At 67.0% G+C, this 55,568-nt stretch carries 62 protein-coding genes, 1 tRNA gene and 1 pseudogene (1 of these 64 running past the window's edge); 31 read left to right on the plus strand and 33 right to left on the minus strand.

From position 1 onward, the window contains the following. From A5752_RS00860 to A5752_RS00870, 3 genes are all read left to right on the plus strand, one after another. Positions 1–554: cbb3-type cytochrome c oxidase subunit I (locus tag A5752_RS00860; protein ID WP_197500511.1), on the plus strand; the 554-nt coding region annotated here is incomplete at its 5' end. Positions 555–744: 190 nt separating this feature from the next. Continuing rightward, the gene (locus A5752_RS00865) at positions 745–930 is read left to right on the plus strand and encodes a hypothetical protein (protein WP_067080614.1); all 186 of its coding nucleotides are present in this window, start codon (positions 745–747) and stop codon (positions 928–930) included. Positions 931–992: 62 nt separating this feature from the next. Continuing rightward, positions 993–1,778: a hypothetical protein gene (locus A5752_RS00870; protein WP_067080617.1), complete on the plus strand. Its 786-nt coding sequence runs from the start codon at positions 993–995 to the stop codon at positions 1,776–1,778. Between the two features lie 5 nt (positions 1,779–1,783). Here the strand turns inward: A5752_RS00870 and A5752_RS00875 are convergent, their stop codons facing one another. The 9 genes from A5752_RS00875 to A5752_RS00915 form a co-directional block, all read right to left on the minus strand. Beyond that, positions 1,784–2,413, minus strand: a complete 630-nt coding sequence (locus A5752_RS00875) for a trimeric intracellular cation channel family protein (RefSeq protein WP_067080620.1) — start codon at positions 2,411–2,413, stop codon at positions 1,784–1,786. A 29-nt stretch (positions 2,414–2,442) separates the two neighbouring features. Next, the gene (locus tag A5752_RS00880; RefSeq protein ID WP_067080622.1) at positions 2,443–3,429 is read right to left on the minus strand and encodes an NAD-dependent epimerase/dehydratase family protein; all 987 of its coding nucleotides are present in this window, start codon (positions 3,427–3,429) and stop codon (positions 2,443–2,445) included. Between the two features lie 41 nt (positions 3,430–3,470). Further along, positions 3,471–4,358, minus strand: a complete 888-nt coding sequence (locus tag A5752_RS00885; protein ID WP_067080978.1) for an NAD(P)-dependent oxidoreductase — start codon at positions 4,356–4,358, stop codon at positions 3,471–3,473. 39 nt (positions 4,359–4,397) lie between these two features. After that, complete coding sequence (locus A5752_RS00890) at positions 4,398–4,868, minus strand: (2Fe-2S)-binding protein (protein WP_067080625.1); 471 nt, start codon at positions 4,866–4,868, stop codon at positions 4,398–4,400. After that, positions 4,861–5,736, minus strand: a complete 876-nt coding sequence (locus A5752_RS00895; RefSeq protein ID WP_067080628.1) for an FAD binding domain-containing protein — start codon at positions 5,734–5,736, stop codon at positions 4,861–4,863. The genes A5752_RS00890 and A5752_RS00895 overlap by 8 nt, the downstream gene beginning before the upstream one ends. Then, positions 5,733–6,464 (minus strand): SRPBCC family protein, encoded by a 732-nt coding sequence (locus tag A5752_RS00900; protein ID WP_067080630.1) that lies wholly within the window; start codon positions 6,462–6,464, stop codon positions 5,733–5,735. Before A5752_RS00900 ends, A5752_RS00895 begins: the two co-directional genes overlap by 4 nt. Before the next feature lie 7 nt (positions 6,465–6,471). Further along, entirely contained in the window at positions 6,472–8,814 is a 2,343-nt protein-coding gene (locus A5752_RS00905) for a xanthine dehydrogenase family protein molybdopterin-binding subunit (RefSeq protein WP_067080633.1), read from the minus strand. Positions 8,815–8,887: 73 nt separating this feature from the next. Continuing rightward, a complete protein-coding gene (locus A5752_RS00910) occupies positions 8,888–10,009 on the minus strand; it encodes an XdhC family protein (protein ID WP_067080636.1) in 1,122 nt (373 codons plus the stop codon). Between the two features lie 79 nt (positions 10,010–10,088). Beyond that, positions 10,089–11,348 carry a cytochrome P450 gene (locus tag A5752_RS00915; protein WP_067080639.1) on the minus strand — a complete coding sequence of 420 codons (1,260 nt, stop codon included), beginning with the start codon at positions 11,346–11,348 and terminating at the stop codon, positions 10,089–10,091. Between the two features lie 95 nt (positions 11,349–11,443). Here A5752_RS00915 and A5752_RS00920 point away from each other — a divergent pair, with 95 nt between their 5' ends. The 7 genes from A5752_RS00920 (at position 11,444) to A5752_RS00950 (ending at position 17,743) form a co-directional block, all read left to right on the plus strand. Then, positions 11,444–12,109: a M15 family metallopeptidase gene (locus A5752_RS00920; protein WP_067080642.1), complete on the plus strand. Its 666-nt coding sequence runs from the start codon at positions 11,444–11,446 to the stop codon at positions 12,107–12,109. A 299-nt stretch (positions 12,110–12,408) separates the two neighbouring features. Beyond that, positions 12,409–13,431, plus strand: a complete 1,023-nt coding sequence (locus tag A5752_RS00925; RefSeq protein WP_067080644.1) for an NADP-dependent oxidoreductase — start codon at positions 12,409–12,411, stop codon at positions 13,429–13,431. Between the two features lie 86 nt (positions 13,432–13,517). After that, the gene (locus A5752_RS00930) at positions 13,518–14,387 is read left to right on the plus strand and encodes a cutinase family protein (protein ID WP_082963684.1); all 870 of its coding nucleotides are present in this window, start codon (positions 13,518–13,520) and stop codon (positions 14,385–14,387) included. A gap of 32 nt (positions 14,388–14,419) precedes the next feature. Beyond that, positions 14,420–14,800 carry a carboxymuconolactone decarboxylase family protein gene (locus A5752_RS00935; RefSeq protein WP_067080647.1) on the plus strand — a complete coding sequence of 127 codons (381 nt, stop codon included), beginning with the start codon at positions 14,420–14,422 and terminating at the stop codon, positions 14,798–14,800. Between the two features lie 6 nt (positions 14,801–14,806). After that, complete coding sequence (locus A5752_RS00940; protein WP_067080650.1) at positions 14,807–15,682, plus strand: NAD(P)-dependent oxidoreductase; 876 nt, start codon at positions 14,807–14,809, stop codon at positions 15,680–15,682. A gap of 30 nt (positions 15,683–15,712) precedes the next feature. Next, positions 15,713–16,261, plus strand: coding sequence for a hypothetical protein (locus A5752_RS00945; protein ID WP_067080653.1), 549 nt, complete (start codon positions 15,713–15,715; stop codon positions 16,259–16,261). 84 nt (positions 16,262–16,345) lie between these two features. Continuing rightward, positions 16,346–17,743: a PepSY-associated TM helix domain-containing protein gene (locus tag A5752_RS00950; protein ID WP_067080657.1), complete on the plus strand. Its 1,398-nt coding sequence runs from the start codon at positions 16,346–16,348 to the stop codon at positions 17,741–17,743. Here the strand turns inward: A5752_RS00950 and A5752_RS00955 are convergent. Together A5752_RS00955 and A5752_RS00960 are read right to left on the minus strand one after the other, a co-directional pair. Beyond that, the gene (locus A5752_RS00955) at positions 17,740–18,156 is read right to left on the minus strand and encodes a DUF5313 domain-containing protein (RefSeq protein WP_067080660.1); all 417 of its coding nucleotides are present in this window, start codon (positions 18,154–18,156) and stop codon (positions 17,740–17,742) included. The genes A5752_RS00950 and A5752_RS00955 overlap by 4 nt on opposite strands. 17 nt (positions 18,157–18,173) lie before the next feature. Continuing rightward, complete coding sequence (locus A5752_RS00960; RefSeq protein WP_067080663.1) at positions 18,174–18,674, minus strand: MarR family winged helix-turn-helix transcriptional regulator; 501 nt, start codon at positions 18,672–18,674, stop codon at positions 18,174–18,176. Between the two features lie 91 nt (positions 18,675–18,765). Here A5752_RS00960 and A5752_RS27655 point away from each other — a divergent pair, with 91 nt between their 5' ends. Next, entirely contained in the window at positions 18,766–18,921 is a 156-nt protein-coding gene (locus tag A5752_RS27655; RefSeq protein WP_197500512.1) for a hypothetical protein, read from the plus strand. On the opposite strand, the gene A5752_RS00965 is transcribed toward A5752_RS27655, so the two are convergent. Together A5752_RS00965 and A5752_RS00970 are read right to left on the minus strand one after the other, a co-directional pair. Further along, on the minus strand, positions 18,922–20,082 hold the full coding sequence (locus A5752_RS00965; RefSeq protein ID WP_067080666.1) for a SpoIIE family protein phosphatase: 1,161 nt from the start codon (positions 20,080–20,082) through the stop codon (positions 18,922–18,924). Further along, complete coding sequence (locus A5752_RS00970) at positions 20,079–20,879, minus strand: alpha/beta fold hydrolase (protein WP_067080669.1); 801 nt, start codon at positions 20,877–20,879, stop codon at positions 20,079–20,081. Before A5752_RS00970 ends, A5752_RS00965 begins: the two co-directional genes overlap by 4 nt. A 156-nt stretch (positions 20,880–21,035) precedes the next feature. Here A5752_RS00970 and A5752_RS00975 point away from each other — a divergent pair, with 156 nt between their 5' ends. After that, positions 21,036–21,821, plus strand: coding sequence for a SigB/SigF/SigG family RNA polymerase sigma factor (locus A5752_RS00975; RefSeq protein WP_156613497.1), 786 nt, complete (start codon positions 21,036–21,038; stop codon positions 21,819–21,821). On the opposite strand, the gene A5752_RS00980 is transcribed toward A5752_RS00975, so the two are convergent. Next, positions 21,818–23,770, minus strand: coding sequence for a serine/threonine-protein kinase (locus tag A5752_RS00980; RefSeq protein WP_067080672.1), 1,953 nt, complete (start codon positions 23,768–23,770; stop codon positions 21,818–21,820). The two genes, A5752_RS00975 and A5752_RS00980, sit on opposite strands and share 4 nt — an antisense overlap. A gap of 222 nt (positions 23,771–23,992) precedes the next feature. Between A5752_RS00980 and A5752_RS00985 the strand changes: the two genes are divergently transcribed. The 3 genes and pseudogenes from A5752_RS00985 to A5752_RS00990 all read left to right on the plus strand — a co-directional run bounded on the left by A5752_RS00985 (position 23,993) and on the right by A5752_RS00990 (position 24,885). After that, positions 23,993–24,065 (plus strand) — tRNA-Thr (locus tag A5752_RS00985). Between the two features lie 35 nt (positions 24,066–24,100). Next, positions 24,101–24,507 (plus strand): annotated as a pseudogene (locus A5752_RS26910) (HNH endonuclease signature motif containing protein). 51 nt (positions 24,508–24,558) lie between these two features. Beyond that, positions 24,559–24,885: a hypothetical protein gene (locus A5752_RS00990; protein WP_067080675.1), complete on the plus strand. Its 327-nt coding sequence runs from the start codon at positions 24,559–24,561 to the stop codon at positions 24,883–24,885. Between the two features lie 2 nt (positions 24,886–24,887). On the opposite strand, the gene A5752_RS00995 is transcribed toward A5752_RS00990, so the two are convergent. Next, positions 24,888–25,709: a hypothetical protein gene (locus A5752_RS00995; protein WP_067080677.1), complete on the minus strand. Its 822-nt coding sequence runs from the start codon at positions 25,707–25,709 to the stop codon at positions 24,888–24,890. Positions 25,710–25,811: 102 nt separating this feature from the next. On the opposite strand from A5752_RS00995, the gene A5752_RS01000 reads away from it, so the two are divergent. Then, positions 25,812–26,525: a response regulator transcription factor gene (locus tag A5752_RS01000; RefSeq protein WP_197500513.1), complete on the plus strand. Its 714-nt coding sequence runs from the start codon at positions 25,812–25,814 to the stop codon at positions 26,523–26,525. Positions 26,526–26,548: 23 nt separating this feature from the next. Then, positions 26,549–27,967 carry a sensor histidine kinase gene (locus A5752_RS01005; RefSeq protein ID WP_067080683.1) on the plus strand — a complete coding sequence of 473 codons (1,419 nt, stop codon included), beginning with the start codon at positions 26,549–26,551 and terminating at the stop codon, positions 27,965–27,967. On the opposite strand, the gene A5752_RS01010 is transcribed toward A5752_RS01005, so the two are convergent. The 10 genes from A5752_RS01010 to A5752_RS01055 all read right to left on the minus strand — a co-directional run bounded on the left by A5752_RS01010 (position 27,955) and on the right by A5752_RS01055 (position 35,767). Then, entirely contained in the window at positions 27,955–28,359 is a 405-nt protein-coding gene (locus A5752_RS01010) for an HIT family protein (RefSeq protein ID WP_067080686.1), read from the minus strand. The genes A5752_RS01005 and A5752_RS01010 overlap by 13 nt on opposite strands. 76 nt (positions 28,360–28,435) lie before the next feature. Then, positions 28,436–29,326 carry an SDR family NAD(P)-dependent oxidoreductase gene (locus tag A5752_RS01015; RefSeq protein ID WP_082963685.1) on the minus strand — a complete coding sequence of 297 codons (891 nt, stop codon included), beginning with the start codon at positions 29,324–29,326 and terminating at the stop codon, positions 28,436–28,438. Further along, a complete protein-coding gene (locus A5752_RS01020; protein WP_067080689.1) occupies positions 29,316–29,762 on the minus strand; it encodes a nuclear transport factor 2 family protein in 447 nt (148 codons plus the stop codon). Before A5752_RS01020 ends, A5752_RS01015 begins: the two co-directional genes overlap by 11 nt. Positions 29,763–29,766: 4 nt before the next feature. Then, entirely contained in the window at positions 29,767–30,894 is a 1,128-nt protein-coding gene (locus A5752_RS01025; RefSeq protein ID WP_067080692.1) for an NDMA-dependent alcohol dehydrogenase, read from the minus strand. A 91-nt stretch (positions 30,895–30,985) separates the two neighbouring features. Further along, positions 30,986–31,546, minus strand: a complete 561-nt coding sequence (locus tag A5752_RS01030; RefSeq protein WP_067080694.1) for a nuclear transport factor 2-like protein — start codon at positions 31,544–31,546, stop codon at positions 30,986–30,988. Between the two features lie 2 nt (positions 31,547–31,548). Next, positions 31,549–31,758: a ferredoxin Fdx gene (gene fdx, locus A5752_RS01035; RefSeq protein WP_067080699.1), complete on the minus strand. Its 210-nt coding sequence runs from the start codon at positions 31,756–31,758 to the stop codon at positions 31,549–31,551. 8 nt (positions 31,759–31,766) lie between these two features. Continuing rightward, entirely contained in the window at positions 31,767–33,119 is a 1,353-nt protein-coding gene (cyp51, locus tag A5752_RS01040; RefSeq protein WP_067080702.1) for a lanosterol 14-alpha demethylase, read from the minus strand. Further along, a complete protein-coding gene (locus A5752_RS01045; RefSeq protein ID WP_067080704.1) occupies positions 33,116–33,943 on the minus strand; it encodes an SDR family oxidoreductase in 828 nt (275 codons plus the stop codon). Before A5752_RS01045 ends, cyp51 begins: the two co-directional genes overlap by 4 nt. Beyond that, positions 33,943–35,151, minus strand: a complete 1,209-nt coding sequence (locus A5752_RS01050) for a cytochrome P450 (RefSeq protein WP_067080707.1) — start codon at positions 35,149–35,151, stop codon at positions 33,943–33,945. Before A5752_RS01050 ends, A5752_RS01045 begins: the two co-directional genes overlap by 1 nt. Before the next feature lie 22 nt (positions 35,152–35,173). Next, positions 35,174–35,767: a TetR family transcriptional regulator gene (locus tag A5752_RS01055; RefSeq protein WP_231983296.1), complete on the minus strand. Its 594-nt coding sequence runs from the start codon at positions 35,765–35,767 to the stop codon at positions 35,174–35,176. Between the two features lie 154 nt (positions 35,768–35,921). On the opposite strand from A5752_RS01055, the gene A5752_RS01060 reads away from it, so the two are divergent. The 5 genes from A5752_RS01060 to A5752_RS01080 all read left to right on the plus strand — a co-directional run bounded on the left by A5752_RS01060 (position 35,922) and on the right by A5752_RS01080 (position 40,735). After that, the gene (locus A5752_RS01060; RefSeq protein ID WP_067080987.1) at positions 35,922–37,388 is read left to right on the plus strand and encodes an aldehyde dehydrogenase; all 1,467 of its coding nucleotides are present in this window, start codon (positions 35,922–35,924) and stop codon (positions 37,386–37,388) included. A gap of 84 nt (positions 37,389–37,472) precedes the next feature. Beyond that, positions 37,473–38,225, plus strand: a complete 753-nt coding sequence (locus tag A5752_RS01065; protein ID WP_067080713.1) for an SDR family oxidoreductase — start codon at positions 37,473–37,475, stop codon at positions 38,223–38,225. Next, entirely contained in the window at positions 38,222–39,073 is an 852-nt protein-coding gene (locus A5752_RS01070; protein ID WP_067080716.1) for an NAD(P)-dependent oxidoreductase, read from the plus strand. Before A5752_RS01065 ends, A5752_RS01070 begins: the two co-directional genes overlap by 4 nt. Positions 39,074–39,078: 5 nt before the next feature. Continuing rightward, positions 39,079–39,519, plus strand: a complete 441-nt coding sequence (locus A5752_RS01075; RefSeq protein ID WP_067080719.1) for a carboxymuconolactone decarboxylase family protein — start codon at positions 39,079–39,081, stop codon at positions 39,517–39,519. Continuing rightward, positions 39,509–40,735, plus strand: coding sequence for a hypothetical protein (locus tag A5752_RS01080; protein WP_067080722.1), 1,227 nt, complete (start codon positions 39,509–39,511; stop codon positions 40,733–40,735). Before A5752_RS01075 ends, A5752_RS01080 begins: the two co-directional genes overlap by 11 nt. A gap of 12 nt (positions 40,736–40,747) precedes the next feature. Here A5752_RS01080 and A5752_RS01085 read toward each other — a convergent pair whose 3' ends face one another. Genes A5752_RS01085 through A5752_RS27330 form a run of 4 tightly spaced genes read right to left on the minus strand, consistent with a single transcriptional unit; the run spans position 40,748 to position 43,370 of the window. Further along, positions 40,748–41,242, minus strand: a complete 495-nt coding sequence (locus A5752_RS01085; protein ID WP_067080725.1) for an EspA/EspE family type VII secretion system effector — start codon at positions 41,240–41,242, stop codon at positions 40,748–40,750. Positions 41,243–41,294: 52 nt separating this feature from the next. Next, positions 41,295–41,903, minus strand: a complete 609-nt coding sequence (locus A5752_RS01090; RefSeq protein ID WP_067080728.1) for a TetR/AcrR family transcriptional regulator — start codon at positions 41,901–41,903, stop codon at positions 41,295–41,297. Positions 41,904–41,929: 26 nt separating this feature from the next. Next, positions 41,930–43,159 (minus strand): cytochrome P450, encoded by a 1,230-nt coding sequence (locus tag A5752_RS01095; protein ID WP_067080990.1) that lies wholly within the window; start codon positions 43,157–43,159, stop codon positions 41,930–41,932. Between the two features lie 52 nt (positions 43,160–43,211). Further along, positions 43,212–43,370 (minus strand): DoxX family protein, encoded by a 159-nt coding sequence (locus A5752_RS27330; RefSeq protein ID WP_156613500.1) that lies wholly within the window; start codon positions 43,368–43,370, stop codon positions 43,212–43,214. Positions 43,371–43,408: 38 nt separating this feature from the next. On the opposite strand from A5752_RS27330, the gene purD reads away from it, so the two are divergent. Continuing rightward, on the plus strand, positions 43,409–44,677 hold the full coding sequence (purD, locus tag A5752_RS01100) for a phosphoribosylamine--glycine ligase (RefSeq protein WP_067080730.1): 1,269 nt from the start codon (positions 43,409–43,411) through the stop codon (positions 44,675–44,677). On the opposite strand, the gene A5752_RS01105 is transcribed toward purD, so the two are convergent. Beyond that, the gene (locus A5752_RS01105; protein ID WP_197500516.1) at positions 44,674–45,498 is read right to left on the minus strand and encodes an alpha/beta hydrolase; all 825 of its coding nucleotides are present in this window, start codon (positions 45,496–45,498) and stop codon (positions 44,674–44,676) included. The genes purD and A5752_RS01105 overlap by 4 nt on opposite strands. Before the next feature lie 125 nt (positions 45,499–45,623). Here A5752_RS01105 and A5752_RS01110 point away from each other — a divergent pair, with 125 nt between their 5' ends. Both A5752_RS01110 and A5752_RS01115 read left to right on the plus strand, forming a co-directional pair. After that, positions 45,624–46,253: a TetR/AcrR family transcriptional regulator gene (locus A5752_RS01110; RefSeq protein ID WP_067080734.1), complete on the plus strand. Its 630-nt coding sequence runs from the start codon at positions 45,624–45,626 to the stop codon at positions 46,251–46,253. A 113-nt stretch (positions 46,254–46,366) separates the two neighbouring features. Next, positions 46,367–47,785 (plus strand): APC family permease, encoded by a 1,419-nt coding sequence (locus tag A5752_RS01115; protein WP_067080993.1) that lies wholly within the window; start codon positions 46,367–46,369, stop codon positions 47,783–47,785. On the opposite strand, the gene A5752_RS01120 is transcribed toward A5752_RS01115, so the two are convergent. After that, positions 47,786–48,649, minus strand: a complete 864-nt coding sequence (locus tag A5752_RS01120; protein WP_067080737.1) for a DUF429 domain-containing protein — start codon at positions 48,647–48,649, stop codon at positions 47,786–47,788. It abuts the gene before it with no gap. Positions 48,650–48,689: 40 nt separating this feature from the next. On the opposite strand from A5752_RS01120, the gene purB reads away from it, so the two are divergent. The 4 genes from purB to A5752_RS01140 are packed head-to-tail and all read left to right on the plus strand — an operon-like array spanning position 48,690 to position 52,869. After that, positions 48,690–50,108 carry an adenylosuccinate lyase gene (gene purB, locus A5752_RS01125; protein ID WP_067080739.1) on the plus strand — a complete coding sequence of 473 codons (1,419 nt, stop codon included), beginning with the start codon at positions 48,690–48,692 and terminating at the stop codon, positions 50,106–50,108. Then, entirely contained in the window at positions 50,105–51,331 is a 1,227-nt protein-coding gene (locus A5752_RS01130; RefSeq protein ID WP_067080742.1) for a cytochrome P450, read from the plus strand. Before purB ends, A5752_RS01130 begins: the two co-directional genes overlap by 4 nt. Positions 51,332–51,341: 10 nt before the next feature. Next, a complete protein-coding gene (locus A5752_RS01135) occupies positions 51,342–52,304 on the plus strand; it encodes a tellurite resistance/C4-dicarboxylate transporter family protein (RefSeq protein ID WP_286159377.1) in 963 nt (320 codons plus the stop codon). Beyond that, positions 52,291–52,869, plus strand: coding sequence for a DUF1707 SHOCT-like domain-containing protein (locus A5752_RS01140; protein ID WP_067080745.1), 579 nt, complete (start codon positions 52,291–52,293; stop codon positions 52,867–52,869). The genes A5752_RS01135 and A5752_RS01140 overlap by 14 nt, the downstream gene beginning before the upstream one ends. On the opposite strand, the gene A5752_RS01145 is transcribed toward A5752_RS01140, so the two are convergent. Beyond that, positions 52,780–53,730, minus strand: coding sequence for an endonuclease domain-containing protein (locus A5752_RS01145; RefSeq protein ID WP_082963687.1), 951 nt, complete (start codon positions 53,728–53,730; stop codon positions 52,780–52,782). The two genes, A5752_RS01140 and A5752_RS01145, sit on opposite strands and share 90 nt — an antisense overlap. A 108-nt stretch (positions 53,731–53,838) precedes the next feature. After that, complete coding sequence (locus tag A5752_RS01150; protein ID WP_067080748.1) at positions 53,839–54,456, minus strand: hypothetical protein; 618 nt, start codon at positions 54,454–54,456, stop codon at positions 53,839–53,841. Between the two features lie 31 nt (positions 54,457–54,487). Here A5752_RS01150 and A5752_RS01155 point away from each other — a divergent pair, with 31 nt between their 5' ends. Next, positions 54,488–55,387 (plus strand): phosphoribosylaminoimidazolesuccinocarboxamide synthase, encoded by a 900-nt coding sequence (locus A5752_RS01155; RefSeq protein WP_067080750.1) that lies wholly within the window; start codon positions 54,488–54,490, stop codon positions 55,385–55,387. Beyond that, positions 55,384–55,568: the 5' end (the start) of a S9 family peptidase gene (locus A5752_RS01160; protein WP_067080753.1), read on the plus strand. The gene runs 1,921 nt beyond the window's last position; the window shows 185 of its 2,106 coding nt (coding positions 1–185); it begins with the start codon at positions 55,384–55,386; the stop codon falls past the right edge of the window. The genes A5752_RS01155 and A5752_RS01160 overlap by 4 nt, the downstream gene beginning before the upstream one ends.

Below are 55,568 nucleotides of genomic sequence, written 5' to 3' on the forward strand. Positions count from 1 at the left end.
ATTACGTGCTGTTCGGCACGATCGTGTTCGCGACGTATGCCGGTATCTACTTCTGGTTCCCGAAGATGACGGGCCGCCTACTCGACGAGCGGCTGGGCAAGCTGCACTTCTGGCTGACGTTGATCGGATTCCACACCACGTTCCTGGTGCAGCACTGGCTGGGTGACGAGGGCATGCCGCGCCGCTACGCCGACTATCTGCCGACCGACGGCTTCACCGTTCTCAATGTCGTGTCGTCGATCGGCGCGTTCATTCTCGGACTCTCGGTGCTGCCGTTCGCGTGGAACGTGTTCAAGAGTTGGCGCTACGGCGAACCGGTCACCGTCGACGATCCGTGGGGTTACGGCAACTCGCTGGAATGGGCGACATCATGCCCGCCGCCGCGGCACAACTTCACCGAGCTGCCCCGAATCCGTTCCGAGCGACCAGCGTTCGAGCTGCACTACCCGCACATGGTCGACCGCATGCGCGCCGAGGCCCATATCGGCAGGCATGCGACAGCGGGTGAGTCGCACTCCGGCTTCGGGCCGCGCACCGAGCCAGACCGCAGCTAGCGTCCCAGCGCATCTGATTCAAATCGCCTCTGCGCGAGCTTTGTTGCGCGCGAACAATGCCTGACTCGACGGTTGTCGGCGCGAGGCAATGCTTTGCCCCTTGTCTGCCCGCAGCATGGAAGGTGTTGTCGGACCCCCCACGGAAGCGGGTCCGGGCACATACCGACGAGACTGAGCGAGGGCAACAGACATGACCGCGTCGATCGAAAAAATCGGCGGCACACCGGTGTTCGCGCGATCACCGCAACGACCACCGACACGGCGTGAGACGCCGGGCAGTTCACCGAAACGTGGCCTGTGGCGTGACGACGACCAGTGGCTCGCCCAGGTGGCCATTCCACGTTGGGAGGCCGAGGGCGGAGCGCTTCTCACCTAGCGGCGGTTGAACGCGGTGACTTCGCCCGCGGCCCGCCCACCGAGATCGACAGGAGAACAACCGTGACTGGACAACCCCGACACTGGACCAGCTGGACGGCCCTGCTGATAGGCATCGGCGCCGTCGTCGCCGCGCTCACCGTGACCTCGACGGCGACGGGTCGCGGGCTCACACTCGCATTCGGCGCCTTCATTGTGTTCTTCGCCGCGCTTTCACTCCTCGCGCGGGTTCGCACGCCCGGCAGCTGGGGTCTTGTCGCGATCGGGCTTGGATTGGCCATGTTGCCGTTCCTCGGGGCGGCCTTCTTCCCGGACCCCGGCGCGGCGTGGACCGGCATCGTCGCGGGCCCGCTGGTGATGACGCTCGGCGCGATCGGTTGGGTGACCGGGCAGCCGCCGACGGTCACGGGCATCAGCCACTGGGGTCACCGCGACGCGAAGCGCGACAGAACCGCGACCCTGATCAGCGGCGCGGCTCTGGTCCTCGGGCTCGGCACCGTGCTGCTCGGGTCCTTGGTGGTGCGGGGTTCGGCGGCCGCGGTGGCCAGCACGGTCGGTTTGGGTGTCTTCCTGACCGTCGTCGCACTGTGGTCGTGGACGGCGGTCGATCCGACCCGTGACTACTTCATGCTCGCCGCGGTTGGCTTCGCCCTGTTCCTCGCTCCGACGGCCGCCGGGTTCTCGCACGATCCCACCGCGTGGGCAGCCTGGATTCCGGGCGCGGCCGCGACGGCCCTGGGTGTGGTGGGTTATCTGATCGGCGACCAACGCGACCTCACCAGCGAGTTGCGCGAAAGCGCCGCCGAGCGCTACCACCGGGCGTTCCGCGCGCAGCGATCGCGCGCGTGACGCCTCTAGTCCGGTCCGTCCGGCACACGAGGGGCGTGGAGATCGAAGCGAACGCCGATCAGGCGGATCGTGAGGCAGACCAGCGCGCCGAACACTGCGGCCAGCGTGCCGTGGTAGCCGATCGCGTCGGCGGCACCCACACAGGTCGCGCCGATCAGGGCGGGGATCGCGTACAGCTCGCTGCGCAGCACCGTCGGGATCCGGCCGATCAAAACGTCGCGGATCGTGCCGCCGCCGACGGCGGTGACGGTGCCGACGATCACCGCCTGCACGATGCCGAAGCCGAGATCGAGCGCCTTGTACGCGCCCAGCACCGCGAACACGCTCAACCCCACAGCGTCGAGAACGGTGATGGCGGCGGCGATCCGGTCGAGACGGCGGGTCAGGATGAACGCGATCAGGCCGCCCGACGCCGCGACGGCCAGATACCGCCAGTCGACGAAGGTGGCCGGCGGCAGCGAGTCGAGCAAGACGTCGCGGATCGTGCCGCCGCCCAGTCCAGTGAACATGCCGAGCGTGATGACACCGAAGATGTCGAGGCGTTCGGCGCGCACCGCGGTCAGGGCCCCGTTGAGCGCGAACGCGAAAGTGCCGAGCAGGTCGAGCACCAACCACAGCGGCGACGGACCCAGCATGACCGAAAGGTATACCCGGCCGTCGGTGGTTACGGGACCGACTGCTGCGGTTCGAACGACGCGATGATCGCGTCGACCGGGGAGCGCCACGTGATGCCGAGGTCCCCGGTGGTCGCGGAGTCGTCGGTCGGCGTCGCAGCGGTCAGCAGCAGCGCGGCCTCGTACGTCAGGCCGTCACCCAGGTCGACGACGCCGGACAGTGCCTCCCCAACGATGCTGATACCGCGAAACATGCCCTGGCTGACGGGGATCCGCCGGAATCGACGGTTCGCGCCCCGCTCGAGCGCCGAAATCATCTCCTCGAACGTGAGCAGCTCGCCCCCGCACACGTAGCGGCGCGGCCCGCGGCCGGCAGTGAACAGCGCCGCGTGCACGTCGGCGACATCGCGGACGTCGATCATCTGCATGCCGCCGCGCAGCCGCGGCGCGACGGCCCACCGCACCATCGGCGCCCATCCGCGTTCGGTGACGCCCGCCGCGGTGTGGAAGGCCGGACCCACCACACTCGACGGGTAGGTGATGACCACCGGCGCGCCCTGGTCCTGCAACCGCCGCGCCACCCGGTCGGCGTAGGCCTTGGTCTGCGCGTACGGACTGCGCCCCGGCGCGGTCGGCGTATCGGGACCGATCACGCCGTTCGGCGGCGGGAACAGCGCGCTGTAGCTGCTGACCAGCACGACCGGGTCCAGTCCACCGGCGACTGCGCGGGTCAGCACCGTCTCGGTGGCGTGGGCGTTCACCTCCCACATCAGCTTGCTGCGCCGCTTGTCCGTGCCGACCACACCGGCTCCGTGCAGCACCCCGTCGCAGCCGTCGAGCAGCGCGTCCACCGTGGAGGTTTGCCGGATGTCGCCGCTGATCGTTTCGATCTCACCGATCTCGGCGAGGCGGGCGAGAACCGGGGCGCCCTCCGCGTCCGGTGCGACGAGCAGACGCACGCGGTGGCCGGCTTCGAGCAGGGCGCGCACGCAGTGGGCGCCGACGTAACCGGTGCCTCCGGTGACCGCGATCAGCATGGTGCTCCTCGGATTTCGAAGAAGCGCCGATCGTATCGCCCTCAGCGCGTGGGCTCGGCGCCGGACTCCCAGTCCGCGACGGTGCTCAGCGCGGACCAGTCGAGGTCGCCGCCGCCCCGGGCGATCAGCGTCAGGAACTTGTCGCGCACCAAACTGGCGATCGGCAACGGAACACGCAGCTCTTCGCCCGCCGCCAGCGCCAGCCGGACATCCTTGAGCCCGAGTGTGGCGGCGAAGCCGGCGGGTTCGAACTCGCCTCGCGCCATCAGCCCGCCGTAGGTCCGGTACACCGGTGCGTCGAACAGCGTCGACGTCAGGATCTCCAGATAGTCCGGTTTGGTCACCCCACCCTTGACGACCAGGGCCATGGCTTCGCTGAGCGCCTCGATGACCGATGCGATCAGGAAGTTGCCGCTGAGTTTGATCAGCGTCGCGGCCCTCGGGGTCTCGGACACGACGAACGTGCGCTGTCCGATCGCGTCGAACACCGGTCCGGCGTCCGTCACGGCCGTCGCGTCACCTGCTGCGATCACGAACAGTTTCGCCGCGGCCGCCGCCTCCGGCCGACCGAAAACAGGTGCCGATACGAAACGCTGGCCGGCGGCGGCGTGCGCGTCGGCCAGCCGGTCGGTGAGTGCGGCGCTGATCGTGCTGCACGAGATGTGGGTGGCGCCGGGTGACAGCGCGGACACGATGCCGTCGTCGGACAACGAAACCGCCTCGACCGCACCGTCGTCGGCCAGCATCGTGACCACGCACTCGCCGCGACACGCGTCGGCCACGGAGGCCGCGGGGGTGGCGCCCAGTTCGGCGAGTGCCGAGACCTTGTCCGCTGAGCGGTTGTAGACCGTCACCCGATGCCGCGCCCCGAGGAGGTTGGCCGCCATCGGAGCGCCCATGTTGCCCAGACCGATGAACCCGATATCCATGGCGTCCACGATGCCGGGTTGTGGTCGGCGCGGCAGGACTTAGGTCATCTCGGCCGCGCGATGCACGGCGTTGACGATCCCCTGATAGCCGGTGCACCGGCAGAAGTTGCCCGACAAGCCCTCACGGATCTCCTCGTCGGTCGGCTTGGGGTTGTCGCGAAGCAGTGCGGTTATCGAGGTGACGAACCCCGGCGTGCAGAAGCCGCACTGCAGGCCATGGCATTCGCGCAGCGCGGCCTGCACGGGCGACAGTTCGCCGTCCGCACCGCCGATTCCCTCGACGGTGGTGACCTCCATACCCTCGGCCTGAACGGCGAAGATCAGGCACGCGCGCACCGCGTCGCCGTTGAGCAGCACGGTGCATGCGCCGCAGGCGCCGTGCTCACAACCGAGGTGCGTTCCCGTCAGGCCACACTTCTCCCGCAGGAAGTCCGCGAGCGTGATGCGCGGCTCCACGGTCGCGGAGAACGTGCGCCCGTTGACCGTCATCTCGACCGGCAGTTCATGCATCGATTGCCTCCGTTGTGGCGCGGGACCAGGCGCGGGCGACCATCGTCGCGCCGACCTTGGCCCGGTAGGTGGCCGACCCCTGCAGGTCGGACGGGATGTCCTCGAGGCCGGCCAGCGCGAGCCTGCCGACCTCTTCGGCGCTGACCTCACCGATCGGGTGACCGGTCACGGCCTCCTCGGCGGCGCTGCCGCGCAGCGGCGTCGACCCCAGCCCCAACAAGCCTATGCCGCAACGGGTTACCCGGTCATCGCGGTCGAGTTCGACCGCTACCGCAGCACCCGCGATCGCGAAGTCGCCGTGACGGCGGGCGAATTCCTCCAGCGCGAAACCGGATCGCCCACCCCACACGGGGAACTGCACCGCGGTCAGCATCTCCCCGGGTTCCAGTGAGGTCTCCCAGAGGCCGGTGAAGAAGTCCTTCGCCGCGATCTGCCGAGACCCCGTCGAGGACACCGCATCCATCTGCGCGTCGAGCGCCAACGCCACCGCCGCGTACTCCGCCGCGGGGTCTGCGTGTGCGATGGCGCCGCCCAGCGTGCCCCTGGTCCGGATCTGGAAGTGCCCGATGTGCGGGGTCGCCAGCGTCAGCAGCGGAACCGATTCTGCCACTTCGTCATCCATACCGACGAACGAGTGCGGGGTACCCGCCGCGACGCGCACCGCGCCGTCCACCAGGTCGATGCTGCGAAGCTCTTCGATGCGGGAGATGTCGATGAGGTTGTCGAAGTGCGTCAACCGCATCGCCAACATGGGCACCAGACTCTGTCCGCCCGCAAGGATTTTCGCATCCTCGCCGAACTCGGCGAGCATGTCGACGGCCTCCTTGACCGAGTCTGGACGGTGGTAGGTGAACGGAGCGGCCTTCATGACCGCAGTCGCTCGGTCGGCGAGCTGAGCAGCCGGGCCAATGCGGCCTGCAGGTCGTCGGCCAACACCGCGGTCGGCGCCTTGCGGCGTCGCCGGCCGATGAGGAAGCCGACCGTCAAGCCGCCGGCGACCGCGGCCACGACCGGTGCGACCCGCTTGGCCAGCGGCAGCGCAACGACTTTCAGCATGTCGATGGAATCACCGGCGTCGGCCTGGGCCGTCGCTGCGGCCGCTTCCGCCGTCGGGGCGGTGGTCGGCGCCCAGGCTCCATTCGGCGCCCTGTCGCCGAGGACGCTGGCCTCCAGCGACTTGGCGAACTGTCCGATCAAGTTGGATGCCACGTCGGCGAGCACGCCGCGCCCGAACTGGGCGGCCTTGCCGGAGATCGTCAGGTCGGTGTTGATGTAGACGACGGTGCCCGCGGCGCCCTCGTCCTTGAGCTGCGCGGTGACGATGGCGGCGGCGTTGCCGCTACCGCGGGTCTCCTTGCCCTCGGCCTTGAGCACGACGCGCTGGGCGGCGGCGTCCTTCTCCTGGAACGAGGCAACACCCTTGTAGGACACCGTGATCGGGCCGACCTTGACCTTCACCGCACCGGTGAAGTCATCGCCGTCCACCGACAGCAGCGTGGCCCCGGGCAGGCACGGGGCGACACGCTCGACGTCGGTCAGCACCTCCCACGTCTTGTCGGCAGGCACCGCGACGCGAAACTCGTTGTTCAGTTCCACTTGATCCTCACTTCTGGGCTTTCTCGATCGCCTCGACGATCGCGGCGGGGCTGGCGGGCAGGCGGGTCAGGGTGACGCCGAGCGGCGCCAGGGCGTCGTTGATCGCGTTGATCACGGCGGGCGTCGACCCGATGGCGCCGCCCTCGCCGACGCCTTTGTATCCGCCGACACCGGGTCCGGGGATCTCGACGTGGCCGTATTCGATCGCGGGCACCTCGGTGGCCGTCGGCAGCAGGTAGTCGACGAATGTGCTCGACAACGGGTTGCCGTCGTCGTCGTAGGCCATGTCCTCCAATAGAGCACCCCCGATGCCCTGCACGGTCCCGCCGGCGATCTGCCCCTCCACCACGTTGGGGTTGATCATCGGGCCGACGTCCTCGCTGACGATGTAGCGGGTGAGGGTGACTCGCCCGGTCTCGATGTCGACCTCGCATGTGCAGGCGTGTGTGGCGTTCGCCCAGTGGATCGGTGCCTGCGATGTGAAACGCGCGGTCGCCTCGAGGGAGGCCGACACCCCCGGCGGCAATTGCCCGGGCTCGTAGTACGCGCGGTATGCCAGGTCGGCGAAAGTGACGCTCTTATCCGGGTTTTCGCGCACGACGGCCCGAGATCCGGCCAGCTCGATCTCGGACTCCTCGACCTCGAGGCGCGGCGCCGCCATGGCGATGATCTGCTTGCGCAGCATTGCGCCGGCTTCTGCCACCGCACCGGCGGTCATCGGGCCGCTGCGGCTGCCCTGCGTGCCCGCGCCGTACGGCGTGACCGCGGTGTCGCCCTGGATCGTCGACACATCGGCGATGTCGGCGCCCAACGCGTCCGCGGTCAACTGCACGACCGTGGTCTCGATGCTGTTGCCCGTCGAGCCGCCGTTGACGTAGACGTTGATCTTGCCCGTCGGCTCCATGCGGATGGTCGCACCCTCGGACGCGAGGTGGCCCGTCGCGGCTCCGGTCGGCTCGATGTACGCCGAGAATCCGAGCCCGAGGTAGCGACCGTCGGCGAGCGCCTCGGCCTGCTCCTTGCGGAAGCCTTCGTGGTCGAGGATTTTCACGGCCTGCTCGAACGTGTCGGCGGGAGCGACGTGGTCGTAGGGCATGCCGTTGGGGTTGAAGTACGGCATTTCGTCGCCGCGCAGGATGTTGCGCCGGCGCAGTTCGACCGGATCCATGCCGATCTTGCGCGCGGCGATGTCGAAAAGCACTTCGCGGGCCAACGTTTCGTACTGCCAGGGTCCGCGGTAGGCGGCCAGCCCCGCGGTGTTGGAGAACACCGTCTTGTAGTTGAAGCTGGCCTTGGGCACCCGGTACGGACCGGGGAAGAACATGCCGACCGCGGCGGTGGTCAACACCGGGTACGGCGTGGGATAGGCGCCGACGTCGTAGGCGAAGTCGATGTCGACGGCGAGGATGGTGCCCTCCTCGTCAAGGGCCACCCGGGCGGTGCCGTCGACGTGGCGGGCCTGACCCGCCGACATCAGGTTCTCGCGGCGGTCCTCGATCCACTTCAAAGCCGCGGGTAGCTTGCGCGCGGCGAGCATGATGCACATGTCCTCGCGCATCGGCACGACTTTCTGTCCGAAGCCGCCGCCGGTGTCGCGCATGATGACGCGCACGTTGTGCGCCGGGATGCCGAGCAGGCGGGCGCAGAACGCGCGCAACTCATGCGGCGTCTGCGTGGACGCCCACAGCGTCAGTTCGCCGGTCGAGGGCGTCCATTCCACGACCATGCCGCGGCATTCGATCGGCACCGGCGCGTAGATCTGCTGATAGATGTTCGCCGATGCGACACAGGCCGCGTTGGCGAAGGTCTCCTCGTCCGGCGGTGCGCCGCCCATGCCGCCGGCGACGTTGTCCGGATAGGCCTCATGCACGACCGGCACGCCGGCCTCGGCGCCGCCGATCGCCTTGGTGAAATCGGCGACCGCCGGCAGCGGTTCATAGTCGACGTCGACGGCATCGACGGCGTCCTCGGCCAGGTAGCGGCTGTCGGCGACGACGAGCGCGACTGGATCGCCGACGAACTTGACCTCACCCTCGGCCAGCGGCGGCCGCGGAGTGTCCGGGATGTCCTTGCCGGCAACCGCGTGCCACGCCTCTTTGACGTCAGGGTTGAGGTCGTCGGCGGTGAACACCGCGTGGACGCCGGGCATGGCCAGCGTCGCCGACGCATCGATGCCCTTGATCCTGGCCCTCGCGAACGGGCTGCGCACGAAGCAGGCGTGCAGCATGCCTGGACGTACGACGTCGTCGACGAACGTGCCGCGACCGGTGAGAAGCCGGTTGTCCTCGACGCGCGCGACCCGGGTTCCTGCATAACGGGTCGCGACCTTCTCCGCTGAAGCAGAAGTCACGGTTCACCCTTCTCTTCGCCGTGTAAAGAGTGACGTTATCGCATTCGAGAACGACATTTCCATATGCGCTGTCTCATCGCTCGTGATGGATGCGCCCGTCGGTATCGCTGAGCGGTGCGCCGCCGCCACCCCACCTGCGGGCGATGATCTCCGCGGCGATCGACACCGCGGTCTCTTCCGGGGTGCGGGCCCCGAGATCGAGTCCGATCGGGCTGGCCAACCGCATCAGCTCCGCGTCGGTGAGTCCCGCCTCGCGCAACCGGCCCATCCGGTCGTCGTGGGTTCGGCGCGAGCCCATCACCCCGATGTAGCCGACCTCGGGCAGGCGCAGCGCGACCTGCAGCACCGGTACGTCGAACTTTGGGTCGTGAGTGAGCACGCAGACCGCGGTGCGGGCGTCGATCGCGCCCAGCTCGGCCTGTTCCGCGAGGTAGCGGTCGGGCCAGTTGACGACGACCTCATGCGCGCCGGGGAAACGGGCCGGCGTGGCGAACACCGGACGGGCGTCGCACACGGTGACGCGGTATCCGAGAAGCGCCCCCTGCTGCGCGAGCGCGCCCGCGAAGTCGATCGCGCCGAAGATCAGCATTCGCGGCGGCGGTGCGTGGCTGGCGACGAACACCTCCATGCCGGTCTCCTGGCGCTGACCGTCGGGCCCGTAAGACAGCACCCCGGTACGGCCCGCGGCGAGGAGTCCGCGCGCGTCGTCGGTGACGGCGGCGTCCAGGCGCGCCGACCCGAGCGAGCCGTCGACGGAGTCCGTACCGATCACCAGGCGGCGTCCGACGCGGTCGGGTTCGGGATGTGCGATGACGGTGGCGACCGCGATCGGCCGGTGGGCGGCGATGTCGTCGGCGACGGCCTGCAGCTGGGGGAAGGTGCCTTGCGACATCGGCTCGGCGAAGATGTCGATGATCCCCCCGCACGTCAGGCCGACGGCGAAGGCGTCGTCGTCGCTGATGCCGTAACGCTGCAGTTCGGGACGGCCCGAGGAGACCACGTCGTTGGCCAGTTCGTAGACGGCGGCCTCGACGCAGCCACCCGACACGGAACCGGCTACCGAGCCGTCGGGGCAGACCACCATGGTCGCGCCGGGCTGGCGAGGAGCCGAGCGAATCGTGCGCACGACCGTGGCCACACCGGCGGTGCCCCCGTCCCGCCACACGGTCAGCAACTCGTCGAGCACCTCGCGCACGCTCGCAGTCTAAGCCCGTGACGCTGTGCGAGTGCTCAGCGGTAAGCGGTGCGATTGGGACGCCTGGTCAAGCGGCCGGTCAGCGGGCGTCGAACGCGATGGGAAGCGTCGCGGGTCCGGTGATCCCGACCAACGGCTTCCACGTCGCGGGACCGACGCGGCGCAGATTGCGCATGCGGCTGGTCATCACGACGAGCGCCTCGGCGAGTTCACGGCGGGCCAGGTTGGCGCCGAGGCAGTAGTGCGCACCCGCCCCGAATGTCTGCATCGGTGTGGCGCCCTGCCGAGTGATGTCCAGCCGGTCGGGGTCGTCGTAGGCGGCCGGATCCCGGTTCGCACTGGCCGTGTTGACCAGTACGAAGCTGCCCGCCGGAATGGTCACCCCGTCGTAGGAGACGTCCTCCATCGTCATCCGCATCGCACCGAACACCACCGGATAGAACCGCATCACTTCCTCGACGGCGTTCATCGCGAGCTCGGGACGCTCGGCAAGCAGCTCCCATTGGTCGGGGTGGTCACAGAGCACGTCCACCGCCGCGGCGAGCTGGTTGCGGGTGGTGTCGGTGCCGGCCATCAGGATGCCCGCGGCCAACATGCGCAGTTCCTCGATGCTCAACCGGTCGCCGTCGTCCTCGGCGCGGATCAACTCGGAGATCAGGTCGTCGGTGAGCGAATCCCGGCGTTCGGCGACCATCCCGTCGATGTAGTCGTCGAGCTCGGCCCACGCCTGCAGGAAGATTGGCTCGTGTTCGGCCGCGTTCCACTGGAACAGCTTGAAGAAGTCGTCGGCCCACTCGGAGAGCAGTTTCCAGTCCTCGCTCGGGGCACCGAGCAGCTCGGCGATGACCGGAACCGGATACGGGCGCGCGATGTCCTCCACGACCTCGCAGCGACCCGTGTCCACCAGCGGGTCGACCAGTCCGGAGATGATCTCGGTGACCGTCGTCTCAAGCCGCCCCACCGAGCGCGGCGTGAACGCCTTGCACACCAGGCGGCGGAGCCGGGAGTGGGTCTCGCCGTTGACGCTGAGCAGGGTGGTGACCGCGCGGTCCCACAGCGGCCCCGAGGTGATGCCCTGGGCCTCGAGTCCGAGCCCCGGCGGCACGCACATGCGGGGGTCGCGCAGCGCCGCCCTGACCGTTTCGTAGCTCAACAGCTCGGGTCCGTGAGCGCCCATCACGACCGGTCCTGCGCTCCGTGCCTCGGCGATCCGCCGGTGCGCCTCGTATGCGCTGGGGGCGTCCTCGTAGGAGACGGTAGGCAGGTCGGCCTCGAAAACGCTCGGGCTGCGCCGATCGACCGAGGCGATGTCCGTGTCGAAGTTGATGGTGACGCTCATGGTGGCCTCCTCGGCGTGACGACACTTCGATGCTCGGTTCCGCCGGGGGAAGCGGGCTAGCGTAGGCGACTACTCCAGTCCGGAAACGAGGCGCAATGCGTAGAGCCTGGGCGGGCCCGGCGGCGGCCGCTGTCGTGCTGGCGTCGCCGGTGATCGGGACGACCTCCGCGACCCCGGACGCGTCGGTGCCGCCGGTGTCTGATGCGGCCCGGGCGGCCGGGCTCGTCGACGTACGCAGCGTCGTTCCCGACGCGGTGATCGACCTCCGGTATGCGACGGCGGACAACTTCGTCGGCGAGCAGCTGTATCCGGCCGATGCGCGCTGCCTGGTCCACGAGTCGATGGCACCCGGGTTGGCGGCCGCCGCCGACACCCTGCGCCGAGGCGGCGAGGCGTTGGTGTTCTGGGACTGCTACCGACCACACGATGTGCAGGTGCGGATGTTCGAGGCGGTGCCCGACCCCAGTTGGGTGGCGAGGCCGGGGACCTATGCCCGCAGCCACGAGGCCGCACTGTCGGTCGATGTGACGTTGGCCCGCGACGGTTCCCTCGTCGACATGGGCACCGGGTTCGACGACTTCACCTCACGCGCGCACGCATACGCCTCCGAAGGCGTCACACCGACCGTCAGGGCCAACCGCGCACGCTTGCGCGGGGCGATGGAGTCGGGGGGTCTCGCGGTGTACGACGGCGAGTGGTGGCACTTCGACGCAGCGGGCGCGAATGCACCGCACCCGATACTCGACGTTCCCGTGAACTAGTTGCCCGTCAGGCTGCGGCCGGATCCGCGGTCATGGCTTGGCAGTAGGAGCACAGGTTCGGCCCGAGTGTCGGGTAACCACATCCGCCGCAGATCGCGACCGCGGTGACTTCATCGGCTTCGGGCATGCCGATTATTTACCCTCTTGCAATCCGATTAATCCCCCGAATCGAGACAAGTCTGAAACCGCCCCGACAGTGATCGCGATCGTCTGCCATCTCCTCGCGAGTCGAAGGTTCACCCGCGCGATCGTCGGCGACAGACGCCCACAGCGGCGTGCCCATTGGGTAGGTTCGCGTCGTGGCCGAGCTGATGAATCGCCAAATCGTGTTGCGCCGCAGACCCGTCGGGCTGGTGCAGCCCGACGACACCGAGTTGATCACCACTCCCGCGCCGGAGCCAGCCGACGGTGAGGCGCTGGTGCGGACGACTTACATCGGCATCGACGCGGCGGCCCGCACCTGGCTGAACGACCAGCCGGGGTATCTGCCACCGGTGCAACTCGGTGAGGTCATCCGCGCGGCGGGGATCGGGGAGGTGGTGGCGTCGCGCTGCGATGCGTACGCCGTCGGAGACGTCGTGACGACGTTGACCGGCTTTCAGGAATACGTCATCAGCCGCGACGACATCTTCACCACGCCGGTGCCCGGTCCCGACGTCGACCAACTCGCGGTGATGTCGGTGTACGGCCCGACCGGTGCTACGGCCTACTTCGGGATGGTCGGTATCGGCAGGCCGCAGCCGGGCGAGACGGTGGTGGTCTCGGCGGCGGCGGGCGCCACCGGTTCGGTCGCGGGGCAGATCGCCAAGATCGCCGGCGCCCGCGTGGTGGGTATCGCGGGCGGACCGGAGAAGTGTCGTGCCGTCGTGAAGGATTTCGGGTTCGACGCGTGCATCGACTACCGCGAAGACAACCTGCCCGCGGCCTTGAAGGAGCACTGCCCCAACGGCGTCGACGTGTACTTCGACAACGTCGGCGGTCCCATCCTCGACGCCGTGCTCGGCCGGCTGGCGCACAAGGCGAGAGTCGTGCTGTGCGGGGTCATCTCGAGCTATCTGACCGGTGAGCATCCCGGCCCGGCCAACTACGTCAACCTGCTGTCGAAAACCGCGCTGATGCAGGGGTTCAACGCGCTGGACGAATGGGGGCGCTTCGATGAGGCGTTCGGTCCGCTGCGCCAGTGGGCGGCCGAGGGCCGACTGGTGCACCGCCAAACGATCTACGAGGGCATCGAGTCCTGCGTCGACGCGATGAACGGCTTGTTCACCGGCGCGAACATCGGCAAAATGCTGGTGAAGGTCAGCCAACCCGCGGGCGGCTGACGTTTCTGATTGGGTGCGGATCAAAGCGGGTATGACGAACGTCGCAATTTGGTGGCAGAGGTATCGCAACTCATAGGAGTGGTCGCATGGGCGCTCGTCGAATCGCTCGGATGCTCGGTCTGGTCGTGCCGGTAGCGGCACTCCTCGCCGCACCCGTCCCGCTCGCGGCGGCACAACCCCCTCCGCCCGCACCGGCGCCTGCCCCGCCGCCGGGCTGTCCCGACGTGCAGGTGGTCTTCGCGCGCGGGACGCTCGAGCCGATCGGCGTCGGCGGCGTCGGACAGGCGTTCGTCGACGCGCTGCGCGCTCAGGCCGGAGGCCGCACGGTCGACGTCTACCCGGTGAACTATCCGGCCAGCAACGACTTCGGCGACCGCATCCAGTTCGCCCGCACGGTCGTCGACGGGATCCGCGATGCGGGGACCAAGGTCGAATCGACCGCTGCCAACTGCCCCGACACCCGAATCGTGCTCGGCGGATTCTCCCAGGGCGCAGCCGTGGCCGGCTATGTGACGGCCGCCGAGATACCCGAGGAGGTTCCGGCCGAGTACCGCGAGTACATCCCGAATCCGATGCCGTCGAGTGTGGCCGACCACGTGGCGGCTGTGGTGCTGTTCGGTAAGCCGTCCGAGCAATTCATGCAAGACATCGGTGCCCCGCCGATCGTGATCGGCCCCTCGTACACCGGCAAGACCCTCGACCTGTGCGCCCAGGGCGACACGATCTGCAACGGTGCTCCCCCCGGGCTGCCGCCCATCGCGCACAACTCGTACGCCTTCAACGGAATGACGAACGAGGGCGCGGCGTATGCCGTGGCGCGGTTGGATCCCGACGCGACGCCGCCGCCGGCGCCGCTCCCCGCGGCACCTCCGGCGCCCCCCGGACCCGAGGTCTTCGCGGCTCCTGCGCCGGCACCCGCACCCGCACCCGCACCGGCGCCTGCTCCAGCCGGCTGACGCGCGCGGCCCGGGTCTGCCACTCTCATGTGGTGGACCGAGACGTGTACGACAAAGGCCGAGAGATCCGCACGGCGGTGCTCGGTGAGGCCTATGTGCAGAATGCGACGGCTGGCGCGGACGACTTCACGGGGCCGTTCCAGGATCTGGTGACCGAGTACTGCTGGGGGGCGGTATGGGGCCGCGACGCCCTGCCCCGCAAAACCCGCAGCATGCTGAACCTCGCGATGCTCGCGGTGTTGAACCGCCCCAACGAATTACGGACACATGTCAGGGGTGCACTCACCAACGGCGTATCCAGCGAGGAGATCCGGGAGATCTTCATGCAGGTCGCGGTGTACGCAGGTGTTCCCGCCGCGGTGGAAGCCTTCCGGATCGCCCGCGCGACATTCGACGAGATCGAAGAGCGGTAGTACACCATGGACGTCGGCTTCGTCGGCCTGGGCAACATGGGATTCCCGATGGCTGCTCGACTGCGGGCCGCCGGGTACGGGGTCGTGGTGTGTGACACCCGCCGCGAGGTGGTCGACAGGGCGGTCGAAGCCGGGGCCTTACCTGCGGCCTCCGTCCGCGAGGTTGCCGATCGCGTCCCGACCCTGCTGGCCAGCCTTCCGACACCGCAGGCGTCGGAGTCGGTGGCCGCCGAAGTCGCGGGTGGGACCGCCGTCGAATGTTTCATCGACCTGTCGACGGTGGGAAGCCAAGCGGCGCAGCGCAACAGCGATCTGTTGGCCGAGCAGGGGATCGCGGCGCTCGACAGTCCCGTCAGCGGCGGGGTGCACGGGGCCGAGGCCGGCGCGCTGGCCATCATGGTGTCGGGCCCGCGGGATCACTTTGACGCGTGCGCGCCCATCTTCGAAACCCTCGGGCGGGCAACGTTCGTCGGCGAGAAGCCCGGTGCGGCGCAGACGATGAAACTCGTCAACAACGTGATCGCCGCGACGACGTTGGCCGTCACTGCCGAAGCGATGGTGGCCGGCGTGAAAGCGGGCCTCGACGCACGGGTGATGATCGACGTCCTCAACGCCGGTTCCGGTGGCACCCACGCCAGCCGGGACAAGTTCCCCCGGGCGGTCCTGCCCCGCACATTCGACTACGGCTTCGCGACGGGTCTGATGGTCAAGGACGTCAGGCTCTACCTCGACGAAGCCAGGGCGTTGGGCCTGCCGACCGAGGTCGCCGATGCGGTCGCGCAGGTATGGGAGGCGACGATGGCCGCCGAGGGAGCCGAGTCCGACTTCACCGCGGTGGTGAAACCCATGGAGGACGCTGCCGGTGTGGTGGTCGAAGGGTGACCCGGTCGGGCCGCCGGTAGAGTTCGGCGGGTGAACACGCCCGAGTCGCGCGCACGTTGGGTGCGCGGGGGTCTGGTCGGTGCGTGTTCGGCCGTCTTGACCGCCGCCGCGCATACATTCGCGGGTGGGCAGCTGCCGCGGGGTTCGGCGCTGATCTTCGCGATACTCGTGTGTGCCACCGTCGGGGCCGGTGCCGCACGGCCGGTGCTCGACGGGCGTCGCGCGCGGGTGATCGGCGTCGTCGGGGCCCTGAGCGCCGCGCAAATCCTCGGCCACCTGGCGTTCGTCATCGCGGGGGGACACGTCCACACGGCAGCGGCGCTCGGGTTCATACCCGCCATGGTGGCGGCCCACATCGGGGCCGCAATCGTGCTCGGAGCGGTGATCGCCGCCGTCGAGTACCTCTACGTCGTCTGTGTATCCGTACTGCGGTGGCTTCGGATCTTCCCCACGCTCGGAGTTCCGCCGCGTGCGCGCAGGCTGGACCGTGACGTCAAAATCGTTGTCGCCGAGTCAGTACTGGGTAGCTACGGGCTCGGCATGCGCGCTCCGCCGCGTAGGTGCACAACGGCGGGTTAGCCCGCCGCCGATCGATCGGCCGCGACCGTCGTCGCGGCGTTTTCGAACACTCCGTCACGTCACCGGCTGAAGGCTCACACACTCATGACAACGACCCCTACCCTCGGCATGCCCGCGCGTCAGCGACCGCGGAGCCTGCGTCCACTTCTTCTTCGATTGCATTTCTACGCCGGCGTTTTCGTAGGCCCGTTCCTACTGATCGCCGCGATAACCGGCCTGGTCTATGCCGTCATTCCGCAGATCGACGAAGCGGTCTACCGGCACCAGCTCACCGTCGACCAGGTCGGTGAGCAACGGCTCCCACTGGCCGAGCAGATCCGTGCCGCGCGTGCCGCGCACCCCGAAGGGGTGGTGCAGCGCATCGGACCACCCGACTCGGCCGACGAGACCACCCGTGTCGTCCTCGCCGTCGACGATGTGCCGCCCGACTATGCGCGGACGGTGTTCGTCGACCCGTACAGCGGTGACATCCGCGGCGTGCTGACCACCTACGGTCAGTGGCTGCCCGTCCGCGCCTGGTTCGACGAGTTGCATCGCGACCTGCACCTCGGTGCGCTGGGCCGCAACTACAGTGAGCTCGCGGCCAGCTGGTTGACGGTGATCGCGCTGGCAGGCCTGGCGCTGTGGTACCTGCACCGGCGCGATACCGGAAAGCTGCGTCGAATCGCGCTACCCGACCGCGACAAGAAGGGCCGACGGCGCACCCTGTCCTGGCATGGCGCGGTTGGTATTTGGATCATGGTGGCGCTGCTCGGGCTGTCGGTCACCGGCATCACCTGGTCCCGGTACGGCGGTGAGACGGTCAATCTGCTGCAGGAGCGGCTGAACACCGCGGCGCCGTCGGTCGACACCGCGCTGACACCATCCCACGCTGTGGCACCGGCCGGGCATCAGCATGACGTGCCGCCCGCGGCCGGTGGCGACGCAATGTTGAGTGGTGTGGACACCGCACTGCACGCCGCCGTCGATGCGGGATTACGTGCGCCGATGTGGATGTATCCGCCCGCCGACGAGAGGCAGGGCTGGCAGGTAATCGAGAACAAGCGTGACTGGCCCACCCGCCACGACGCGATCTCGGTCGACCCCGCCACGGGTGCCGTGACCGATCGTGTCGACTTCACCGACTGGCCTTTCCTGGCCAAGCTCACCGACTGGGCGATCGACGCCCACATGGGCGTGTTGTTCGGAGTGGTGAACCAGATCGTGTTGGCGCTCACGGCGATTGGGTTGATCGCGATCATCGTCCGCGGCTACCTCATGTGGTGGCAACGCAGACCGACAAAAGGGTCGTCTTGGGCGGTCGGACGCCCGCCTGTCCGTGGCGCGCTGCGCGGCTTGCACCCGGCCGCGGTCACCGCGCTTGTCGTCGGCGCGGCCGCGCTGGGCTGGGCGCTACCGCTGTTCGGCCTCAGCCTGCTGGCATTCGTGATCGCCGATGTCGTCGTCGCCAAGGTCAAGAAGCGAGGCGCGCCGGTGCGCTAGAACGGGCTGCTGTTCTGCTGCCAGCGCGCTTCTTCGGGGCGCGGGCCGAAGCGACGGACGTAGTCCTCGTGCATCCGCGCGTCCTTCTGGCGCCTGATCTCGTCGACCAGGTTCTGGTCGAGCCCGTGTTGAGCGAGGCGATGGCGGCGCCAGATCTTGTTGAGTGCCAGCGCCATCAGGATCGCCCAGATGTAGATCGGCGCCGTCATCTCCAGATGTACGTAGAACGACGCCGGGAGCAGCCAGAAGGGAGCCAGAACCAGGAAGGGCGGTATCGCCATCCGGATCATGTGACGGCGGAGCGCACCCGGTCCGGCCAGGTCGCGTGCGACCCACTCGCGCATGGAGTCCGGCAGTCGGCGCCCATACGAATAGGCGATGTACTGAATGATGTTGGGGCGGGCCGCAGCCACGGGTCCTCCTCGGGTAGTCAGGTGTCGAGTGCGCCCGCCGCAAGCGCAGCGGTGTTCACGCGGTTCAACACATTGCGGAGATTTTCGAGTTCGGGAAGGTCGACGCCCAGGCGTTCGACGACGGCAAGCGGAATGTCGAGAGCGCGTTGGCGTAAGTGCTCACCTTTCTCGGTGAGCCGCACGTCGGTGGCGCGTTCGTCGACGGCGCTACGGGCCCGGGTGATGAGCCCGAGCGACTCGAGGCGTTTGAGCATCGGAGACAGCGTCGCGGAATCGAGTTGCAGGTTGCGTGCGATCTCCTTGACCGAAAGCGGTTTCGTGGGCGGCTCGCCCGTGCCCGCGGTCTTGAAGTGGTCCCACAACGTCAGCATGACCAGATACTGCGGATGGGTGAGGCCGAGTGGTTCGAGCAGCGGTCGGTAGATCGCCAGCACGGCCCGGTGGGTCACCGCGAGCGCGAAGCAGACCTGCTGTTCGAGCGCGAGCGGATCGACGCGGGACGGCGTGGAAGTGGTCACACTTCCATCGTGGACTAATAGTTAGTGCCCTAGCAATGTACTTCCCATCACACCGGGTTTCGTCGTGCGGCAAGCGGTCGATCCTGCTCGAATGTCAACGCAGAACGATCCGCCGGCCACGCCGAAGGACGCCACCAAGGCGACCGAGGAACAGCGCGCACTGCAGGACGATCTGGACCACCGCGACGACGATCCCGAGGCCCCGGGCGGTCATCAGGATCGCCACGACGTCGCCGACGAGACCTGATCAGGCGTTCGCAGGTACCCCGAGGGCGAGCACCGCTGCATCGTCTTTGACTCCGGGCCCGAAGCTGGTGAGGAGTTCCTTCAGAGCGTTGACGATGGTGTCGGCCGTGGCGGGGGCGCGCTCGTCGACGAACGCGAGCAGGGCGCCTTCGTCGTCGTAGCGCTCGTGCCCGATTCCGGTGTTCGCCTCGGTCAAGCCGTCGGTGTAGAGGACCAGCGTGTCGCCCGGCGACAGGTGAAATTTGTGGGCGACGAATCGCGCGTTGTCGGTGATCCCGGTGGCGTGGCCGCCGACGGTGTCGGCGTAGTGCGCCGAACCGTCCGCGGTGAGGAGCAGTGGCGGCGGATGGCCGCCGCTGGCGAGTTCCACGTCGAAACCGTCGCCGCACATGGTGAGGTTGCCGTCGATCACGGTGCACAGGCGGTTACCGCCGACCTCGACGTCCTGCATGAGCACCGAGTTGAGGACGCGTAGGGCCTTCACCGGGTCGTGGTCGGCGACCGCCGCCGAACGCAGCACGTACCGCGCCAGGCCCGCGACGACGGCGGCGTCGACCCCCTTGCCGGCGACATCGCCGAGGAAGAACCCCCACGTCGTTCGCGAGAACGGGAAGAGGTCGTAGAAGTCGCCGCCGACGTCGTCCTCCGATGCGGTGTGGTAGTAGGCGGCGGCATCCAATCCCGGCGGCGGCGCCAGGAGCGGCGGAAGCAGTGAGCGGCGCAGGGTTTCGGCGAATGCCTGCACGCGGCTGCGTTCGGTCTCGGCGCGCTCGCGCTGCGCGAGCAGTTCGCGTTCGTAGGATCTCCGGTCCTTGGCGTCGACCGCCGTGAGGCGCAGCAGCTCCGGCTGGCCGTCGGCGTCGTACTTCACGTTGGCGGTCAGGAAGATGGGGATCCGGGTGCCGTCGGCGGTCTGGAAATCGAGCGTGACTCCATCGAGTTTGCCGCTCATCCGCAGAATCGCCCGGAAGTGGGTGTCGTAGTGCAGGCGGCCGCCCACGGTCAGTAGGTCGGTGATCAGCTTGCCCTGCAGACTGTTCCGCTCGTAACCCAGCCAGCCGGCCAATGTCGTGTTGGCGTGGATGATGCGTCCGTTCGGATGGGCGATCGCGTTACCGGACGGCGCGTTCTCCCAATGATCGCCGAGGTCCAACTCGGTCATGTCGGACGTGCGAATTCGGCGATCGCTTCGGCCGTTTCGTCTGGGTCGCTGACGTGAGGACAGTGCCCGGTCGCGTCGAGTGTGACCAGCCGACTACCGGAAATATGTTGGTGCACATAGGTTCCGACGGTCGCCGGGGCGATCGCGTCTTCCGCACACTCCAGAATCAGGGTGGGCACCGAAACCTTCGGAAGGTCGGTGCGGTTGTCGGACAGGAACGTCGCACGGGCGAACACGCGCGCGCAGTCGGGGTCGGTTCGGCAGAACGTCGCCTCGAGTTCCGCGGCCAACTCCGGTCGGTCCGCGTTGCCCATGATCACCGGGGCCATGGCTTCCGACCAGCCGAGGTAGTTGAGTTCCAGTGACTCCAGCAGTTCGTCGATGTCCGCCCTCGAGAATCCGCCCCGGTACCCGTCGTCGTCGATATAGCGGGGCGACGGCGTGATCATGACGAGTTTGGCGATCCGTTCGGGCTCGCTGATCACGGCGAGCACACCGATCATCGCGGCCACCGAGTGCCCCACGAACACCACATCGCGCAGGTCGAGGTCGCGCAGTATCTCGGCGATGTCGTCGGCGTAGCCGTCCAGCGATGAGTACTTGGCCTCGTCCCACGCCTTCGGGTCCGATGCGCCGGAGCCGACGTGGTCCATCAACACGATCCGGAAGTCGGCTTGCAACCGGTCGACGATGAGGCGCCACAAATTCTGGTCGCACCCGAACCCGTGGGCCAGGAAAAGCGTCGGGCCGCTCTGGCGGCCAACGATCTTGATGTTGTTCCGGGTCCAGACGTCCATGTCCAGCAGCTTAGAAGCCGCCGACCAGGCTCGGTGCCGACCGCTGCAGCCTCATGCGAGGGGAGGATCGTTTCGGCTGGTCAACATGGGGGTATACGTGTTCGATCAGGTTCAGATCCGAGCCCGCCAATCCATTTCCGAGGGACGGATGTACCCGTGGCTCGACCCAATTCCGACTACTCAGACGTGACGGAGATGTTCCGTCACCTCAAGACCCTCGATGAGGGGTCGCACGCATATCGCCAGCAGCGCGACCTGATTTGCCAGCGCTGCCTTCCCCTGGCCGATCACATCGCGCGGCGCTACCGCAACCGTGGCGAGGCACATGAAGACCTGGTGCAGGCCGCTCGCGTCGGCCTGGTCAATGCACTCAACCGGTTCGACATCGACAACGGGACGGAGTTCCTGTCTTTTGCCGTGCCGACGATGATGGGCGAGGTCCGCAGGCACTTCCGAGACCACGCGTGGGCGGTGAAGGTGCCGCGCACCGTCAAGGACCTCCAGATGAGGGTCAACAAGGCGACCGCCACGCTGGCGCAGGGTCTGAACCGCGCGCCGACCGCGACCGAGATCGCCGAGCACCTCGGTGTCGACCGCGAGCAGGTGGTGCAGGCTGCGATTGCCGGCTCCAACTATTCGACGTTGTCGACCGATATCCCCGCGATGCGTGACGACGATTCGGCATCCATCGGGGATGGATTCGGCAGCGACGACGCCGGTTACGAGAAGGTGCTCGACGTCGAGACTGTGCGGCCGCTGATCGCGGCTCTGCCCGACAAACAGCGCGAGGTGCTGACGTTGCGCTTCTTCGAGGACATGACGCAGAGCCAGATCGCAGCGCAGATCGGCTGTTCCCAGATGCACGTCTCGCGGCTGCTCGCGAAAGCGTTGGAGGCCTTACGAAGTCAGGTCAAGGAATCGGTCCTCGCCGCCGCGAGCTAGTGCGGAACTCGGCTGCGGATCACCCGACCGAGCGCGCGCAGATCGGATTCGATCTGTCGTGACAGCCAGTACACGAACACGAATCCAGCGATGCCTCCGATGCACAACACGCGGATCGGCACGATGACTTCGGCGATCTCGGCAGGGGTCAAGAACGTCACGGCGACGATGCCGAGCAGTGGCACGGACGCTGCGATCGCGAGATAGGTCGGTAGCCGGCGGCGCAACGCGTCGAGCTGCTCGACTTCCGGCGGATTCGTCTGGCCGTATGCCACCAGCTCCGGGTAGACACTGCGCACCACGACGAACGTCAACAGGAAGAACGGATACGCGATCGCGATCGCACCGCAAATGGTGATCGACCCGAAGAAGTGGATCACGAACCTCCCGGGCAGGCCCCCTTCCGAGAACTGCAAGGTGAGCGGAAACATGATCGCGGCCACCATCCACAGGCCGAACACGACGGCCACCACGCGATCGGCGGTGACGATGCAATCGTGGCGCGCGAGACTCACCGATTCCGGAGGCGGCGCGGGACCCCGTCGTAAACGCCGCGGAACCAGGATGACCCGGCGGGTCCAATAGATCAGCACGGCACCACCGAGCGGGAAGAGAATGGAATTCGACAGCGTCGTGACCAACAGGAACCGTTCCTGCGCCTGTTCGGAGAGCTGACTGACGATGAATAGGCGATTGTGTTGAATGTTGTAGCCGCTCGACAGCAGATTGGGAATCAGCACGGCCAGCAACGCAATCGGCAAGAAATACGGTCGCATCCGCAGCCGCCAACTTCCTACCGGTGGGTCCACCAAGTCACGCGCCTGCGGATCGAGGCACAGCTGAAATTGCTCGGCGAGTTCGGCGCCCGATGACCAGCGTTCGTCGCGGTCGGCGCTCAATGCCTTGAGCAGCACGCGCTTCAGTGCGGTAGGACAGTCCGCGGGTAGAGCGGCGAGCGCTGCGGGTGACACGCCCTGTGTGCGGGTTTTCAGCATGAGTTCGAGCGCCTTGATGTCGCCGATCGGTCCGGCGTTCGCCCGAGCGGCCTGTGCGGGAGAATCATCGAACGGCTTCTGACCGGTCAGCAGTTCCCAGAGCACGACGGCGAGAGAGAAGATGTCGCTGCGGGCGTCGAGGGTCGCCATGTCGGGGGTGTGCCCGGGCTGGCAGGCCACGAGTTGCTCCGGGGACATGTACGACAGCGAACCGCCGAAGTATTCGAAAGGGCTTGCGCCCGTTACATTTCGGGCGAAGCTGATGTTGAAGTCCGCGAGCTTGGGCGTGCCGTCGGGGGCGAGCAGGACATTCGCGAGCTTGATGTCGCGGTGCAGCACGCCCCGTGAGTTCGCATAGTCCAACGCCTGAGCGAGCCGCTTTCCCAGCCAGGCGACCGTGTCGGACCAGGGCAGCGAGGCGAGCTCTGCGCGGATCGCCGAGTCCGTGGGGCGGATCTCCCCGCGTGCCTCCAGCGCGTTGTCCACCGCGTCGAGCAACGTCTGACCGGTTGCGGGTGGCCTCTTTGCGCGACGGATCGTCTCGACGACTTCCAGCAGTGTCCCGCCGGGCAGATACTGCATGTAGAGCAGCCGCCAGTTCTGATCGCGCAGGATGCGTTGGTCGAAAACCCGGACGATGTAATCGTGATCCAGCTGAGCCAGGGTCTGCGGTTCGTGGCCCTCGTTCGCGGAGATCTTCACCGCCACCAGCCGTTGCATCGACCGTTGCCGGGCGAGGAAGACTCTCGCGAATGCTCCGCTGCCCAATTCGAGCAGCAGATCGAAGTCGTCGAGTTGCTGACCGATCTGAATTTGGGTGAGGCGGCTCGACGGATTGACCACGGCGAACGACGCCTCGTATGCCCCGGTGCGAGTTCCGTTTCCGCCGGCGCCGTCGCTGGGCGCCTGAGTTCGGGTGAATTCGAGCGGATAATCGGCGGTCGAATCGGTCATGACAACCTCGTTCCAGGTTGTCTCATCGTATCGACGACGCGGCTGGCCTGGGACTTCTTGGGCGAATACCGGCTGGCCGTGTGCGGCGATAGCGCGGGCAGCGAGGGTGAGGCTGTTGAGATGCTCAACTGCCCCGCTCAGCAGCCTGAACGCCCACGACAGCCGTACCGTGCATTTCCAAACAACATCACGCCGTAGAATGACCAGGGTTCTAGCGAGCCGGCCGCGTTAGCTCAGATGGTAGAGCATCGCTCTTGTAAAGCGAATGTCGAGAGTTCGAGTCTCTCACGCGGCTCTTCACTTGTCCGCCCTCCTGTTTACGGTCGCGTTATGGCGAGGACGTGTCCGGGCTGCGGCTGTGAATTGACAGGTCGTAGCCAGAAAGTGTTCTGCTCCAATTCATGTCAGCAGGCTCATCGGCGTCGGTTACTTCTAGGATCTTGGCTTGAGGCCGGTACCTGTGGCCGGATTTCTTACCAGGGCAACTATGTTCGGGAGTACCTCCTCGAGCAGCAGGGCGAATGTTGCGCCATCTGTGGCACAGATTCTCAGTGGAATGGTTCAAGCCTCGCGTTAATCATCGACCACATAGATGGCGATGCGACGAACAACCATCGTGAGAATCTGCGGCTGGTGTGTCCGAACTGCGACAGTCAACTCCCGACCTATAAGGCGAAGAATCGAGGCAACGGCCGGTTTTACCGGGAAAGCGCTACGCCGACGGGTCGTCTTACTGAAGGGGGCCATCCGAGTTTATCGGGTCGCCGGTTCGGGGAACTCCGCTGCCCGTGACTGTCAGGGACGATCTGCTCAGCGACTTCTCCGATGTATATCCGGGGTTGCCCCGCCCGCGTGTGGAACGGCTGCTGACGCTGCTCGACGAGAGCGCGAGCACCGAAGGAGGCCTCGGCCTCAGCATCGCCACCGCCATCAAGCCGCTGGTGCCCGACATCGCCTCGCGCATCGAGTCCTACAAGAAAAGCGACGTCGACGACTATGTCCGGATGCTGCGCGGTGCGACGGTGCTGTTGCTGCAGCGGTGGCAGCCCGAGGACCAGCCGCCGACACCCGAGAGCGTGTCAGAGGCGATTCAGACCATCGAAGCCGACGCCTGAGCTCACTCCTCGACGTCGATGATGCGTTGAGACGTCACCGTCCGTGACGACGACCGGGCGCGCGGCCTGCGACCGGGCAGCGGGATCCGGTCGGCGATATTGCTGAGCGGGTTGACGACCTGGCTCAATGTCACGACCGCGTCGTGCAGCGCGTCGATCGTCGGCGCGAGCGCTTCGAGCCCCGGAGCCAGCCGGTTCAGCGTGTCCGCGACGTCGGCCAGCTTCAGCAGCGGCCCGTCCGGATCGGTCAGGGTGTCCAAGAGTCCACCCTCGGCGAGCAGGCGGTCCGCCACGCCGTCCTCGCGCAGCACCCGTTCCACCAGACCATCGTTGGCCAGAAGCTGATCGGCGAGCCCGCCCGGTGCGATCACGCGCGACAAGGCACCGTCGTCGGTGGTCATCCGATCCGCGAGGCCGCCCTCCGCCATCAGCTGGTCCACCAGCCCGCCCGGCGCGACGGCCCGGGCGACGGCGCCGTTCTCGGCGGTCATCCGGTCCAGCAGGCCACCCTCGGTGGTCAGCTGATCGACCAGCCCACCTGGACGCAGCAGCCGGTCGAGCGGGCCGTTGGGTGCGAGCGCCCGGCCCAGCGGGGCGTCGTCGTCCATCAGCCGGGCCAACCGGTTCGCGCGCTCGACGGCGTCGTTGAGGCCGAGCATGGTCGCAAACGACGCCGGGCCGGCGCCGCCATCCGTGGTCTCGCCGAGCGTGCGCTGCGCCATGCTCACCGCGCCCGTCGCCATGGCGAGCCCCGCATCGGCGACCGCCAGGGCGGCTTTCGCAGGCGCGGTCGCGATATCGGTCAGCGCTTTGCCGAAGTTCATCACCTCAGTCTATGGAGGGCGCAAGATCAAGAACTCACAGGAAGTGCACAGCCTGCTCGCAGGAACCTCGCCAGTGAAGAGGCGGACAGTGATGGAGTGGCCATGCCTGCATTACCCGAGAACACACCGGAGGCCAAGGTCCTCGTCGTGGACGACGAGGCCAACATCGTCGAGCTCCTGTCTGTCAGCCTGAAGTTTCAGGGGTTCGAGGTCTACACCGCCTCCAACGGACCCGCAGCGCTGGACAAGGCGCGCGAAGTACGCCCGGACGCCGTCATCCTCGACGTGATGATGCCAGGCATGGACGGCTTCGGCCTGCTACGCCGGCTGCGCGCCGACGGTATCGACGCGCCGGCGTTGTTTCTGACCGCGCGCGACTCTCTCCAAGACAAGATCGCCGGCCTCACGCTCGGCGGCGACGATTACGTGACCAAACCGTTCAGCCTCGAGGAAGTGGTGGCCCGCCTGCGGGTGATCCTGCGCCGCTCGGGGCGCGGCGTCGAGGAGCCCCGCAATTCCCGGCTGACCTTCGCCGACATCGAACTGGACGAAGACACGCACGAAGTGTGGAAGGCCGGGGAGCCAGTGTCGTTGTCACCGACGGAGTTCACGCTGCTGCGGTACTTCATCATCAATGCCGGGACGGTGCTGTCGAAGCCCAAGATCCTCGACCACGTGTGGCGCTACGACTTCGGCGGCGACGTCAACGTCGTCGAGTCCTACGTCTCCTACCTGCGACGCAAGATCGACACCGGCGAGAAGCGCTTACTGCACACGCTGCGCGGCGTGGGGTACGTGCTTCGCGAGCCGCGGTGACGAAGAACGCCGACAATGGATAGATGATCGGGCGCGTGCCGCTGAGGGTGGGCCTGGTGGCGGCCACCCTCTTGCTGGTGGCGTGCGGCCTGCTCGCGTCCGGGGTGGCGGTCACCACGATCCTGCGCCACACCTTGAGCAGTCGCGTCGACCAGGAGTTGCTCGACGCATCGCGCGGGTGGGCCCAGGCGCCGCGCCGGGGTTCCAGCGATGCGCTGGAGAGCCCGAACCCCGCCCGGCCGCCCACGAACTTCTACGTCCGCGGCGTCGGCGCCGACGGGCATATCTGGATCGCGGTCAACGACCGTGACGCGGAGCCGGCGCTGCCGCCGGACAACGACGTCGGCCCGGAACCGGTCACCGTCGGCTCACTCGACGGGTCGGGTGTGCAGTGGCGCGCGATGACGGTGCGTAGTCCCGAAGGTGTCGTCACCGTGGCCATCGACTTCTCCGACGTGCAGACCACGGTGCGCGAGCTGATGTACGCGCAGGTGGGGATCGGGTTGGCGGTGCTGCTGGTGCTCGGCGTGGCCGGCTATGCGGTGGTGCATCGCAGCCTGCGGCCGCTGGTCGAGGTCGAGCAGACGGCGGCGGCGATCGCGGCGGGGGATTTCGATCGGCGTGTGCCGCAGCGTGATCCGCGAACGGAGGTGGGCCGACTGTCGTTGGCGCTCAACGGCATGCTCTCCCAGATCCAGACGGCGATGGCGGCGTCGGAGGCGTCGGCCGAGCAGGCCCGCAGTTCCGAGGAGCGGATGCGGCGGTTCATCACCGACGCCAGCCACGAGTTGCGCACCCCGTTGACCACGATCCGAGGCTTCGCCGAGCTGTACCGGCAGGGCGCGGCCCGCGATATCGAGATGCTGATGAGTCGCATCGAAAGCGAGTCCAGCCGGATGGGGCTGCTCGTCGAGGATCTGCTGCTGCTGGCGCGCCTCGACGCCCAGCGTCCCCTTGAACGCCGGCGTGTCGATCTGCTGACGTTGGCCACCGACGCCGTGCACGACGCCCAGTCCATCGCGCCCAAGCGGACCATCACGATGGAGGTGCTGGAGGGGCCGGGCACCCCGGAGGTGCTCGGCGATGAAGCCCGGTTGCGCCAGGTGCTGGGCAACCTCATGGCGAACGCCCTGCAACACACCCCCGAAGACGCCGGTGTCACGGTGCGGGTGGGAACCTTGGGCGACCGTGCGGTGCTGGAGGTCTGCGATGAAGGGCCAGGGATGACGTCCGACGATGCGCAACGGGTCTTCGAGCGGTTCTATCGCGCGGATTCGTCGCGGACGCGGGCCAGCGGCGGCACCGGGTTGGGGTTGTCGATCGTCGATTCGCTGGTCCTCGCCCACGGCGGAACGGTCGACGTCGCGACCGCTCCTGGACGCGGCTGCACGTTCACGGTCAGCCTGCCGCGGATCGCCGAGGTGACGGCTCAGGTCAGCTGAGCCAGCGCTGCCTTGATCTTGGCCTGGGCCTCGTCGAGCGATTCCCGCGACGGGTTGGGATCGGCGTTGGCGAACCCAAAGTCGGCGAGGTCGCTGGTCGGGAAGACGTGAACATGCAGGTGCGGCACCTCCAGGCCGGCAATGATCACGCCGGCGCGGTCGGCGGGGAATGCCTTGACCACGGCCTTGCCGATCAGCTGAGCGACCTCCATGACCCTGGCGAACACCGCGGGTTCGACGTCTTGCCAGTTGTCGATCTCGGCGCGGGGCACGACAAGTGTGTGGCCCTGCGTGATTGGCGCGATCGTCAGGAAGGCGACGATGTTGTCGTCTTCGTAGACGAACCGGCCGGGAAGCTCCCCGTTGATGATCTTGGTGAAGACGCTCGCCATGGCCTCAAGCATGGCAGGAGCCCGACCGCCTACACCGACCGGGGCGTGGGACCACGGAACCGCGGTATGGCGCGTGTCAGCGAATGTGCTCGTGGATCTCGGTGACCGACCACGGCGGACTGTTGTGGTGGTCGCGGTAGGCGAGAATCGTCGGCGTCGGCCTGTCGAAGCGTCCGACGAAGCCGCCGGCGGCGATGAAGATCTGGCCCGTCACGTCGGCGGCCAGGTCGCTTGCCAGATAGGCGTATGTCGGCGCGACGTATCCCGGCGGCGGAGCATCGAGGGCGCCGCGCATACTGATCTCGTCGAGCAGGCCGCGACGGTGTAGATCTGCGATCTGCGCTTCGTAGTCCGGTCCGGTCGAGATCCTCGTCCTGGCGCCGGGGCACACGACGTTCGCGCGCACCCCGTGCTCCTTCAGTTCGGCGGCGATCGCGAGTGTCAGGCCGTTCACGCCACCCTTGCCCGCCGGATAGCCGGTACCGCCGTAGTCGCCCAGGAATGCGAACGAACTCGTGTTCACGATCGCACCGCCGCCTTGAGCGACCATCCTCGGTGCCGCCGCGCGACACGTCTCGAACGTCGTGGTGAGATGCGCATCGAGCAACTCGCGGAACTCACTCGAACTGACCGTGAGGATCGACGATCCGGCAGGCTCGGCGACGCCCGCACAGTTGATCAGGATGTCGATCTGCCCGAACTCCTCAACACACGTGTCGATGAGTGCGTCCGCTATATCGGGATCGGCGGGCGAGCCGGCCACGCCGCGGGCATTCGGAATGCGTTGTGCCGCTTCCGCTACGGCTTCGGGGTCACGGCCATTGACGACGACCCCCGCCCCATGGGCGGCAAGCAGTTCGGCAATCGCCAGCCCGACGCCTCGCGAACCGCCGACGACGACCGCGCCCCGCCCGTTCTGGGGGTACCGCCCGTCCGAAGGGTAGGGGGACGACGGCCTACTTGCCATCCGTCGACTGGCCACCCGCCTGGCCGAACTCCATCATGTCCATGTTCCAGTAGCCGCGCAGGTTGGTGAGCAGCCCGGCATCGTTGACCTTGTAGGTGAAAACTCCGCGCACCGTGCTGGTCATCCCGTTGTCGAACCTGCTGCGCAGCACCAGGATATGAGCTACTTCGTGCGGCGAACTGGACGGGAACGTTTCCTCGCAGGTGATCCGCAGGTCGTTGGAGGCGATGTTGGCGTCGTAGAAACCGGACACCGCCTCCTTCCCGCGGATTCCCGTGCCATCCGGGTTGGTGAACGACTGCCCGATCGGATCCTCGATGACGACATCGTCGGCCATCAGACCCAGCCAGCCCTCCTTGTCGTGGGAATGCACGCATTTCCACGAATTGTGGGAGGCCGCCAATGCCGGTGTCTTCTCGACGGTTTCGGCAGACACGGGCTTACCGGTCGTCGTCGGTGTAGCGGATGACGCCGCGGATGTTGCGGCCCTCGAGCATGTCCTGGTAGCCCTCGTTGATCTGCTCCAGCTTGTATTGGCGCGTGATCATGTCGTCGAGGTTCAGCTTGCCCGCCTTGTACATCGACAGCAGCTGCGGGATGTCGTAGTGCGGGTTGCCGCCGCCGAAGATGGTGCCCTGGATGCGCTTCTGCATCAGCGTCAGCATCGCCAGGTTGAGGTTCACCTCGGTGTCGAGCAGGCTGCCGATCGCGGTCAGCACACACGTGCCGCCCTTGGCGGTGAGGTTGAGGTAGTTGTCGACGTCCTTGCCGTGCAGTTCGCCGACCGTGACGATGACCTTGTTGGCCATCAGACCCCAGGTGACCTCCGCGATGCCGGCCATCGCCGACTCCCAGTCCGGATATGCGTGCGTCGCACCGAATTTCAGCGCCTGATCGCGCTTCCACTCCACCGGATCGATCGCGAAGATGCGGCGTGCGCCCGCGGCGACTGCGCCCTGCAGTGCGCCCATGCCGACACCGCCCACGCCGACGATCGCAACATCCTCGCCCGGGCGGATGTCACCGCTGCGCACCGCCGAGCCGTAGCCCGTCGTGACACCACAGCCGACCAGGCAGGCCACCTCGAACGGGATCGACTCGTCGATCTTCACGACCGAGCTGCGGTGCACGACCATGTACGGGGAGAAGGTGCCGAGCAGCGTCATCGGAAAGACGGGCTGTCCCTTGGCATGAATGCGGTGTGTGCCGTCGGAGACGGCGGTGCCGCCGAGAAGACCGGCACCCAGGTCGCACAGGTTGCGCATTCCGGCCTGACACGACGGACAGCTGCCGCACGACGGAATGAACGACAACACGACGTGATCACCGGGCTTGAGATCCTCGACGCCCGGGCCGACCTCGGTCACGATGCCCGCGCCCTCGTGTCCGCCCAGTACCGGGAAACCGCCCATCGGGATGCCGCCGGTCACCAGATGGTGGTCGGAGTGGCACATCCCCGACGCTTCCATCTGAATCTTGACCTCGTCCTTGACGGGGTCTCCGATCTCGATCTCCTCGATCGACCAGGGCTGGTTGAACTCCCAGATGAGAGCACCTTTTGTCTTCATTACAACGTGCCTTCCGCTAGTACCGGTGACCTCAGACTAGAGGCAGTAGTTAGGTAGGTCACACCCACCCCCAATCAACTGCTTGGCCGGGTCACCAGATCGATGCCGGCGCCTGGCCGAGGGGGTAGTAGCCGGGCAGCTTCTCCCCGGCCAGTGAGCGCTCGATGCGCTTTTGCATCCCCGGTGACAGGTCGCCGGACTCGATGAGCTTCGCGTACCCCTTGGCCACATGGCCGAAGTCGAAGAAGTCCCGCTGCCACTCGATCTTCAGAGCCCCGTCCTGCCCTTGGGCGGTCAGTCGGAACCAGCTGCCCCCGATGCCGTAGATCTCGTCTTGGGTGCCGTCGGACTTGTTGACGATCTGCTTCCAGAACCCGACGATCTCGCCCTGCTTGTCGTCGATGATCACCTTCTGGTACTCGTACACCCAGTTCTCCAGGCCCTCCATCTCGAGACCCAGGGCGACGTCGCGGATTTCGTCCTTGCCGACGCACATCACGTCTTCCTTGGGCCCGATGTTCCAGCCGTAGGTCGCGTCATCGGTGTAAAAGTCCGCCAACGGCTTCCAGTCACCGTTGCGCTCGGCTTCCCGGTTGGTCTCCAGCCACTGCTCGACCCATTTCTCGAGCGCTTCGCGGGGTAAAGACGGCATTGTCAATCTCCTATTTCTCGAATGGCCAGTGCCTGGGTTGGGCACATGTCGACGGCGTTCTGAATTTCGTCGCGGGCGTCGTCGGGCGGTTCGGCGTCGAGAATCTCGACTTTCCCGCGCTTGGGCACCCTGAAGTAATCGGGCGCCTCGAGCTCACACATCGCGTGACCCTGACACAGGTCAAGGTCTACTTCGACTCTGTAGCAACCCATTTCGATCCCTACCTGGTCCGCCTGCGGTACCGGGCTTTCGCCGGGCGTTGCAGCTGCACCACCATCTTCGAATGGTCGTTGCGGTAACTGTCAGCGGGCTGGGCCATCTCGAATTCGTACTCGCGCAACAGCACCGAGAAGATCGCCTTGATCTGCATCTGGGCGAACGCCGCGCCGACGCAGCGATGCCTGCCCGCACCGAACGGAATCCACGTCCACCGGTTGGCGATGTCGGCCTGCTCGGGCTTGTTGTAGCGATCCGGGTTGAACGCATCGGGGTCGGGGAAGTCCTCGGGGATCCGGTTGCTGATTGCCGGCGAGGCCGCCACGAAGTCGCCCTTGTGAATGGGGAACCCGGCCACCTCGAACTCACCCTGCGCCACCCGCATCAGGATGATCAGCGGCGGGTGCAGCCGCAGCGTCTCCTTGACCACGTTGTCCAGCAACGGGATCTGGCGCAGCGCGTGGAAGCTCACCTCCTGGCCGTCGGCGTAGAGCTCATCGAGCTCGGCCTGCACCTTCGCGTAGATCTCGCGGTGGCGGATCAACTCGATCAGCGTCCACGCCGAGGTCCCCGAACTGGTGTGGTGCCCGGCGAACATCAGCGAGATGAACATGCCGGTGACCTCGTCGGCCGAGAATCGCGGGTTGCCCTCTTCGTCCTTGATCGACACCAGCACGTCGAGCATGTCGCGGTCGGACTTGTCCTTCGGCGGATTGGCCAACCGCTGATTCATGATCTCCTGCACCAGCTCAACGAGTTTCACCCTCGCTTCGTCACGGCGACGGAAACTCTCGATCGGCAGGTACGGGTCGACGTAGCACAGCGGGTCGGTCCCGCGCTCGAGGTCGTGGTAATACTCGGCGAACCGGTGGTCGAGCTGGTTACGGAACTTGAGTCCGATCAGGCACGCCGTCGAGGTGTAGATCGTCAGCTCGGCGAAGAAGTCGAGTAGTTCGATCTCGCCCTCGTCGCCCCAGTCGGCGATCATCTTCTTGACTTCGCCCTCGATGGTCGTCGCGTGGCCCTTCATGTGCTCACCGCGCAGCGCCGAGTTGTGCAGCATCTCCTTGCGGCGCTCGGGGCTGGCGTCGAAGACCACGCCCTTCCCGAAGATCGGCGTCATGAAGGGATAGGCCTCGGCCTGGTCGAGATCCTCGTCGGCCGAACGGAAGAAGAACTCGTTGGCCTCGGCGCCGGAGAGCAGGATGACGTGCTTGTCCACCAACTGGAACCAGCCGACATCGCCACATTCCTCCCGGATCCGCTTCATCAGACCGATCGGATCGGTGCGGAACTCCTCGAGGTGCCCGTGTTCTTCTTCGCCGCCGGAAACCCGGGGCACGATCGCGGTCGTCATGACTTCAAGTTCTCCTCGTTCAACTTCAGCTGCTGGCGTTCTGCGGGCGCACTGGTCAACGGGGCTTCGGGCTGAAGCTCCATGTTCGCGATGAACCCGCCGCGCGGGGTCTCCGCCACGAAGGCGATGGCGCGGGCAAGGTCGGCGGCCCGCAGGAAGTAGTCGTGTCGGGCCTGGCCCCACTTCGCCCAATCCTCAAGGGCCGGGCCGATCTTCTCGGCGGGCAGGCTCCAACCCATGCTGGTCTTGGTGGGTCCGGGGTGCACGATTGAAGCGCGAACACCGGTGCCTTCCAACTCCATCTGGAAGTTGTGGACCATGGCCAGCAGCGCCGCCTTCGCGGCGCCGTAGGCGCCCATGTGCGGCCGCTGGCGCAGCGCCACATCGGATCCCACGAAAATCAGGTCACCGCGCTGGCGTTCGAGCATGCCGGGCAGCACCGCAGCCGCCAACCGGTTGGCGCCGACCAGGTGGATCTGCAGCTGGGACTCGAACTCGTCGGTGGTGATCTCGGCGAGCTTGCCGAAGTAGGTGTCGCCGGCGCCCGCCACCAACACCTCGATGTCGCCGAGCGCCTCGACCGATTGCGCGACGAAGGTTTTCACCGAGTTGGGATCGGTGACGTCGAGGTGAAACCCGACAGCCTCGCCGCCGTCGGCGTTGATCTTGCCGACGATGTCTTCGAGCTTCTCGACGCGGCGAGCGCCGAGTGCAACGGGAAAGCCGCGCGCGGCCATCTCGATCGCCGTCGCCTCGCCGATTCCGGAGGAGGCGCCCGCAACGATGACGGGGCGCCGTTCGGGCAGGGGGTCGAACCGGGGCATCAGACAGTCTCCACAGTGATCGGAAGGTGAGCGAATCCGCGGACATTGCTCGAATGGACGCGGACGGCGTTGGCCTCGTCCACCTCGTATCCGCGGATTCGCTTGAACAACTCGGTCAGCGCGACCCTTGCCTCCATACGCGCCAGGTGCGCGCCGAGGCAGAAGTGGGCACCACTACCGAAACTCATGAGCTTGGAGCCGATTTCGCGACCGATCACGAATCGGTCGGGATCGTCGAACACCCGCTCGTCGCGGTGAGCCGATCCGGGTAGCAAGAGCAGGACATCACCGTCGGGGATGGTGGTGTCGTACAACGTCAGCTCACCCGCGACGGTCCGCGCGAGGATCTGGCTGGAGGTGTCGTAGCGCAGCGTCTCCTCGACCCACAGCGGCACCCGATCCAGCTCGGCGTAGACGGGCGTCAGCTGGTCCGGGTTCTTGTGACCCCAGAACGCGGCGTTCGCAAGCAGTTTCGTTGTGGTCTCGTTACCGGCGATCACCATCAGGAACATGAAGCCCAGGATCTCGTCGTCGGTGAGCCGATCACCGTCGATCTCGGCCTCGAGCAACGCGGTGGTCAGGTCGTCGGTGGGCTTCTTACGGCGCTCGGCCACCATGCCCTGGTAATAGACGATCAAGTTGATCGAAGCCTCGACGGCCGAGGGCGGCACATCGGTGACGCCTTCGTCCCGGTGCATCACGCCGTCGGCCCAGGCGCGTACCTGCGTGCGATCGGCTTCGGGCACACCCATCAGTTCCGAGATGACATCCATCGGAAGCTTTCCGGCGAACTCGTCGACGTAGTCGACTGTTTCGTCCGAACGCGCCTTCTCCAACATGGTGTCGAGGTGCTGCACCGCGATCTCGGTGACCCGTGGCTCCAGCTCCCGAATTCGCCGCGGCGTGAAGCCCTTCGACACCAAGGTGCGCAGCCTCAGATGGTCCGGGTCGTCCATCGCGAGGAAGGACATGGTTTTCGACGCGTGCGGTCCGCGCGACGCCGGATCCAGGGACACCCCGAACTTGTTCGACAACGTGGTGCTGTTGCGAAAGCCCTGCAGGACATCCTGGTGCCGCGACAGCGCCCAGAAGCCGAGCTCGTCGTTGCGGTACAGCGGCGCCTCGTCGCGCAACCGCTTGTAGTACGGATACGGATCCTCGTGGAAGTCGTAGTCGTAAGGGTCAAGCACGATTTCGCTGATGGTCACTGCTCGTCTCCGGCGCTTTGGTTCATTGATCCTCTCCGAGGATGAGGCCGACGACATAGCTGAGCCGGTCGGCGATCTGGTGATAGGTGAAGACCCCGCTGCCCGCGTTGACCAGCGCTCCGAAGAACGTCATCTCCAACGCGGCCAAGGCGCGCGGGTCGGCCTCCGGACCCATGGCCGACCGGATACGGCGGTGGATCTCGGCGCCGATGCGGTCGCGCACCGCACGCACCGCCGCATCGCTGCTACTGAGAAGCGCGGTCGTGCACGCCGCGGCGACCTCCGGTTCGTCGGCGACCATCAGCGCCATGGCGCGCAACGTCTTCTCGACGCGGGCGACCCTGCTCTCGTTCACGTCGGTGAAGTACGGGACCTGACGCATCAGGTCCAGGTACACCTCGGCGATCAGATGGTTCTTCGACGAGAAGTAGGTGTACGCGGTGGCGGGCGCGACCTTGGCTCTGGCGGCCACGGCACGCACGGTCAGATCGGCATACGAGGACTCGCGCAGCATCTCCACGCCGGCGCCGAGCACCTTGCGGAACGTCTCCTCCTGACGGCGGTTCCGCGGTGTCTCGCCGGTACTGGCAGGCGCCGAGCCTGTGACCGCAACCACGGGTTCGCTGGACACCTGTCCAAGTTATCGGACCATCGTCACGATCCGCAAGTACGCAGCTAGAAAAGCCTATGCTTGCCAGTCGCCATACCGGGGGACTATCGTTCGGTCCATCAATCCGGACAGTTGTCCAGCAATGGTGAACGGAGACGGCATGGCGGTGCTGGCGAATCGGGAAAGTCTGCTGCTGATCGACGGCAAGCTCGTCGCGGGCGGCGGCGGGTCGTTCGAGACCGTCAACCCCGCGACCGAGGAAGTGCTCGGCGTCGCGGCCGACGCCACAGCCGACGACATGGGCCGCGCGATCGACGCGGCCCGCCGGGCGTTCGACGAAACCGACTGGTCGACCAACACGGAGCTGCGGGTGCGTTGCCTGCGCCAGCTGCAAGCGGTGCTCAAGGAACACATCGAAGAGTTGCGCGACATCACGATCGCGGAGGTCGGCGCGCCCCGGATGTTGACATCGGCGGCGCAGCTGGAGGGGCCGGTCGAGGATCTGAGCTTCTGCGCCGACACCGCCGAGTCCTACCAGTGGATCACTGATCTGGGGGAAGCGTCGCCGATGGGCATCAAGACCCGTCGCCGCCTCGCCCGTGAGGCAGTCGGTGTCGTCGGCGCCATCACACCGTGGAACTTCCCGCACCAGATCAACCTGGCCAAGCTCGGCCCGGCGTTGGCCGCGGGCAACACCATCGTGCTCAAGCCGGCGCCGGACACCCCGTGGTGCGCGGCCGCCGTTGGGGAGCTGATCGCCGAGCACACCGACATCCCGCCGGGTGTGGTCAACATCATCACCTCCAGCGACCACGGGGTCGGCGCTCTGTTGTCGAAAGACCCTCGGGTGGACATGGTTTCGTTCACCGGGTCGACGGCCACGGGGCGCGGTGTGATGGCCGACGGTGCCGCCACGATCAAGAAGGTGTTCCTCGAACTCGGCGGCAAGTCGGCGTTTCTGGTGCTTGACGACGCCGATCTCGCCGGTGCCTGTTCGATGTCGGCGTTCACCGCGTCGATGCACGCGGGGCAGGGCTGCGCCATCACCACCCGACTGGTGGTGCCGCGCGCCCGCTACGACGAGGCGGTCGAGGCCGCTGCGGCGACGATGGGCGGGTTGAGGCCGGGCGATCCCCAGGACGCCGGAACCATCTGTGGCCCACTCATTTCCGCCCGCCAGCGCGACCGTGTCCAGGGTTACCTCGACTCGGCGATCGATGAGGGTGGCAAGTTCGCCGTCGGTGGCGGCAGGCCGGCCGACCGTGACGCGGGATTCTTCATCGAACCCACTGTGATCGCGGGACTCGACAACAGAGCCAAGGTTTCTCGTGAGGAGATCTTCGGGCCGGTGCTGACGGTGATCGCTCACGACGGCGACGACGACGCCGTCCGCATCGCCAACGATTCGGCCTACGGTCTTTCCGGCACCGTGTTTTCGGCCGACGAAGAACGCGCGAACCGGGTCGCGGCGCGGATGCGCGTCGGCACCGTCAACATCAACGGCGGCGTCTGGTACTCGGCGGACATGCCCTTCGGCGGATACAGGCAGTCCGGAATCGGTCGGGAGATGGGGTTGGCCGGATTCGAGGAATACCTGGAGATCAAGGCGATCGCCACTGCGGTTTGACCCCGCGAACGTTGGACTACCAGCACGCGGAAGTCCGGGAAAACGTGCATCGATGCCACGCTCGGCAGAGGAGAGGATAGGTATATGGGGCAGTTCAACGACAAGGTGGCGATCGTCACCGGCGCCGGCGGCGGCATCGGACAGGCGTACGCCGAGGCGTTGGCCCGCGAGGGCGCCGCCGTGGTGGTCGCCGACATCAACACCGAGGGTGCGCAGAAGGTTGCCGACGGAATCAAGGGTGAGGGCGGTAACGCGCTTGCCGTGCGCGTCGACGTATCCGACCCCGAATCGGCCAAGGAGATGGCGGCGCAGACGCTTTCGGAGTTCGGGGGCATCGACTACCTGGTGAACAACGCCGCGATCTTCGGCGGCATGAAGCTCGACTTCCTGATCACCGTTGACTGGGATTATTACAAGAAGTTCATGAGCGTGAACATGGACGGCGCCTTGGTCTGCACCCGAGCGGTGTACAAGAAGATGGCCAAGCGCGGCGGCGGGGCCATCGTCAATCAGTCCTCGACCGCGGCGTGGCTGTACTCGAACTTCTACGGCCTGGCCAAAGTCGGCGTCAACGGGTTGACCCAGCAGTTGGCCACCGAGCTGGGCGGGCAGAACATCAGGGTCAACGCCATCGCACCAGGGCCGATCGACACCGAGGCCAACCGGACCACCACTCCTCAGGAGATGGTCGCCGACATCGTGAAGGGAATTCCGTTGTCTCGCATGGGACAGCCGGAGGACCTGGTCGGCATGTGCCTGTTCCTGCTGTCCGATCAGGCGAAGTGGATCACCGGCCAGATCTTCAACGTCGACGGCGGACAGATCATTCGGTCATGAGTGAACAAACCAAGCTCGGCTACATCGGCCTCGGCAACCAAGGCGCTCCGATGGCCAAGCGACTCGTCGACTGGCCCGGTGGGCTGATGGTGTTCGACGTTCGGACCGAGGCCATGACTCCGCTCGCAGAAATCGGCGCGACACTCGCCGACAGCGTCGCCGACGTCGCAGCCGCCGACATCATCAGCGTGACCGTGCTCAACGACGAGCAGGTCCGCGACGTCGTCGGTCGGCTCGCCGAACACGCCAAACCAGGTACCGTCGTCGCGATCCACTCGACCATCGAGCCCGGCACGGCACCGGAGCTGGCAGACCAATTGCGCCCGAGGGGTATTCACATCGTCGACGCGCCGGTGAGCGGTGGCGCAGGAGCGGCCGACAAGGGTGAGCTGGCCGTGATGGTCGGCGCCGACGACGAGGCGTACGCCGCGGTCAAGCCCGTCTTCAAACAGTGGGCCTCGTTGGTGGTCCGCGCGGGCGAGCCCGGCGCGGGCACCCGGATGAAGCTGGCCCGGAACATGCTGACGTTCATCGGATTCGCCGCGGCCTGCGAGGCGCAGGTGCTCGCCGAGGCCGCGGGCATCGACCTGCAGAAGCTGGGACGCGTGGTGCGGCACAGTGATGCGCAGAGCGGTGGACCCGGTGCCATCATGTACCGCGACGACACCAAACCGCTCGCCCCGGACCACTTCCTGCACGACATGTTCATTCACACCCGTGGTCTCGGCGAGAAGGACCTGCGCTTGGCGCTCGAATTGGGCAAGGCCACCGACGTGGAACTTCCACTGGCCGAAGTCGCGCTGCGGAATCTCGCCGCCGGGCTCGGCGTGCCACACACGAAGGAGTGAGTCTGATGGACGAATTGCGTCGCAAGGGCCTCGAGAAGATGAACGAGGTCTACGGCTGGGAAATGCCGAACATCGAGGGCGACCCGTACTTCGACCTCACCGTCGACCACCTCTTCGGCACCATCTGGACACGTCCGGGCCTGTCCATGCGCGACAAGCGAATCATGACGCTGACCGCGGTGACCGCCGTGGGGAACTCCGACCTCGCCGAGATCCAGGCCAACGCCGCGCTCGCCAACGGCGAGATGACCGAGCAGGAGCTCAAGGAGATGGCGGTCTTCTTGACCCACTACCTCGGGTTCCCCTTGGGCTCGAAGCTGGACGGTGCGGTCAGCAAGGTCATCAAGAACCGCCAAAAGGGCAAAGGCGGGGACAAGAAGGCGAACGTCAACGCCGCGGTGAAGATGCATTCCGGCGGAGCGGTGCACGACGAGCATGACAAGTAGGTACTCATCGCTGTCGCGTGAGCAGCTCTCGGTCTTGGTGCCCGAGCTGCTGCTGATCGGTCAGCTGATCGACCGCTCCGGAATGGCCTGGATCATCAGCAATTTCGGCCGTGAGGAGATGCTGCAGGTCGCGATCGAGGAGTGGATGGGCGCCAGCCCGATCTACACCAGGCGGATGCAGAAGGCCCTGAAGTACGAGGGCACCGACGTCATCACGATCTTCAAGGGCCTGCAGCTCGACATCGGGGCGCCACCGCAATTCATGGATTTCCGCTACACCGTCCACGACCGATGGCACGGCGAATTTCACCTCGACCACTGCGGCGCACTATTGGACGTGGAGCCGATGGGCGAAGAGTACGTGCGCGGCATGTGCCACGACATCGAGGACCCAACGTTCGACGCGACGGCCGTGGCGACCAACCGTCGAGCCCAGATCCGCCCGATCCACCGCCCGCCGCGCACACCTGCCGACCGGCAGCCGCATTGCGCGTGGACCGTGATCATCGACGAGTCGTATCCCGAGGTGGAGGACCACCCGGTGCTCGAGGTCGTCGCCCGCACACGTGCCGCCAGAACCGAACTCAACCCCATCGACACCGGCGACGAGGGGGAGTCGGACTACTCCGGTCCGTTGGTCTCGGACTTCGACTTCGGCGCGTTCTCACATTCGGCGCTGGTACGCATCGCCGACGAGGTGTGTCTGCAGATGCACCTGCTCAACCTGTCGTATGTGATCGCTGTCGGCAAGCGGGCCGGTACGAACACCGAACTGGCGACCGAGATCTGCACCAAACAATTGATCGGGCTGGCCGGTATCGCGGCCGAACGCATCCACCGCGCGCTGAACTTGCCCGGCGGAATCGAGGGCGCGGTGCGCACGCTCGAGTTGCATCCGATGCTCAACCCCGCCGCCTACGTCGACGCCGAATTCGGTCCGGACACCGTGCATCTCCGGCGTTCAGCCGCGCACGAGGACGGAGCGTGGGTCTCGTTGGTGTCGCCGCACGAACGGCGCCCGCTGCAGGCGATCGTCGCCGCGGTGGACAAGCACCTCGATGTCGAGGTGAGCGGTGCCGCGCAGGAGTGGACCGCACGCGTCGTCGAGACAGAGACCGAGGCCGAGGAGTTCTCCGAGGTGTCGGTTGTCAGGGTCAGCGGCGGATCGACCTGGGAGTTCGAAAACCGCAAATCGCTGCCGTTGACGGTGCTCTGACCGCACGACCGCTCAGGGCCGGCCCAGCTCCTCGTACTCTGCGCCGAGTGCGCGCATCCGGGCCGCGATGGCCTCCAGGTCGCGATGGCAGCGTTCGATGATCTCGGCGACCTCGCCGGCGCCCTTGCTGACCACCGGCCACAGCATCCGTTCGCCTTCCAGGGTCGCAGGCACCGTCGCCGCGGCATCGACGACCCACTGCCGTACGGCGTCGAGCTCACGGCGGCCGGCCCGCACCACGTCCGCCGACCGGTCCACTTCCGCCGCGAGTCGGCGGTCCAACTCGGCCATCGCGCCGAGAGTCCTTGCCTGGCGCGCGTTTTGGTCGCGATAACCCTCGGCGCCCGCGCCCGTCCAATCCGATCCCGGCCCCGCCGCCTCCACTTCAGCGCGGAGGGACTCCAACAGGGCGCTGCTGTCCAGTCCGCCGCCGTCTTGCGGGGTGCCCTCGCCGAACGTGGCGCGGGCCCGCGACCACGTCGAGAGGAAGACGTCGACGACACTCACGACGGTGAGTTTACGGGCCGGCCGACGGCCGACTGAGCACCAATTCTGCTCCTCAGCGGGCCGTCGTGGGTGCCGCCACGGAGGCGCCGACCCAGCGCCGCAGATAGTCGCGCAGTTCGGCACCGTGACGCGGCGGACGTCCCGGGTCGATGATGAACGACTGAATGATCCGCAACAGGTGCTCAGCCAACTCGTCGAGGTCGTCGTCGGTGAAGCCCAAGGCGGACCAATCCACGTCGAAGCGCCGCAGCATCGAGTTGGCGAACTCCAGGGCGATGTCCGAGGTGACCGTCTGGCTGAAAGCGCTGGCCCGCGCGGGCATCAGCAGCAGGCCGATGTGCTTGTCCCGTGGCAGCCATTCGAGCGCGGTGGCGATGCCCTCGGCGACCGCCTCCTGTGGGTCGCTCAGCCCCTGCAGATGATCGGCCAACCGGTCCAGAAAGCCGGTCGCCGCACGCTGCGCCGACGCCTGCAGCAGCGCGTCGGTGCTGGGAAAGTACCGGTAGACGGTCTGCCGGGTGACTCCGAGCGTGCGTGCGACGTCGGTGATGGAGAACTCCGCACCGCGGGCGTCGATCGCCTTGCCCGCGGCGTCGAGGATGCGGGCGACCGCCTCCTCATCCGTCGACGGCGCCGAGCCCGACCAGCCGTGGGTGCGCACGGCGAAATCCTACTCAGCCCGCCCGGTCAACCCGTGTAGGAGACCTGCAGGTCCTTGACGCCGTTGATCCAGCCCGACCGAAGGCGTTGTGGTTCACCGAGTTTGGTGATGTCGGGAATCTGGTCGGCGATCTCGTCGAAGATCAGTTTGATCTCCATGCGGGCCAGGTTCGCGCCGATGCAGTAGTGGGCGCCGTTGCCGCCGAATCCCAGATGGGGGTTGGGGTCGCGCAGGATGTCGAACCGGAAGGGCTGGTCGAACACCTCTTCGTCATAGTTGGCCGAGCTGTAGAACAGCCCCACCCGCTGCCCCTCGCGGATGGTGACGCCGCCGAGTTCGGTGTCGGCGAGCGCTGTCCGCTGGAAGCAGTGCACCGGGGTGGCCCAGCGCACGATCTCGTCGGCGGCGGTTGCCGGCCTGTCGCGCTTGAACAGCTCCCACTGATCCGGATTCTCGAAGAAGGCGTTCATGCCGTGGGTCATCGCATTGCGGGTCGTCTCATTCCCGGCGACCGCCAAGAGGATGACGAAGAACGCGAACTCCACATCGTCGAGCGACTCCCCGTCGATGTCGGCCTCGATGAGGCGGGTCACGATGTCGTCGGCCGGACAACGACGGCGCTCCTCGGCCATCGTGTAGGCGTACCCCATCAGTTCCGCATTGGCGGCGGTCGGATCGCTGTCGAAGTCGGGGTCGTCGGTGTTCATGATCGCGTTGGTCCAGTGAAACAACTTCTCGCGATCGGCCTCGGGCACGCCGATGAGATCGGCGATCGCCAAAAGCGGCAGGCGCATCGCGATGTCGTCGACGAAGTTGCCGCTGCCCTTTTGCCGTGCCGCGGCGACGATCTCACGCGCGGCGGTGGCCAGCCGTTCCTCGAGCGTCGCGATCGCCCGGGGGGTGAACAGGCGCGAGACCAGCTTGCGCAACCGGGTGTGCTCCGGCGCATCGTGGTTGATCAGTAGTGCCTTGGTGAGCTCGAGCTGTTCGGAGGTGACTCCCTCGGGTAGTCGCATCACCGCACCCTTGCGGTTGGTCGACCACAGCTCGCCGTTGCGCGAGATCGCCTTGATGTCCTCGTGGCGGCTGATCACCCAGTAGCCGCCGTCGTCGAAGATCGACTCTGGCTGCTCGTTCCACCACACCGGTGCGGTCTTGCGCAGCTGGGCGAACTCCGTGACGGGGATCCCGCGCAGTAGCACCTCGGGGTCGGTGAAGTCATATCCGTGTCCGAAGGGGCATGTGGCCTGGGTCATACACTCGACCATACAACGTCATGTCAAGTGTATGGCCTAACTATCGCCGCGGTCAGCGGCGGCGCGGCACGCCCGTGCTCCACAGCGCCCAGGCGACGAGCACCGGCTGAAAGAGCAGTCGCACGAACCGTTTGGTGTCGGTGTCCAACCCGAAGCCGTCGCGCTTGTTGACGTACTGGGCGATGTTGCCGGGGAACACAAGATCGGTCATCCGAACCAAGATCGGCTGTGCAGTTAGGGTGAGCAGTTGTGCGAGTCCTGGTAATCGGATCCGGTGCCCGTGAACACGCGTTGCTGCTAGCGCTGCGGCGTGACCCCGAGGTCGAGAGTCTGGCGATCGCGCCGGGCAATGCGGGTACCGCCGCGATCGCCGACCAGTACGACGTCGACATCACCTCGGGGGAGGCGGTCACCGACCTGGCCCGCAAGCTGGAGTCGGACCTCGTCGTGGTCGGACCGGAGGTGCCCTTGGTGCTCGGTGTCGCCGACGCCGTGCGCAGTGCCGGGATCGCGTGCTTCGGGCCGACCAAGGATGCGGCCCGAATCGAGGGGTCGAAGTCGTTCGCCAAGGATGTGATGACCGCCGCCGGTGTGCGCACCGCGAGAAGCGAGGTCGTCGACAACCCCGCACGCCTGGATGCCGCGCTCGACCGGTTCGGCCCGCCCGGCGGTGAATCCGCGTGGGTGGTCAAGGACGACGGCCTTGCCGCGGGCAAAGGCGTGGTGGTGACCACCGACCGCGCCGCCGCGCGGTCCCATGCCGCGGGGCTGCTCGACGCGGGACATCCCGTGCTGCTCGAGTCGTTCCTCGACGGACCCGAGGTGTCTCTGTTCTGCGTCGTCGACGGCGAGACCGTGGTGCCTCTCTTACCGGCGCAGGACTTCAAGCGGGTCGGTGACAACGACACCGGCCCCAACACCGGAGGCATGGGTGCCTACGCGCCGCTGCCGTGGCTGCCCGACGCCATCGTCACCCAGATCGTCGACGATGTGGTGAAACCCGTTGCCGCCGAACTCGTTGCGCGCGGCAGCTCGTTCTCGGGACTGCTGTACGCCGGGCTGGCCATCACGTCGCAGGGACCGGCGGTGGTCGAATTCAACTGCCGCTTCGGCGATCCGGAGACCCAGTCGGTGCTGGCGCTGCTGGAGACCCCGTTGGGACGGCTGCTGTATGCGGCCGCAACCAGCCGCCTCGCCGGCGAGCCCGCGCTGCAGTGGCGCGACGGCGCCGCGGTGACCGTCGTGCTGGCGGCGGAGAACTATCCGGGTCGTCCACGGGTCGGCGACGTGATCACCGGATCCGAGGCCGACGGCGTACTGCACGCGGGCACCAGCCGTCGCGACGACGGTGCCGTGGTCTCATCGGGCGGACGTGTGCTGTCCATCGTCGGCACCGGTGCCGATCTGTCCGCGGCACGCGACGCCGCGTACGAGCTGATCAAGTCGATTCGGCTGCCGGGCAGTCACTTTCGCAGTGACATCGCACTGGCCGCGGCGGAAGGTCGCATCGCTCTTTAGGCGGTCAGCAGCGGTGCCATCCAGGCCAGTTCGCCGGGGAGCTGCGAACTCCAGAAGCCGGCGTCGTGCCCACCGGGCGAGAACCCGCCTGCGGGAGGGTTCGGCAGCTGCGCGATGAACTCCTTCGTCGCCGAATAAAACGGGTCGCTGGTCCCGCAATCGATCCGGATCGGAATCGATCCCAGCGCGGGCAGCCCCCAGACACTGTTGGCCGCATAGTCTTCCGCGCTGTCGAATGCACCGGGCGCGGCGGCGCCGGAGGACGTCCACAGTGCCGGGCTGACCGCGCAGATCGCGGCGGTGCGGGCGGGCCCGAGCCGCGCCCCGAGCAGCAGCGCCCCGTAGCCGCCCATCGACCAGCCGAGGAAGCCGACGCGCGATGTGTCCAGGCCCTGCGCACCCAGCATCGGGATCAGCTCGTCGAGCACCATCGCGCCGGAGTCCTCGCCGCTGGCCCGCTCGTGCCAGTAACTTCCGCCGCCGTCGACTGCGACGACGGCGAAGGGCGGCAGGCCCGCGGCGACGGCCTCGGCCAGGCCCTGTTCCACGCCGCCGGCCATCACACCCGCGGCATCCTGCCCTTTGCCGTGCAGGGCGATGACCGGACGCAGCGGCGTGCTCTGCCCCGGCGGGCGCGCGATCGCCCAGTTGGTCGTCTGCCCTCCCCGTGCCGCGGAGACGAACGACCCGTCGACGTAAGTGGGTGCCGCGGGTGCGGCAGGAACCGGCGGTGCCATCCGCAGCGCTGCCGCACCGGCCGCCGCGCCGACACCGAGGCGCAGAAGCGATCGGCGACTCAGCTCGGGCATGGCGGCCATGATGCCACCGGCGCTTCATCGCCGACGAGCGGCGGTCGCCCGCCGCACCAGGAACACCAGCCCCGACTTCTTGAGTAAAGCCTGACGATTAGCCGAAAGCGCGATGGGAGGGCCGCCCGACTGGCAGCATGCTAAAGGTGACGGCAGCGGTCACTCCCAAGGGAGAGCGTCGACGCTTTGCGCTGGTCAGCGCCGCTGCGGACCTGCTGTGCGAGGGCGGCTTCGACGCGGTCCGGCATCGCGCCGTGGCCCGCCGCGCCGGCCTCCCGCTGGCGTCGACGACGTACTACTTCTCCTCGCTCGACGATCTGATCGCCAAGGCCGTCGAATACGTCGGAGAGCGCGAAGCCGAGCAATTGCGCGCCAGGGTCGCGATGCTGTCGCGGCGCCGGCGAGGCGCGGAATCGACCGCCGACATCTTGGTCGATCTGTTGGTCGACGACGTGGCGGGGCAGCGGGTCAGCGAGCAATTGATCTCGCGCTACGAGCGATACATCGCGTGCGCACGCCACCCCGGGTTGCGCGAGATCCAACGGCAGATCATGCGACAGCGCACCGATGCGGTGGTCGAGGTCATCGAACGTTCGGGTCGCTCGGTGCGGGCCGAGTACCTCACCGCGTTGGTCAACGCCGTCGACGGCGCGGTGGTGGCGGCGCTCGTCGCCGAGGGTGACGGCCCTCGCGCAACAGCACGCGCGACCTTGATCGACGTGATAGACGTGTTGGCACCGATCGACGAGCGAGTGGCGCAGGTCTAAGTGCCACCAGGAGGGCACCGATGAGCGCTTGCGCGAAGAGCAAAGGGCACCGATGAGCGCTTGCGCGAAGAGCAAAGGGCACCGATGAGCGCTTGCGCGAAGAGCAAACGATGATGAGTACGCCGACCGACAAGCAGCCGGAGCTTCGGCGGGTCATGGGTCCGGGGTTGTTGCTGCTGTTCATCGTCGGCGACATCCTCGGCACCGGTGTCTATGCGCTGACGGGTCAGGTCGCCGGCGAGGTGGGCGGTGCCGCATGGCTGCCGTTCCTTCTCGCATTCGCCATCGCCACCATCACGGCCTTCTCGTATCTGGAGCTCGTCACCAAGTATCCGCAGGCGGCCGGGGCTGCGCTGTACGCGCACAAGGCTTTCGGGATCCAATTCTTCACCTTCCTCGTCGCCTTCGTGGTGATGTGCTCCGGCATCACGTCGGCGTCGACCGCGTCGCAAGCGTTCGCCGCCAACATGATCAAGGGTCTCGGCCTGGACTGGGGCAAGGCGGGTGTCGCCGTCATCGCACTGATCTTCATGGCCGTGTTGGCCGCGATCAACCTGCGCGGTGTGAGTGAGAGCGTCAAGCTCAACGTTGGCCTGACCATCATCGAGATCACCGGCCTGCTGCTGGTGATCTTCGTCGGTCTATGGGCCTTCACCCAGGGTGGTGACCACGACTTCTCCCGCATCGTGATGTTCGAAAGCGGCGAGGAGCGAAGCACATTCGTCGCGATCACCGCGGCGACGTCGCTCGCCTTCTTCGCCATGGTCGGCTTCGAGGACTCGGTGAACATGGCCGAGGAGACCAAGGACCCGGTCCGGATCTTCCCGAAGGTGTTGTTGACCGGGCTGAGCATCGCCGGACTCGTCTACATCCTGGTGTCGATCATCGCGGTGGCGCTGGTGCCGATCGGCGAGCTCAAGGCCAGCAGCACCCCATTGGTGAGCGTGGTCGAGGCCGCGGCGCCGGGGCTGCCGATCGACGAGCTGTTCCCGTTCATCACGATGTTCGCGGTGTCCAACACCGCGCTGATCAACATGCTGATGGCCAGCCGGCTGATCTACGGTATGGCGCGGCAGCGGGTGCTGCCGCCGGTTCTCGGCTCGGTGCACCGAACCCGCCATACCCCCTGGGTGGCAATTATTTTCACGACCGTGATCGCCTTCGGCCTGATCTTCTACGTGTCGGCCTTTGCGAGCAGCAAGGCGGTGTCGGTGCTCGGCGGCACCACGTCGCTTCTGCTGTTGGCCGTGTTCGCGATGGTCAACGTCGCGGTGCTGGTGCTGCGTCGCGACGTGCAGAAGGACGGTGCACATTTCCGGACGCCCACGTTCCTGCCCATCCTCGGTTTCATCACGTCGCTGTATCTGGTGACACCCCTGTCGGGCCGCCCGGGAACGCAGTATCTGCTCGCCGGAATCCTGCTCGTGATCGGTATCGTGCTGTTCCTCGTCACCATGCTGATCAACAAGCGACTCGGCATCACGGACGCCGGGATCACCGATCCGACTCAGCTGGCTCAGACGCCGGATTAGCTAGCCGCCGAGCTGTCGGCGTATCTCGGTGAGCTCGCGTTGCGCCCGCTCGATCAGAAGCTGAACCTGCTCCAAGCGCGGCAGCACGTCGCCGGGTCCGGGGGCCGTCACCTGGCGGCCGCGAGGTGCGGGTGTCAGCCCCGGCGGCAACGCGGGCGTGACGATGTAGCCGTCTTCGCGGTCGCCGTAGATCGTGACGTCCTCGCGTCGCCGTTCGAGGTACAGCGCGACGTACGCGCAGAGCACGGCGTCGACGGGATCCTCGCAGGCGTTCAGTTGGAAGGCCCGGGCGCCGGCCTCGATCCGCTTGCGGAGTTCGAGCCACGCCGGACTGCTCCGCACGCGAAGTCGCGGGTTGGCGTCGTTCAACCCCTCGATCAGCTCCACCATTTTGAGCAGTTCGTCCTTGCGTTTGACGACATCCTTGGCCCGCCGCTTGTACTTGAGCGTCTTGCCGAGTTTGAACAGCGCGATCGTCGCGGCATGCGGGTAGACCTCGATCGCGCGGCGGTCGGCGCGTGACTGCGGGTCGGTATCCAGGTACAGGCGCTCGCAGAGGACCTCGGCACGGGGCGGGTCGAAGAGCGGGTTGCCGGTGTTCGCGGGCTGCGCGGTCGCCTCGAACGGCGCGAAATCCCGGTTGTACAGCGTTTCCCCGAGCCGGTATCCGGTCGGGTTCCTGACGATGAGTGGTGCGTCGATGGCGACGACGCAGGGGCCGTCGACATACTGCGCGACGGCCGCCGCGATCTCGTCGTCGCTGACCGCCGTGCCGACCTGCACGAGCCGGCCGTCGCCGTCCAGAACGGCCACACCGGTTTGGTTTCCTTCCGCCCAGGCGAGATCGAGCCCAACGAAGTACATGGGACCAGCCTGCACTACCCGAGTCGTAAGCTGAGTGTTTGTGACGATCCCCAACGTGCTGGCCAATCGGTACGCCAGCGAGGAAATGGTGGCGATCTGGTCACCGGAAGCCAAGGTCATCGCGGAGCGCAGGCTCTGGCTGGCGGTGCTGCGCGCCCAGGCGGAACTGGGGGTCGACGTGCCCGCCGGAGTGGTCGACGACTACGAGCGGGTGCTCGAGCAGGTCGACCTCGAGTCGATCGCGGCACGGGAACGCGTGCTGCGCCACGACGTCAAGGCGCGCATCGAGGAGTACAACGCGCTCGCGGGCCACGAACACGTGCACAAGGGCATGACCAGTCGCGACCTGACCGAGAACGTCGAACAGCTGCAGATCCGGCGGTCGCTCGAACTCGTGCACTCCCATGCGGTGGCGGTGGTGGCCCGGTTGGCCGAACGCGCGGTGCTGTATCGCGACCTGGTGATGGCGGGCCGCAGCCACAACGTCGCCGCGCAGGCCACCACGCTGGGTAAGCGGTTCGCCTCGGCGGCCGAAGAGCTGTTGATCGCGCTGCAGCGGCTGCGCTCGCTGATCGACCGCTACCCGCTGCGCGGTGTCAAGGGGCCGATGGGCACCGCCCAGGACATGCTGGACCTGTTCGACGGCGACGCGTCGCGGTTGGCCGAGCTCGAGCGGCGGGTGGCTGAATTCCTCGGTTTCACCGAGATTTTCACCAGCGTGGGGCAGGTGTATCCGCGCTCGCTGGACCACGACGTCGTCTCCGCGCTGGTGCAGGTCGGTGCGGGTCCGTCGTCGCTGGCACACACCATCCGGCTGATGGCGGGCCACGAACTGGTCACCGAGGGGTTCGCGCCCGGACAGGTGGGCTCGTCCGCGATGCCGCACAAGATGAACACCCGCTCGTGTGAGCGGGTGAACGGGTTGCAGGTGGTGCTGCGCGGCTACGGCTCGATGGCCGCCGAACTCGCTGGCGCGCAGTGGAACGAGGGCGACGTGTTTTGTTCGGTGGTGCGCCGCGTCGCGCTGCCGGACGCGTTCTTCGCCGTGGACGGGCAGATCGAGACGTTCCTGACCGTGCTCGACGAGTTCGGCGCCTACCCCGCGGTGATCCAGCGCGAACTCGACCGCTACCTGCCCTTCCTGGCGACAACGCGAATCCTCATCGCCGCGGTACGGGCCGGGGTGGGCCGCGAGACCGCGCACGAGGTGATCAAGGAACACGCCGTCGCGGTGGCGTTGGCGATGCGCGAAAAGGGCCAGGAGCCAGACCTTCTGGACAGGTTGGCCGCCGATTCCCGGCTCCCGCTCGACCGGCCCGCGCTCGATGCGGCGCTCGCCGACAAGCAGGCCTTCACCGGCGCGGCCGGTGATCAGGTGGACCGCGTGGTCGAAGCGGTCGACGAGTTGGTGAGCCGCTATCCCGAAGCGGCCAAATACACTTCGGGTGCCATCTTGTGACGCTGGCCGTCGACTTCACCGATCTGGACAACTTCGCGAACGGTTTTCCGCACGAACTGTTCGCGCTGCATCGGCGTGAGGCTCCGGTGTACTGGCATGAGCCGACCGAGCACACGCCCGACGGCGAGGGATTCTGGTCCGTGGCCACCTACGCCGAAACGCTTGCGGTGTTTCGTGATCCGGAGACCTTCTCGTCGGTGACGGGTGGGCCCCGGCCCTACGGTGGCACGCTGCTGCAGGATCTGGCGATCGCGGGTCAGGTACTCAACATGATGGACGACCCGCGGCATTCGCAGATCCGCCGGTTGGTCAGTTCGGGGCTCACACCGCGGATGATCCGCCGGGTCGAGGATGACTTGCGCGCGCGTGCGCGGCGCTTGTTGGATGCCGTCGAATCCGGGGTGCCCTTCGATTTCCTGGTCGACGTGGCGGCCGAGCTGCCGATGCAGATGATCTGCATCCTGTTGGGAGTTCCGGAGTCCGAACGACATTGGCTGTTTCAGGCGATCGAGCCACAGTTCGACTTCGGTGGTTCGCGGAAGGCCTCCGTCGGTCAGCTCACCGAGGAAGAGGCCGGTTCGCGGATGTATGCCTATGGCCAGGAGTTGATCGCGGCCAAACGTGCATCGCCGACGGACGATATGTTGTCGGTGGTCGCGAACGCATGCCTAGACGACACGGTGGGCGACGGTGCGCTGTCCGACCTGGAGCTCTACTTGTTCTTCAGCTTGTTGTTCAGTGCGGGTGCGGAGACGACGCGCAACGCGGTCGCCGGCGGGCTGCTGGCGTTGATCGAGAACCCGGATTCGCTGAGGGCTCTGCGCGACGACCCGAGGTTGTTGCCGTCGGCGATCGAGGAGATGGTGCGTTGGTCGTCACCGTCACCGTCCAAGCGGCGCACCGCGACTCGGGACGTGACGCTGGCGGGATGTCGGATCGAGGCCGGTCAGAAAGTCCAGATCTGGGAGGGTTCGGCCAACCGCGACGAGGCGGTGTTCGCCGATGCCGACGTGTTCGACATCGCCCGCAAACCGAATCCGCACCTCGGCTTCGGCCAGGGTGTGCACTACTGCCTCGGGGCCAACCTGGCGCGGCTCGAGCTGCGCGTGCTGTTCGAGGAGCTGCTGTCGCGGTTCTCCGATGCCCGGCTGGTCAAGCCCGTCGAGTGGACGCGCAGCAATCGGCACACCGGCATCCGGCATCTCGTCGTCGAGTTGCGGTGAGCGGCGGGCGGTGAGGCCCGACGCGTTCGCGTTCGTGATGGCGACCGGCATCGTGTCGATCGCCGCGGCCGAGCACGGCTACACCTACATCAGCGGCGCGCTGGCCGGGCTCGCCGTCCTCGGGCTGCTGGTTCTCGTTGTCGCAGGAGCGATCTCGTGGTCCCGGCAGCGCCTGGATCTTGCCGATACGGACGTCACGATCGGGCTGTTCACGTTTGTGGCGGCCTGCGCGGTGCTCGACAGCCGGCTGATGTCGATCACGGCGGTGTTGTGGACATTGGCCGTGCCGGCGGCGATGGTGTGGCTGGCGTTGGTGGTGCTGACGGCGCGCAACTTCGGCCGTCGGCCCTGGAAGCGGTTTCAGCAAAGGGCGCGGGGGGCGTGGGAACTGTGCAGCGTCGGCACCTCGGGTCTGGCGATCGTCGCGGTCGCGCTCGCTCACGACACGGGCTGGCATGCGCTGGTGACGGCCGGTGTGGCGATTTGGGTGGCGGCCCTTGTGCTATACGCCGTCATGACCACGCTGATCCTGGCGCGAGCCTTTTCGGCGCGGCTGGATCCCAGCGGGTTCGAGCCCGACGCCTGGATCTTGATGGGCGGGCTCGCGATCGCCACGCTGGCCGGTGATCACATCCATCGTGCCGGCATCGACGTTCGTGCGGCGACGATCACGACGTGGTGCCTGGCGTCGCTGTGGATTCCGCCGCTTGTGTACTTCGGTGTTCGTCACATCGGACGGGCGGAGGCACGGCGTTTCGCCGGAGTGTGGTGGGCGATGGTGTTCCCGCTGGGCATGTATTCGGCGGCTACTCACGCCATGGCGATCGAGACCGGATGGCTTGCACTGCCCACGATTTCGCAGGTCTTCTTTTGGATCGCGTTTGCTGCGTGGGTGGTTGTGGCGATCGGGGCGGTATTGCGGTTGAGGACCGTCGGGCTACGCCACCTACTCTCGGAGCATGGACACCGATGACGCGAATGTGCGGGTTTCGGACGTCGACCGCGAGCACGTGAGGCAGCTGCTCGAACGTGCGGCCGGCCAGGGCATGCTCACGCTCGACGAGTTCAGCGAGCGGTTCGACGTCGTGCTGGCCGCGCGCACCCGTGGCGAGTTGCGCCAGGTGTTGGCCGACCTACCGTCGACGGATGCGCTGCAACCGGTGGCGGCCGGCGGCACCGAACCGATGCGCGGCCGGATGTCGTCGATTTCGAGGCGGGGACCGTGGACGGTGCCGTCGCGCATCGAGCTGAACACCCGGATGTGCGACACGACGCTCGACTTCACGTCGGCGAAGCTGCAGGTGTCCACCGTCGTGCTGGACATCGACGACTACTTCAGCTCGACGGAACTGATCCTGCCCGACGGCGCGACCGCCGACCTCACCGGCGTCGAGACGTTCGCGGGCAGCACCACGCTGAAGGTGCCGCACGGTCCGGCGTCGGATCGCCTACACCTCGTGGTGCGCGGCCGGGTGCGGTTCGGGTCGGTGACGGCGCGGTATCCGTTCGGCCATACCCTGCGTCGCATGCTCGGATGACGGACTCTGGCCCGTCGCGGCGGAGATCTCGGCGATCACCCGCTGCGGATACGCCGTCAGGTCAAGCCAGGTGAAGCGCAACACCTTCCAGCCGTGCAAGGCGATGACGTTCTGACGGTTGCGGTCGATTTGGAACACGGCGCTGTCGGTGTGAAACGCCCAGCCGTCGACCTCGATCGCGACCTTCGCTGCCAGGAAGGCGACGTCGACCCTGTAGCCGGCGACGGGATGGTTGGTCTTCCAGCCGGTGAACCCGGCATCGCGCAGGAGCTTGACGAGGAGCCGCTCGGCCTCGGAACGCGCACCGTCCTGGGCGGCGCGCAGGAGTCGCCGTGCGGCGGGTGAACCATGTCGGCCCTTGTTCCGCAGATGTACCCGCCACAGTTGGGCGAGTTCGACGTGACGCTGCAGAGCGGTGTCCATCAGCTTCGGCCCGCCACCGCGCCGGACCGCGGCTTCGACCACCGTCAGCGGCAACGCGGTGACCCGCAGCCCATCGCGCTCGACGACGTCGCGGGGCGACAGGTCCCGCCTTCGCAACCGCGTGCCGGTACGTCGTCGGCCATTGCTTGACTTGGGCACCGTCACCTCGACGACGTCCGGTGCAAACTTCGACACTCGGTGCCACCACGCTGCGGCGAGACCACTGGCGCAGGCGCGGTCGCCATAACCCCATACCGCGGCTCGGATGCGCGCGGCATCGTTGAATGGTCGGTCATCGGCGAAATAGACGCCAGGGCCGCAGCGACGCCAGCGTCCGGACCGGGCGCGTCGGCGGACGGACTGGTCGCTCAGGCCGATTTCACGCGCCTGCGCGAGAGTGATGACGCCGTCGTGATCGCGTAGCAGATCATCGAGCACTTCAATTAGACGTTCGTGACCGTCCGGTCGGCTCCCCGCCCTGCGATTTGTGAGTGAAATCGTTCGGTCAGCGATCGAAATCACTCACAAATCGCGGCGGCGGAGCCGCTAGAGGCGGCGGGCGACGCCCGACGAGCGCAACTCGAGCGCCGCGAGTCCCCGGATCGCGTCGTGGTCGTGCATCCGCCACGCCCCGACCGGGTCGGCGTGGACCGCGACCAGCTTCGCCAGCGGCCGATTGGCCAGCGCCCGCAGCGCCAACAACTGCTCGCCCGCGGGTGTGCGGGCCAGCGTGAGTGCCGTCCACTTGCGGCGGAAGAACCGCAGCCGCAGGTACAGCCACGGCATCGCGACGAACAGGATCGGCGGCGCGGCCACCGCCAACGCCAGCACCCATGCCAGCCACGATGCGGTGGTGTCGAGGCTGTGGCCGGCACCGGCGATGTCGAGCGCCGCTTCGCTGGCCGCCCGCAGCGGCTTGCTCAGCGCGTCGCCGATCAGCGGGAAGTCGTCGGTGCGCTCACCCGCGGAGTCGAGGTTGTCGGCCACGCCGTTGGCGCCGGTCTCCACCTGGCGGCCCACCGCGGCGATGGTGGACACCGCCGAGTGCACGGCCATGCCGACCAGCACCCACACCGTGGTCCAGACGACCACGACGATGTCGCTGACGAGCTGGGCCATGATGCGCGACGGTGTGGTGGCATAGGGGATAAACCGCGAAGTCATGGCAGTAGATGCTGCCCGATAGGCTGGCCCGATGCGCCCCGCTCTGTCCGACTACGAACATCTGGCCAGCGGCAAGGTTCGCGAACTGTATCGCGTGGACGACGAGACGCTGCTCTTCGTGGCCAGCGACCGCATCTCCGCCTACGACTACATCCTCGACTCGCAGATCCCCGACAAGGGCCGCATCCTCACCGCGATGAGCGTGTTCTTCTTCGACCTGCTGAGTCGGACGGCGGGCACACCCAACCATCTCGCCGGTCCTCCCGACGACGAGCGCATTCCCGCCGCCGTGCTGGGCCGCTCGCTGGTGGTACAGGAGCTCGAGATGTTGCCGGTGGAGGCGGTGGCCCGCGGCTACCTCACCGGTTCAGGGCTCATCGACTACCAGAAGACCGGAGCGGTGTGCGGTATCGCGCTTCCCGCCGGGCTGGTCGAGGCGAGCAAGTTCGACGAGCCGCTGTTCACCCCGGCGACGAAAGCCGAACTGGGACAACACGATGAGAACATCTCGTTCGACGCCGTGGTCGAACTGATCGGAGAACAGCGCGCACAGCAGCTGCGCGACCGGACGCTGGAGACCTACCGCCGCGGGGCCGAACACGCGCTGACCAAAGGGATCATCGTCGCCGACACCAAATTCGAGTTCGGAGTAGGCAAGGACGGCGAACTGCGACTCGCCGACGAGGTGTTCACCCCCGACTCCAGCAGGTACTGGCGCGCCGACGACTGGAAAGAAGGCGTCGTGCAGCAGAGCTTCGACAAGCAGTTCGTCCGCAACTGGCTCACGGGTCCGGAGTCGGGATGGGACCGCGCCGGCGGCACAGCGCCGCCACCGCTGCCCCCCGACGTCGTGCAAGCCACCCGTTCCCGCTACATCGAGGCATACGAACGCATTTCGGGACTGAAGTTCGACGATTGGATCGGGGCATGATTCCGCCGGTGGCCAAGCGAGTCGACACCAAACGCGAACATCACGGCGATGTCTTCGCTGACCCCTACGAGTGGCTGCGCAACAAGAACGATCCCGACGTGATCGCGTATCTCGAGGCGGAGAACGCCTACACCGAGCACGTCACCGAACACCTCGCGCCACTGCGACAGGCCATCTTCGA

The organism is Mycobacterium sp. 852002-51961_SCH5331710 (assembly GCF_001665535.1).
GTDB lineage: Bacteria > Actinomycetota > Actinomycetes > Mycobacteriales > Mycobacteriaceae > Mycobacterium.

Excerpts from the sequence above, each read along its gene's own strand:
- A5752_RS00865 (WP_067080614.1), top strand. The coding sequence starts at position 745 with ATGACCGCGTCGATCGAAAAAATCGGCGGCACACCGGTGTTCGCGCGA.
- A5752_RS00875 (WP_067080620.1), bottom strand. The coding sequence starts at position 2,413 with ATGCTGGGTCCGTCGCCGCTGTGGTTGGTGCTCGACCTGCTCGGCACT.
- A5752_RS00880 (WP_067080622.1), bottom strand. The coding sequence starts at position 3,429 with ATGCTGATCGCGGTCACCGGAGGCACCGGTTACGTCGGCGCCCACTGC.
- A5752_RS00885 (WP_067080978.1), bottom strand. The coding sequence starts at position 4,358 with ATGGATATCGGGTTCATCGGTCTGGGCAACATGGGCGCTCCGATGGCG.
- A5752_RS00890 (WP_067080625.1), bottom strand. The coding sequence starts at position 4,868 with ATGCATGAACTGCCGGTCGAGATGACGGTCAACGGGCGCACGTTCTCC.
- A5752_RS00895 (WP_067080628.1), bottom strand. The coding sequence starts at position 5,736 with ATGAAGGCCGCTCCGTTCACCTACCACCGTCCAGACTCGGTCAAGGAG.
- A5752_RS00915 (WP_067080639.1), bottom strand. The coding sequence starts at position 11,348 with ATGAGCGTCACCATCAACTTCGACACGGACATCGCCTCGGTCGATCGG.
- A5752_RS00920 (WP_067080642.1), top strand. The coding sequence starts at position 11,444 with ATGCGTAGAGCCTGGGCGGGCCCGGCGGCGGCCGCTGTCGTGCTGGCG.
- A5752_RS00930 (WP_082963684.1), top strand. The coding sequence starts at position 13,518 with ATGGGCGCTCGTCGAATCGCTCGGATGCTCGGTCTGGTCGTGCCGGTA.
- A5752_RS00940 (WP_067080650.1), top strand. The coding sequence starts at position 14,807 with ATGGACGTCGGCTTCGTCGGCCTGGGCAACATGGGATTCCCGATGGCT.
- A5752_RS00950 (WP_067080657.1), top strand. The coding sequence starts at position 16,346 with ATGACAACGACCCCTACCCTCGGCATGCCCGCGCGTCAGCGACCGCGG.
- A5752_RS27655 (WP_197500512.1), top strand. The coding sequence starts at position 18,766 with ATGTCAACGCAGAACGATCCGCCGGCCACGCCGAAGGACGCCACCAAG.
- A5752_RS00965 (WP_067080666.1), bottom strand. The coding sequence starts at position 20,082 with ATGACCGAGTTGGACCTCGGCGATCATTGGGAGAACGCGCCGTCCGGT.
- A5752_RS00970 (WP_067080669.1), bottom strand. The coding sequence starts at position 20,879 with ATGGACGTCTGGACCCGGAACAACATCAAGATCGTTGGCCGCCAGAGC.
- A5752_RS00980 (WP_067080672.1), bottom strand. The coding sequence starts at position 23,770 with ATGACCGATTCGACCGCCGATTATCCGCTCGAATTCACCCGAACTCAG.
- A5752_RS00995 (WP_067080677.1), bottom strand. The coding sequence starts at position 25,709 with ATGAACTTCGGCAAAGCGCTGACCGATATCGCGACCGCGCCTGCGAAA.
- A5752_RS01000 (WP_197500513.1), top strand. The coding sequence starts at position 25,812 with ATGCCTGCATTACCCGAGAACACACCGGAGGCCAAGGTCCTCGTCGTG.
- A5752_RS01005 (WP_067080683.1), top strand. The coding sequence starts at position 26,549 with ATGATCGGGCGCGTGCCGCTGAGGGTGGGCCTGGTGGCGGCCACCCTC.
- A5752_RS01010 (WP_067080686.1), bottom strand. The coding sequence starts at position 28,359 with ATGGCGAGCGTCTTCACCAAGATCATCAACGGGGAGCTTCCCGGCCGG.
- A5752_RS01015 (WP_082963685.1), bottom strand. The coding sequence starts at position 29,326 with ATGGCAAGTAGGCCGTCGTCCCCCTACCCTTCGGACGGGCGGTACCCC.
- A5752_RS01025 (WP_067080692.1), bottom strand. The coding sequence starts at position 30,894 with ATGAAGACAAAAGGTGCTCTCATCTGGGAGTTCAACCAGCCCTGGTCG.
- A5752_RS01030 (WP_067080694.1), bottom strand. The coding sequence starts at position 31,546 with ATGCCGTCTTTACCCCGCGAAGCGCTCGAGAAATGGGTCGAGCAGTGG.
- fdx (WP_067080699.1), bottom strand. The coding sequence starts at position 31,758 with ATGGGTTGCTACAGAGTCGAAGTAGACCTTGACCTGTGTCAGGGTCAC.
- cyp51 (WP_067080702.1), bottom strand. The coding sequence starts at position 33,119 with ATGACGACCGCGATCGTGCCCCGGGTTTCCGGCGGCGAAGAAGAACAC.
- A5752_RS01045 (WP_067080704.1), bottom strand. The coding sequence starts at position 33,943 with ATGCCCCGGTTCGACCCCCTGCCCGAACGGCGCCCCGTCATCGTTGCG.
- A5752_RS01060 (WP_067080987.1), top strand. The coding sequence starts at position 35,922 with ATGGCGGTGCTGGCGAATCGGGAAAGTCTGCTGCTGATCGACGGCAAG.
- A5752_RS01065 (WP_067080713.1), top strand. The coding sequence starts at position 37,473 with ATGGGGCAGTTCAACGACAAGGTGGCGATCGTCACCGGCGCCGGCGGC.
- A5752_RS01070 (WP_067080716.1), top strand. The coding sequence starts at position 38,222 with ATGAGTGAACAAACCAAGCTCGGCTACATCGGCCTCGGCAACCAAGGC.
- A5752_RS01075 (WP_067080719.1), top strand. The coding sequence starts at position 39,079 with ATGGACGAATTGCGTCGCAAGGGCCTCGAGAAGATGAACGAGGTCTAC.
- A5752_RS01080 (WP_067080722.1), top strand. The coding sequence starts at position 39,509 with ATGACAAGTAGGTACTCATCGCTGTCGCGTGAGCAGCTCTCGGTCTTG.
- A5752_RS01095 (WP_067080990.1), bottom strand. The coding sequence starts at position 43,159 with ATGACCCAGGCCACATGCCCCTTCGGACACGGATATGACTTCACCGAC.
- A5752_RS27330 (WP_156613500.1), bottom strand. The coding sequence starts at position 43,370 with ATGACCGATCTTGTGTTCCCCGGCAACATCGCCCAGTACGTCAACAAG.
- A5752_RS01110 (WP_067080734.1), top strand. The coding sequence starts at position 45,624 with ATGCTAAAGGTGACGGCAGCGGTCACTCCCAAGGGAGAGCGTCGACGC.
- A5752_RS01115 (WP_067080993.1), top strand. The coding sequence starts at position 46,367 with ATGAGTACGCCGACCGACAAGCAGCCGGAGCTTCGGCGGGTCATGGGT.
- A5752_RS01120 (WP_067080737.1), bottom strand. The coding sequence starts at position 48,649 with ATGTACTTCGTTGGGCTCGATCTCGCCTGGGCGGAAGGAAACCAAACC.
- A5752_RS01140 (WP_067080745.1), top strand. The coding sequence starts at position 52,291 with ATGGACACCGATGACGCGAATGTGCGGGTTTCGGACGTCGACCGCGAG.
- A5752_RS01150 (WP_067080748.1), bottom strand. The coding sequence starts at position 54,456 with ATGACTTCGCGGTTTATCCCCTATGCCACCACACCGTCGCGCATCATG.
- A5752_RS01155 (WP_067080750.1), top strand. The coding sequence starts at position 54,488 with ATGCGCCCCGCTCTGTCCGACTACGAACATCTGGCCAGCGGCAAGGTT.